The organism is Streptomyces sp. NPDC048171 (assembly GCF_043202655.1).
Lineage (GTDB): Bacteria > Actinomycetota > Actinomycetes > Streptomycetales > Streptomycetaceae > Streptomyces.
The window spans coordinates 885,108-941,548 of record NZ_JBIDAU010000002.1; the positions used below are offsets into that span (position 1 = coordinate 885,108).

The 56,441-nt window shown below is 71.3% G+C and carries 51 protein-coding genes and 5 tRNA genes (2 of these 56 cut by a window edge); 40 read left to right on the forward strand and 16 right to left on the reverse strand.

Annotated features, from left to right (window positions below; genetic code table 11):
* From ACGF3J_RS08430 to ACGF3J_RS08450, 5 genes are all read left to right on the forward strand, one after another.
* Positions 1 to 367, forward strand: partial view of a proline dehydrogenase family protein gene (locus tag ACGF3J_RS08430; protein ID WP_161331209.1) — the final stretch only. Its footprint begins 560 nt before the window's first position; 367 of the gene's 927 nt are visible here — the last part of the coding sequence; the start codon falls outside the window, past its left edge; its stop codon occupies positions 365 to 367.
* A 46-nt stretch (positions 368 to 413) separates the two neighbouring features.
* The gene (gene pruA / locus ACGF3J_RS08435) at positions 414 to 2,054 is read left to right on the forward strand and encodes an L-glutamate gamma-semialdehyde dehydrogenase (RefSeq protein ID WP_393853674.1); all 1,641 of its coding nucleotides are present in this window, start codon (positions 414 to 416) and stop codon (positions 2,052 to 2,054) included.
* A gap of 307 nt (positions 2,055 to 2,361) precedes the next feature.
* Positions 2,362 to 2,493 carry a hypothetical protein gene (locus ACGF3J_RS08440; RefSeq protein WP_393853675.1) on the forward strand — a complete coding sequence of 44 codons (132 nt, stop codon included), beginning with the start codon at positions 2,362 to 2,364 and terminating at the stop codon, positions 2,491 to 2,493.
* Positions 2,494 to 2,566: 73 nt separating this feature from the next.
* Positions 2,567 to 3,619, forward strand: coding sequence for a 3-isopropylmalate dehydrogenase (locus ACGF3J_RS08445; protein ID WP_393853676.1), 1,053 nt, complete (start codon positions 2,567 to 2,569; stop codon positions 3,617 to 3,619).
* 260 nt (positions 3,620 to 3,879) lie between these two features.
* Positions 3,880 to 4,968, forward strand: a complete 1,089-nt coding sequence (locus ACGF3J_RS08450) for a branched-chain amino acid aminotransferase (RefSeq protein WP_161331212.1) — start codon at positions 3,880 to 3,882, stop codon at positions 4,966 to 4,968.
* Positions 4,969 to 5,032: 64 nt separating this feature from the next.
* Here ACGF3J_RS08450 and ACGF3J_RS08455 read toward each other — a convergent pair whose 3' ends face one another.
* Positions 5,033 to 6,487 carry a cytosine permease gene (locus ACGF3J_RS08455; protein WP_393853677.1) on the reverse strand — a complete coding sequence of 485 codons (1,455 nt, stop codon included), beginning with the start codon at positions 6,485 to 6,487 and terminating at the stop codon, positions 5,033 to 5,035.
* Positions 6,488 to 6,632: 145 nt separating this feature from the next.
* On the opposite strand from ACGF3J_RS08455, the gene ureA reads away from it, so the two are divergent.
* From ureA to ACGF3J_RS08485, 6 genes are all read left to right on the forward strand, one after another.
* A complete protein-coding gene (gene ureA / locus ACGF3J_RS08460; protein WP_393853678.1) occupies positions 6,633 to 7,349 on the forward strand; it encodes an urease subunit gamma in 717 nt (238 codons plus the stop codon).
* The gene (locus ACGF3J_RS08465) at positions 7,346 to 9,061 is read left to right on the forward strand and encodes an urease subunit alpha (protein WP_161331215.1); all 1,716 of its coding nucleotides are present in this window, start codon (positions 7,346 to 7,348) and stop codon (positions 9,059 to 9,061) included. The genes ureA and ACGF3J_RS08465 overlap by 4 nt, the downstream gene beginning before the upstream one ends.
* Positions 9,062 to 9,072: 11 nt before the next feature.
* Positions 9,073 to 10,107: an agmatine/peptidylarginine deiminase gene (locus ACGF3J_RS08470; RefSeq protein ID WP_393853679.1), complete on the forward strand. Its 1,035-nt coding sequence runs from the start codon at positions 9,073 to 9,075 to the stop codon at positions 10,105 to 10,107.
* 9 nt (positions 10,108 to 10,116) lie between these two features.
* A complete protein-coding gene (locus ACGF3J_RS08475) occupies positions 10,117 to 10,725 on the forward strand; it encodes a TetR/AcrR family transcriptional regulator (RefSeq protein ID WP_161331217.1) in 609 nt (202 codons plus the stop codon).
* 305 nt (positions 10,726 to 11,030) lie between these two features.
* The gene (cimA, locus tag ACGF3J_RS08480) at positions 11,031 to 12,635 is read left to right on the forward strand and encodes a citramalate synthase (RefSeq protein ID WP_161331218.1); all 1,605 of its coding nucleotides are present in this window, start codon (positions 11,031 to 11,033) and stop codon (positions 12,633 to 12,635) included.
* Positions 12,636 to 12,707: 72 nt separating this feature from the next.
* Entirely contained in the window at positions 12,708 to 14,057 is a 1,350-nt protein-coding gene (locus ACGF3J_RS08485) for a hypothetical protein (protein WP_393853680.1), read from the forward strand.
* A 14-nt stretch (positions 14,058 to 14,071) separates the two neighbouring features.
* Here ACGF3J_RS08485 and ACGF3J_RS08490 read toward each other — a convergent pair whose 3' ends face one another.
* Entirely contained in the window at positions 14,072 to 15,028 is a 957-nt protein-coding gene (locus ACGF3J_RS08490) for a DMT family transporter (protein WP_346346018.1), read from the reverse strand.
* Positions 15,029 to 15,115: 87 nt separating this feature from the next.
* On the opposite strand from ACGF3J_RS08490, the gene ACGF3J_RS08495 reads away from it, so the two are divergent.
* Positions 15,116 to 15,727, forward strand: a complete 612-nt coding sequence (locus ACGF3J_RS08495; protein ID WP_393853681.1) for a TetR/AcrR family transcriptional regulator — start codon at positions 15,116 to 15,118, stop codon at positions 15,725 to 15,727.
* Positions 15,728 to 15,752: 25 nt separating this feature from the next.
* Positions 15,753 to 16,301 (forward strand): cysteine hydrolase family protein, encoded by a 549-nt coding sequence (locus ACGF3J_RS08500; protein WP_393853682.1) that lies wholly within the window; start codon positions 15,753 to 15,755, stop codon positions 16,299 to 16,301.
* Here ACGF3J_RS08500 and ACGF3J_RS08505 read toward each other — a convergent pair.
* On the reverse strand, positions 16,288 to 16,845 hold the full coding sequence (locus ACGF3J_RS08505; RefSeq protein WP_161327653.1) for a YceI family protein: 558 nt from the start codon (positions 16,843 to 16,845) through the stop codon (positions 16,288 to 16,290). The genes ACGF3J_RS08500 and ACGF3J_RS08505 overlap by 14 nt on opposite strands.
* 173 nt (positions 16,846 to 17,018) lie before the next feature.
* On the opposite strand from ACGF3J_RS08505, the gene ACGF3J_RS08510 reads away from it, so the two are divergent.
* From ACGF3J_RS08510 to ACGF3J_RS08520, 3 genes are all read left to right on the forward strand, one after another.
* The gene (locus ACGF3J_RS08510) at positions 17,019 to 19,385 is read left to right on the forward strand and encodes a polysaccharide lyase 8 family protein (protein WP_393853683.1); all 2,367 of its coding nucleotides are present in this window, start codon (positions 17,019 to 17,021) and stop codon (positions 19,383 to 19,385) included.
* A gap of 154 nt (positions 19,386 to 19,539) precedes the next feature.
* Positions 19,540 to 21,123 (forward strand): acyl-CoA carboxylase subunit beta, encoded by a 1,584-nt coding sequence (locus tag ACGF3J_RS08515; RefSeq protein WP_386932012.1) that lies wholly within the window; start codon positions 19,540 to 19,542, stop codon positions 21,121 to 21,123.
* A 17-nt stretch (positions 21,124 to 21,140) separates the two neighbouring features.
* Positions 21,141 to 21,338 (forward strand): acyl-CoA carboxylase epsilon subunit, encoded by a 198-nt coding sequence (locus ACGF3J_RS08520; protein WP_052838425.1) that lies wholly within the window; start codon positions 21,141 to 21,143, stop codon positions 21,336 to 21,338.
* A 266-nt stretch (positions 21,339 to 21,604) separates the two neighbouring features.
* Here ACGF3J_RS08520 and ACGF3J_RS08525 read toward each other — a convergent pair whose 3' ends face one another.
* The 8 genes from ACGF3J_RS08525 to ACGF3J_RS08560 all read right to left on the reverse strand — a co-directional run bounded on the left by ACGF3J_RS08525 (position 21,605) and on the right by ACGF3J_RS08560 (position 32,322).
* Positions 21,605 to 22,186 carry an ATP/GTP-binding protein gene (locus ACGF3J_RS08525; RefSeq protein ID WP_009314218.1) on the reverse strand — a complete coding sequence of 194 codons (582 nt, stop codon included), beginning with the start codon at positions 22,184 to 22,186 and terminating at the stop codon, positions 21,605 to 21,607.
* Positions 22,167 to 22,739, reverse strand: coding sequence for a DUF742 domain-containing protein (locus ACGF3J_RS08530; protein WP_161330911.1), 573 nt, complete (start codon positions 22,737 to 22,739; stop codon positions 22,167 to 22,169). Before ACGF3J_RS08530 ends, ACGF3J_RS08525 begins: the two co-directional genes overlap by 20 nt.
* A 94-nt stretch (positions 22,740 to 22,833) precedes the next feature.
* Positions 22,834 to 23,247: a roadblock/LC7 domain-containing protein gene (locus tag ACGF3J_RS08535; protein WP_004983065.1), complete on the reverse strand. Its 414-nt coding sequence runs from the start codon at positions 23,245 to 23,247 to the stop codon at positions 22,834 to 22,836.
* Between the two features lie 10 nt (positions 23,248 to 23,257).
* The gene (locus ACGF3J_RS08540; RefSeq protein WP_393853684.1) at positions 23,258 to 26,518 is read right to left on the reverse strand and encodes a nitrate- and nitrite sensing domain-containing protein; all 3,261 of its coding nucleotides are present in this window, start codon (positions 26,516 to 26,518) and stop codon (positions 23,258 to 23,260) included.
* Positions 26,519 to 26,927: 409 nt separating this feature from the next.
* Positions 26,928 to 27,503 carry an ATP/GTP-binding protein gene (locus tag ACGF3J_RS08545; RefSeq protein ID WP_003973455.1) on the reverse strand — a complete coding sequence of 192 codons (576 nt, stop codon included), beginning with the start codon at positions 27,501 to 27,503 and terminating at the stop codon, positions 26,928 to 26,930.
* The gene (locus ACGF3J_RS08550; protein WP_003973454.1) at positions 27,484 to 27,882 is read right to left on the reverse strand and encodes a DUF742 domain-containing protein; all 399 of its coding nucleotides are present in this window, start codon (positions 27,880 to 27,882) and stop codon (positions 27,484 to 27,486) included. Before ACGF3J_RS08550 ends, ACGF3J_RS08545 begins: the two co-directional genes overlap by 20 nt.
* Positions 27,883 to 27,993: 111 nt before the next feature.
* Positions 27,994 to 28,407: a roadblock/LC7 domain-containing protein gene (locus ACGF3J_RS08555; protein ID WP_005479910.1), complete on the reverse strand. Its 414-nt coding sequence runs from the start codon at positions 28,405 to 28,407 to the stop codon at positions 27,994 to 27,996.
* A 9-nt stretch (positions 28,408 to 28,416) separates the two neighbouring features.
* Positions 28,417 to 32,322 carry a nitrate- and nitrite sensing domain-containing protein gene (locus ACGF3J_RS08560; RefSeq protein WP_393853685.1) on the reverse strand — a complete coding sequence of 1,302 codons (3,906 nt, stop codon included), beginning with the start codon at positions 32,320 to 32,322 and terminating at the stop codon, positions 28,417 to 28,419.
* A 602-nt stretch (positions 32,323 to 32,924) separates the two neighbouring features.
* On the opposite strand from ACGF3J_RS08560, the gene ACGF3J_RS08565 reads away from it, so the two are divergent.
* From ACGF3J_RS08565 to ACGF3J_RS08605, 9 genes are all read left to right on the forward strand, one after another.
* On the forward strand, positions 32,925 to 33,113 hold the full coding sequence (locus ACGF3J_RS08565; protein WP_064730001.1) for a hypothetical protein: 189 nt from the start codon (positions 32,925 to 32,927) through the stop codon (positions 33,111 to 33,113).
* Between the two features lie 137 nt (positions 33,114 to 33,250).
* Positions 33,251 to 34,036 carry a fumarylacetoacetate hydrolase family protein gene (locus tag ACGF3J_RS08570; RefSeq protein ID WP_393853686.1) on the forward strand — a complete coding sequence of 262 codons (786 nt, stop codon included), beginning with the start codon at positions 33,251 to 33,253 and terminating at the stop codon, positions 34,034 to 34,036.
* Positions 34,029 to 35,513: a glutamate--tRNA ligase gene (gltX, locus tag ACGF3J_RS08575; protein ID WP_386932008.1), complete on the forward strand. Its 1,485-nt coding sequence runs from the start codon at positions 34,029 to 34,031 to the stop codon at positions 35,511 to 35,513. The genes ACGF3J_RS08570 and gltX overlap by 8 nt, the downstream gene beginning before the upstream one ends.
* A gap of 117 nt (positions 35,514 to 35,630) precedes the next feature.
* Positions 35,631 to 36,365: an HAD family hydrolase gene (locus tag ACGF3J_RS08580; RefSeq protein WP_161326287.1), complete on the forward strand. Its 735-nt coding sequence runs from the start codon at positions 35,631 to 35,633 to the stop codon at positions 36,363 to 36,365.
* A 93-nt stretch (positions 36,366 to 36,458) separates the two neighbouring features.
* Positions 36,459 to 36,530: transfer RNA gene (locus tag ACGF3J_RS08585), tRNA-Gln, on the forward strand.
* 22 nt (positions 36,531 to 36,552) lie between these two features.
* Positions 36,553 to 36,625 (forward strand) — tRNA-Glu (locus ACGF3J_RS08590).
* A gap of 29 nt (positions 36,626 to 36,654) precedes the next feature.
* A tRNA-Glu gene (locus ACGF3J_RS08595) sits at positions 36,655 to 36,727 on the forward strand.
* 20 nt (positions 36,728 to 36,747) lie between these two features.
* Positions 36,748 to 36,819, forward strand: a tRNA-Gln gene (locus tag ACGF3J_RS08600).
* A 43-nt stretch (positions 36,820 to 36,862) separates the two neighbouring features.
* Positions 36,863 to 36,935 (forward strand) — tRNA-Glu (locus ACGF3J_RS08605).
* Positions 36,936 to 37,095: 160 nt separating this feature from the next.
* Here the strand turns inward: ACGF3J_RS08605 and ndgR are convergent.
* Positions 37,096 to 37,812 carry an IclR family transcriptional regulator NdgR gene (gene ndgR / locus ACGF3J_RS08610; RefSeq protein WP_053137572.1) on the reverse strand — a complete coding sequence of 239 codons (717 nt, stop codon included), beginning with the start codon at positions 37,810 to 37,812 and terminating at the stop codon, positions 37,096 to 37,098.
* Positions 37,813 to 38,010: 198 nt separating this feature from the next.
* Between ndgR and leuC the strand changes: the two genes are divergently transcribed.
* From leuC to ACGF3J_RS08630, 4 genes are all read left to right on the forward strand, one after another.
* Entirely contained in the window at positions 38,011 to 39,441 is a 1,431-nt protein-coding gene (leuC, locus tag ACGF3J_RS08615) for a 3-isopropylmalate dehydratase large subunit (protein ID WP_161326288.1), read from the forward strand.
* Positions 39,442 to 39,446: 5 nt separating this feature from the next.
* A complete protein-coding gene (gene leuD, locus ACGF3J_RS08620) occupies positions 39,447 to 40,040 on the forward strand; it encodes a 3-isopropylmalate dehydratase small subunit (RefSeq protein ID WP_161326289.1) in 594 nt (197 codons plus the stop codon).
* A gap of 274 nt (positions 40,041 to 40,314) precedes the next feature.
* Positions 40,315 to 40,545, forward strand: coding sequence for a hypothetical protein (locus ACGF3J_RS08625; protein ID WP_393853687.1), 231 nt, complete (start codon positions 40,315 to 40,317; stop codon positions 40,543 to 40,545).
* A 137-nt stretch (positions 40,546 to 40,682) separates the two neighbouring features.
* Complete coding sequence (locus ACGF3J_RS08630) at positions 40,683 to 41,339, forward strand: HU family DNA-binding protein (RefSeq protein WP_161326290.1); 657 nt, start codon at positions 40,683 to 40,685, stop codon at positions 41,337 to 41,339.
* 96 nt (positions 41,340 to 41,435) lie between these two features.
* On the opposite strand, the gene ACGF3J_RS08635 is transcribed toward ACGF3J_RS08630, so the two are convergent.
* Both ACGF3J_RS08635 and cofC read right to left on the reverse strand, forming a co-directional pair.
* Positions 41,436 to 41,639, reverse strand: coding sequence for a hypothetical protein (locus ACGF3J_RS08635; protein ID WP_122617656.1), 204 nt, complete (start codon positions 41,637 to 41,639; stop codon positions 41,436 to 41,438).
* Positions 41,640 to 41,648: 9 nt separating this feature from the next.
* Positions 41,649 to 42,287, reverse strand: a complete 639-nt coding sequence (gene cofC / locus ACGF3J_RS08640; RefSeq protein ID WP_361365282.1) for a 2-phospho-L-lactate guanylyltransferase — start codon at positions 42,285 to 42,287, stop codon at positions 41,649 to 41,651.
* Positions 42,288 to 42,430: 143 nt separating this feature from the next.
* On the opposite strand from cofC, the gene ACGF3J_RS08645 reads away from it, so the two are divergent.
* The 3 genes from ACGF3J_RS08645 to ACGF3J_RS08655 all read left to right on the forward strand — a co-directional run bounded on the left by ACGF3J_RS08645 (position 42,431) and on the right by ACGF3J_RS08655 (position 45,491).
* Positions 42,431 to 43,234 (forward strand): lysophospholipid acyltransferase family protein, encoded by an 804-nt coding sequence (locus ACGF3J_RS08645; RefSeq protein WP_161326292.1) that lies wholly within the window; start codon positions 42,431 to 42,433, stop codon positions 43,232 to 43,234.
* On the forward strand, positions 43,231 to 44,241 hold the full coding sequence (locus ACGF3J_RS08650; protein ID WP_161326293.1) for an NAD(P)H-dependent glycerol-3-phosphate dehydrogenase: 1,011 nt from the start codon (positions 43,231 to 43,233) through the stop codon (positions 44,239 to 44,241). Before ACGF3J_RS08645 ends, ACGF3J_RS08650 begins: the two co-directional genes overlap by 4 nt.
* Before the next feature lie 92 nt (positions 44,242 to 44,333).
* On the forward strand, positions 44,334 to 45,491 hold the full coding sequence (locus ACGF3J_RS08655; RefSeq protein WP_161326294.1) for a D-alanine--D-alanine ligase family protein: 1,158 nt from the start codon (positions 44,334 to 44,336) through the stop codon (positions 45,489 to 45,491).
* A 227-nt stretch (positions 45,492 to 45,718) separates the two neighbouring features.
* Here ACGF3J_RS08655 and ACGF3J_RS08660 read toward each other — a convergent pair whose 3' ends face one another.
* Positions 45,719 to 45,952, reverse strand: a complete 234-nt coding sequence (locus ACGF3J_RS08660) for an Lrp/AsnC ligand binding domain-containing protein (protein ID WP_122617661.1) — start codon at positions 45,950 to 45,952, stop codon at positions 45,719 to 45,721.
* Positions 45,953 to 46,179: 227 nt separating this feature from the next.
* Here ACGF3J_RS08660 and ACGF3J_RS08665 point away from each other — a divergent pair, with 227 nt between their 5' ends.
* A complete protein-coding gene (locus ACGF3J_RS08665; protein ID WP_064730013.1) occupies positions 46,180 to 47,148 on the forward strand; it encodes a thiamine-phosphate kinase in 969 nt (322 codons plus the stop codon).
* A complete protein-coding gene (gene thiD / locus ACGF3J_RS08670; protein WP_393853688.1) occupies positions 47,145 to 47,942 on the forward strand; it encodes a bifunctional hydroxymethylpyrimidine kinase/phosphomethylpyrimidine kinase in 798 nt (265 codons plus the stop codon). The genes ACGF3J_RS08665 and thiD overlap by 4 nt, the downstream gene beginning before the upstream one ends.
* A gap of 112 nt (positions 47,943 to 48,054) precedes the next feature.
* Here the strand turns inward: thiD and rpmB are convergent, their stop codons facing one another.
* Entirely contained in the window at positions 48,055 to 48,240 is a 186-nt protein-coding gene (gene rpmB, locus ACGF3J_RS08675; protein ID WP_079163674.1) for a 50S ribosomal protein L28, read from the reverse strand.
* A gap of 263 nt (positions 48,241 to 48,503) precedes the next feature.
* Here rpmB and ACGF3J_RS08680 point away from each other — a divergent pair, with 263 nt between their 5' ends.
* The 6 genes from ACGF3J_RS08680 to ACGF3J_RS08705 all read left to right on the forward strand — a co-directional run.
* Entirely contained in the window at positions 48,504 to 50,306 is a 1,803-nt protein-coding gene (locus ACGF3J_RS08680; RefSeq protein ID WP_393853689.1) for a DAK2 domain-containing protein, read from the forward strand.
* 41 nt (positions 50,307 to 50,347) lie between these two features.
* Positions 50,348 to 53,584, forward strand: a complete 3,237-nt coding sequence (locus tag ACGF3J_RS08685; protein WP_393853690.1) for a helicase-related protein — start codon at positions 50,348 to 50,350, stop codon at positions 53,582 to 53,584.
* Between the two features lie 104 nt (positions 53,585 to 53,688).
* Complete coding sequence (gene rsmD / locus ACGF3J_RS08690) at positions 53,689 to 54,276, forward strand: 16S rRNA (guanine(966)-N(2))-methyltransferase RsmD (RefSeq protein ID WP_386931999.1); 588 nt, start codon at positions 53,689 to 53,691, stop codon at positions 54,274 to 54,276.
* 26 nt (positions 54,277 to 54,302) lie between these two features.
* Positions 54,303 to 54,782, forward strand: a complete 480-nt coding sequence (gene coaD, locus ACGF3J_RS08695) for a pantetheine-phosphate adenylyltransferase (protein WP_161328480.1) — start codon at positions 54,303 to 54,305, stop codon at positions 54,780 to 54,782.
* Between the two features lie 121 nt (positions 54,783 to 54,903).
* A complete protein-coding gene (locus ACGF3J_RS08700) occupies positions 54,904 to 56,025 on the forward strand; it encodes an ATP synthase F0 subunit B (RefSeq protein WP_393853691.1) in 1,122 nt (373 codons plus the stop codon).
* A gap of 149 nt (positions 56,026 to 56,174) precedes the next feature.
* A protein-coding gene (locus ACGF3J_RS08705) for a DUF177 domain-containing protein (protein ID WP_122617668.1) crosses the window boundary here: on the forward strand, positions 56,175 to 56,441 show its 5' end (the start). The gene runs 387 nt beyond the window's last position; only the first 267 of its 654 coding nucleotides appear in the window; it begins with the start codon at positions 56,175 to 56,177; the stop codon falls past the right edge of the window.

Below are 56,441 nucleotides of genomic sequence, written 5' to 3' on the forward strand. Positions count from 1 at the left end.
GGGCGCCTACAAGGAGCCCGCAGAGGTCGCGTACCAGCAGCGCCACGAGATCGACAAGGCGTACGTCCGCATCCTGCGCACCCTGATGGAGGGCGAGGGCTACCCGATGATCGGGTCGCACGACCCGCGCCTGATCTCCATCGCCCAGGAGCTGGCCCGCACCGCCGGGCGCAAGCTCGACGAGTACGAGTTCCAGATGCTGTACGGCATCCGCGGCGACGAGCACCTGCGGCTGGCCGCCGAGGGCCACCGCATGCGCGTCTACACCGCCTACGGCACCGACTGGTACGGCTACTTCATGCGCCGACTGGCGGAGAAGCCGGCGAACCTCCGGTTCTTCGCCCGCTCGATGGTCAGCAAGGGCTGAGCCCGCACCCGCTCGCAAGACCGCTCAGTAAGGAGTAACGGAAACCATGGACGCTGTGACCCAGGTCCCCACCCCCGTCAACGAGCCGGTGCACGGCTACGCCCCCGGCTCGCCCGAGCGTGCCCGTCTGGAGGTCAAGCTCAAGGAGCTGGCCGACAATCCGGTCGACCTGCCCTGCACCATCGGCGGCGTCAAGCGGATGGGCGGCGGTGAGCGCTTCGACGTCGTGCAGCCGCACAACCACAAGTCCCGCCTGGGCACCTACGCCAACGCCACCCAGCAGGACGCCCAGGACGCGATCGACGCCGCCCTGGCCGCGGCCCCCGCGTGGCGCGCGATGTCCTTCGACGACCGCGCGGCGATCATCCTGCGCGCCGCCGAGCTGCTGTCCGGCCCGTGGCGCGAGACCATCGCCGCCTCCACGATGCTCGGCCAGTCCAAGACGGCCCAGCAGGCCGAGATCGACAGCCCCTGCGAGCTGATCGACTTCTGGCGCTTCAACGTCCACTACGCCCGCAACATCCTGGCCGAGCAGCCCCCGGCCAACTCCCAGGGCGTGTGGAACCGCATGGACCACCGCCCGCTGGAGGGCTTCGTCTACGCGATCACGCCGTTCAACTTCAGCGCGATCGCGGCCAACCTGCCCACCGCCCCGGCCCTCATGGGCAACGTGGTGGTCTGGAAGCCGTCCCCGACGCAGACCCACGCCGCCGTGCTGCTGATGCAGCTCCTCGAGGAGGCCGGGCTGCCCAAGGGCGTCATCAACCTCGTCACCGGCGACGGCATCGCGGTCTCCGAGGTCGCCCTGGAGCACCGGGACCTCGCGGGCATCCACTTCACCGGCTCGACCAAGACCTTCCAGCACCTGTGGAAGACGGTCGGCAACAACATCGAGAAGTACCGCACCTACCCGCGCCTGGTCGGCGAGACCGGCGGCAAGGACTTCCTCGTCGCCCACCCGAGCGCCGACCGCGCCGTCCTCAAGACCGCCCTGACCCGCGGTGCCTTCGAGTACCAGGGCCAGAAGTGCAGCGCCACCTCCCGCGCGTACCTCCCGGCGTCCATCTGGAACTCCGGTTTCAAGGAGGAGTTCGCCGCCGAGGTCGACTACCTCACCATGGGTGACGTCACCGACCTGTCGAACTTCGTCGGCGCCGTCATCGACGCGCGGTCCTTCGCCAAGAACAAGGCCGCCATCGACCGGGCCAAGGAGGACGAGACCTGCACGATCGTCGCGGGCGGCTCCTACGACGACTCGGTCGGCTACTTCGTCCGCCCGACGGTCGTCGAGTGCACCGACCCGGAGAACGAGGTCTTCCGCACCGAGTACTTCGGCCCGTTCCTCGCCGTGCACGTCTACGACGACAGCGTGGACGGCGCGTACGACGAGATGCTCACCCAGATGGAGTCCGTCTCCGACTACGCCCTCACCGGCTCCGTCGTCTCCAACGACCGTGCGGCGGCGGCGTACACGATGGAGAAGCTGCGCTACGCCGCGGGCAACTTCTACATCAACGACAAGTCGACCGGCGCCGTGGTCGGCCAGCAGCCGTTCGGCGGCGGCCGTGCCTCCGGCACCAACGACAAGGCCGGCGCCCCGCAGAACCTGATGCGCTGGACGCTGACCCGCGCCATCAAGGAGACGCTGGTCGCGCCGACCGACTACACGTACCCGCACATGGGCTGACGCCCTGTGAGTGACGCCCGGGGGGCCAGGTCGACCGACCTGGCCCCCCGGGCGTTTTCGCAGTTCGGGGGCGTGTGACCGAAGGCACCGTCTCAGATAGTAGGAAGTCCGAGTAATTGTGGAGACAGACGCTCCGCACTCCCTTAGCTTTGTAGGAGCCGAACGTACCGCTCGATCGAGCGGATGGCGGTCGTGAGCCGGGCCCCGCGCAGGCAACCCCTGCGGCACCGCGCTCCCCGCCCCTTCCGGCGTCTCTCCGTACCGCTCGCTCTCCGCGCTCCCCTTAGTGCAGAAGGAGTCGATTCCCATGGCCGAGACGACCGTCCGCCGCCGAGTCCGCCACCTCTCCCGCAACGCCGACTCCGACCGCAAGAACGCCGCGGCCGCTCTCCAGCGCGCCCTCGACCGCCGGGACAACGGCGGGTCCAGCGGGCACTGAGCCACGGGCAGCGAGGCGTCCGTATGCCGGACGCCTCATGTCATCCCGTGGGACGAGGAGTAGGGTGCCGCACATGTCGGCAAGTTCTCGCAGCCTCAATCTCGCAGTGATCCCGGGTGACGGCATCGGCCAGGAGGTCGTGGCCGAAGGCCTGAAGGTGCTCTCCGCCGTCCTTCCGCAGGATGTGAAGCTGGAGACCAAGGAGTTCGACTTCGGCGCCCGGCGCTACCACGCCACCGGTGAGACCCTCACCGACGCCGACCTCGACGCCCTCAAGGGCCACGACGCCATCCTGCTCGGCGCCATCGGCGACCCGACGGTGCCGTCCGGCGTCCTGGAGCGCGGCTTCCTGCTCAAGCTCCGCTTCGCCTTCGACCACCACGTCAACCTGCGGCCGTCCAAGCTGCTGCCGGGTGTCGCCACCCCGCTCGCCGGCCAGCCGGAGATCGACTTCGTCGTCGTCCGCGAGGGCACCGAAGGCCCGTACACCGGCAACGGCGGCACCATTCGCAAGGGCACCGAGTACGAGGTCGCCACCGAGGTCTCCGTCAACACGGCCTACGGCGTCGAGCGCGTCGTCCGCGACGCCTTCGCCCGCGCCCAGGCCCGCCCCCGCAAGAAGCTCACGCTGGTCCACAAGAACAACGTGCTGACCTTCGCGGGCCACCTGTGGACGGACGTCTTCAACCGGGTCGCCGCCGAGTACCCCGAGGTCACCACCGACTACATCCACGTCGACGCCGCCACGATCTTCCTGGTCACCCAGCCCGAGCGCTTCGACGTCATCGTCACCGACAACCTCTTCGGCGACATCATCACCGACCTCGCCGCGGCCGTCTCCGGCGGCATCGGCGTCGCCGCCAGCGGGAACATCAACCCGTCCGGCGACTTCCCCTCGATGTTCGAGCCGGTCCACGGCTCCGCGCCCGACATCGCCGGCCAGGGCAAGGCCGACCCGACCGCCACGGTCCTGTCCGTCGCCCTGCTCCTGCGCCACCTCGGGTACGAGGGCGAGGCGGCCCGCATCGAGGAGGCCGTCTCCACCGACCTCGGCGAGCGCGGCGACCTGCCCGCACGGAGCACCTCAGAGATCGGCGACGCGCTCGCCGCCCGAGTAGCCGGCTGATCCGGCCCACTCGAAAACCAACCTTTCGACGCCGCCGGGTCCGAGATACAAGGCACCCGGCGGCTTTCTCCTGCGTCCGCCAGGTGCGACCATCAGACCCTGGGCCGCATTCACCCCGTTTTCATCCGTCACCGGCCGCGCGCGATAATCGAACGCGAAGCCGCGACATGAGGGAATGCTCGGACGTCCTAGCACCGGCCACCGGCCGTACGGGCGTGACAGCGGCCCGTCACAATCAAACCGGTGAAGGACAACAACCCATGACGACGCCCACGATCGAGCTCAAGCCCTCCGCCAACCCGCTCTCCGACGCGGAGCGGCAGGCGATTCTGGCCAACCCCGGGTTCGGCCGCCACTTCACCGACCACATGGTGACGATCAAGTGGACCGAGGGCCGCGGCTGGCACGACGGACAGCTCGTCCCGTACGCCCCGCTCTCCCTCGACCCGGCCACCATGGTCCTGCACTACGCGCAGGAGATCTTCGAGGGCCTGAAGGCCTACCGCCGGCCCGACGGGAGCGTCGCCACCTTCCGCCCGGAGAAGAACGGCCGCCGCTTCCAGGCGTCCTCGCGCCGCCTCGGCATGCCCGAGCTGCCGGTGGAGACCTTCATCGAGGCGTGCGACGCGCTGGTCCGCCAGGACCAGGACTGGGTCCCGGCGCACGGCGGCGAGGAGTCCCTCTACCTGCGCCCCTTCATGATCGCGACCGAGGTCGGCCTGGGCGTCAAGCCGGCCGGCGAGTACCTCTTCCTGGTCATCGCCTCCCCGGCCGGCGCCTACTTCCCCGGCGGCGTGAAGCCGGTCTCCATCTGGGTCTCCGAGGACCGCGTGCGCGCCGTCCCCGGCGGCATGGGCGACGCCAAGACCGGCGGCAACTACGCGGCGTCGCTGCTCGCGCAGGCCGAGGCGGCGGCCAAGGGCTGCGACCAGGTCTGCTACCTCGACGCGGTCGAGCACCAGTGGGTCGAGGAACTGGGCGGCATGAACCTGTACTTCGTCTACGGCGACAAGATCGTCACGCCGTCCCTCACCGGTTCCATCCTGGAGGGCGTCACCCGCGACTCCCTGCTCACCGTCGCCCGCGACCTCGGCTACGAGGCGGAGGAGGGCCGCGTCTCGGTCGAGCAGTGGCAGCGCGACTCGGAGAACGGCACCCTCACCGAGGTCTTCGCCTGCGGGACCGCCGCGGTGATCACGCCGGTCGGCACGGTGAAGCGGGCCGGGGCTCAGTGGCAGCAGAGCGGCGGCGAGCCGGGCGAGGTGACGCAGCGGCTGCGTACGGCGCTGCTGGACATCCAGCGGGGCAAGGCCGAGGACAAGCACGGCTGGATGCACCGGCTGGCCTGAGGCACCCCGCGTGGGGGCGGGCCCTGCCGGGGGCTCCGCCCCCGGACGCCCGGCCTCCCGGGGCCTATGCCCGCCCGCCACCCGACTCGGTCGGCGAGGAGGCGGCCGTCGCCAGCTCCGTCCCGCTCGCCGCGGGCGCGACGGCACCCGGCACCGCGATCACGTACACCACCCCTCCCACCAGGCCCGACAGCAGGAAGCTGCAGTCCACGCCGCCGGTCAGGGACAGCAGGGGGCCCTCGTACGACGGCAGGGACACGGCCAGGACGCCGACCGTCGCGCCCACCGCCCAGGCGACCGTCGCGGGGACGTTCCAGCCGGAGCGGTACCAGTAGATCCCGCCCCGCGCGCGGCGGTTGAAGACCTGGAGTGCGTCGGCGTCGTACACCCCGCCGCAGCGGACCGAGCCGATCATCGTGATGACCGCCCACGGCGTGCCGATCGCCGTGAGCAGCAGCACGAACGACGTCATCGCCGACTGCGCGTCCCACGCGTAGTGCCCGGCGAAGACGCAGGCCGTCGCGACCACGGCGACGGCACAGGTGGCGCGGGCGCGGGAGGCGCGCGGCAGGATGGCGTCCAGGTCCAGGCCCATCGAGTAGAGCATCAGACCCGCGTTGCCCACCGACCCGGCCGAGGCGGCGAGCAGCAGCGGGACCAGGTACCAGGTGGGCGCGGCGTCGACCAGCGGCCCCGCGTAGTCGAGCGCGGCGCGGGCGGCGTACGCCGTGAAGGTGCCGAAGAGCTGCGGCACGAGCAGCCCCAGCATCAGCCCGAGCCAGGTCGCGTGCAGCACCCGGCGCGAGGAGAAGCGGGCCGGTGAGATGTAGCGGGTGTAGTCGCCGAGCAGCGTGATGAAGGCGATCGGCCCGGACAGTCCCGCGGCCACGGCGGCGAGCAGCCAGGTCGGCCAGAAGCCGCCCAGCAGGTAGCCGCCGGCCTCGGGGAGCGCGGCGGTGGTGAAGTCGGGGGCGTAGGCGATCACGCCCAGGACCAGCAGGGCCGTCATGCCGTAGGCCAGCACCTTGGACATGGCGAGCAGCACCCGGTAGCCGTAGACCGCGCCCGCGACCGTCGCCGCGGCGAGCAGGCCGTAGACGACGGCGTACGCGGCCCCGCCCTGCGGGAGTCCGAAGAGCCGGCCGAGCACGCCCATCATCACGTCCCCGCCGATCCACACGGTCAGCGCGGTGTAGCCGAGGGCCAGCAGCAGCCCGACCACCGAACCCACCAGCCGCCCGCGCACGCCGAACTGGGCGCCGGACGACGTGGACAGGTTGGTGCCGGTGCGCAGCGAGACCAGCGCGAGCGGTGCCGTGAACAGCGTGCCGGCGACCGTGCCCGCCACCACCGCGCCGACCGACGCCCACCAGCCCAGGCCGAAGGACGGCGGCAGCCAGCCGAAGACGATCACGCCGAGGCAGAGGTTGGAGCCCAGCAGGATCGAGACCAGATCCCTGGGCCCGCTGGTGCGTTCCTCCTCCGGGATGGTGTCGACTCCGCGCTGTTCGATCGGCATGGCTGGTCTCCTTCGACGGCCGCCTGATGGTTTAGAGCGACGTTCAATGTGACCTCTGTGTGTGCCGCCCGTCAATGGTTCCGTTCAGGGGAAGCTCTGCTTAGAGTGGTGTTCTAAAGTCTGGATGGCAAGGAGGTGCCGCGTCGTGAGACTGACCCCCACGGAACGTGACCGGCTGCTGCTCTTCGGGGCGGCCGAGCTGGCCCGGTCCCGCCGGAACCGCGGGCTGCGGCTGAACGTGCCGGAGGCGACCGCGCTGATCGCGGACACCGTGTGCGAGGCCGCTCGCGACGGTGCCCGTCTCGCCGAGGCGATCGAGCGGGCCCGGTCCGTGCTCGGCCCGGACGACGTGCTGCCCGGCGTCGCGGACGTCGTCACCGAGGTCCATGTGGAGGCCGTCTTCGACGACGGCTCCCGGCTCGCGGTGGTCTCCGACCCGATCGGCGGCGGGGGACTGGGCCCGGCCGGCCCGGGGGCCCTGCTGCCGGGGCCCGACCACGCCGAACCCGAGGCGGCGCTCCGGCTGCCGGTCACCAACACCGCGACCGTGCCGGTCTCCGTGACCTCCCACTTCCACTTCTTCGAGGCCAACCCGCGCCTGGACTTCGACCGCGAGCGGGCCTACGGCATGCGCCTCGCCGTCCCCGCCGGCTCCTCGGTCCGCTTCGGACCGGGCGAGAGCGCCGAGGTCGGCCTGGTGCCCATCGGCGGGCGGCGGGTCGCGATCGGGTTCGCCGGGCTGGTCGACGGGCCGCTGGACGCGCCGGGCGCCAAGGAGGAGGCGCTGCGGCGGGCGGCTGCCTGCGGATACCTGGGCGTGCCCCCCGTACATGACGGATCACCGGAAGGAGGCGTGCGATGAGCCGCTCCAAGGGACGCGAGATCAGCGAGTCGATCCACATCGACCCCTACGCCTACGCCGCCACCCACGGCCCCCGTGCGGGCGACCGGCTGCGGCTCGGCGACTCGGGGCTGGTGATCCGCGTCGAGTCCGACGCCCAGCTCCAGGGCGACGAGTTCCTCGCCGGGTTCGGCAAGACCGCGCGCGACGGGCTGCACCTCAAGGCCGCCGCGGTGCGCGAGACCTGCGACGTCGTCATCAGCAACGTCGTGGTGATCGACGCCGTGCAGGGCATCCGCAAGGTGTCGATCGGCATCCGCGAGGGCCGCATCCACGCCATCGGCCGGGCCGGGAACCCGGACACCCTCGACGGCGTCGACGTGGTCGTCGGCACCGGCACGTCCATCGTCTCCGGCGAGGGCCTGATCGCCACCGCCGGAGCCGTCGACACCCATGTCCACCTGCTCTCCCCGCGGATCATGGAGGCCTCGCTCGCCTCCGGCGTGACGACGATCATCGGCCAGGAGTTCGGGCCGGTCTGGGGCGTCGGCGTCAACTCGCCCTGGGCGCTGAAGCACGCGTTCTCCGCCTTCGACGCCTGGCCGGTCAACATCGGGTTCCTGGGCCGGGGTTCGTCGTCCCACGAGGCACCGCTGGTCGAGGCACTGGCCGAGGGCGGCGCGTCCGGCTTCAAGGTGCACGAGGACATGGGCGCCCACACCCGCGCCCTCGACACCGCACTGCGCGTCGCCGAGGAGCACGACGTCCAGGTCGCCCTGCACAGCGACGGCCTCAACGAGTGCCTGTCGGTGGAGGACACCCTCCGCGTCCTGGAGGGCCGCACCATCCACGCGTTCCACATCGAGGGCTGCGGCGGCGGACACGTTCCCAACGTGCTGAAGATGGCCGGCGTCCCCAACGTCATCGGCTCCTCCACCAACCCCACCCTGCCGTTCGGCCGGGACGCGGTGGCCGAGCACTACGGCATGATCGTCTCCGTCCACGACCTCAAGACCGAGCTGCCCGGCGACGCCGCCATGGCCCGCGACCGCATCCGTGAGGGGACCATGGGCGCCGAGGACGTGCTGCACGACCTGGGCGCCATCGGCATCACCTCCTCCGACGCCCAGGGCATGGGCCGGGCCGGCGAGACGGTCCGCCGCACCTTCGCGATGGCCGGCAAGATGAAGGCCGAGTTCGGCGCCCCCGACGACGACAACGACAACGAGCGCGTGCTGCGCTACATGGCGAAGCTGACCATCAACCCCGCCATCGCCCACGGCCTCGCCCACGAGGTCGGCTCCATCGAGACCGGCAAGCTCGCCGACATCGTGCTGTGGCGCCCGGAGTACTTCGGCGCCAAGCCGCAGCTCGTCCTCAAGGCGGGCTTCCCGGCGTACGGCGTGGTCGGCGACCCGAACGCTGCCACCGACACCTGCGAACCCCTCGTCCTGGGGCCGCAGTTCGGCGCGCACGGCGCCACGCCCGCCGAGATCTCCGTCGCCTTCGTCGCGCAGGCCGCCGTGGACCAGGGGCACGACACGATGCCCACCCGCCGCCGTCGGGTCGCCGTACGCGGCACCCGCGGCATCGGCCCGGCCGACCTGCGCCTGAACTCCCGTACCGGACAGGTCGACGTCGACCGGCGCACCGGCCTGGTCACCCTGGACGGCGACCCGCTGCGCTCCGAACCCGCCGAGTCCGTATCCCTCAACCGCCTCTACTTCCTGTGAAGGTGCCCGCCATGACCCCTGCCGCCGACGGCTTCCGCATGCCCGCCGAGTGGGCCCCGCACGAACGCACCTGGATGGCCTGGCCGGGCCCCAACCCCACCTTCGAGGACCCCGGGGACCTGGCCGCCGCGCACATCGCCTGGGCCGGTGTCGCCCGCGCCGTGCGCCGCTTCGAACCGGTGACCGTGGTGTGCGGCCCGGGCCGGTCCGCCGAGGCCCGCGCGCTGCTGGGCGAGGGCATCGACACCGTCGAGCGGGAGCTGGACGACGCCTGGATGCGGGACATCGGCCCCACCTTCCTCACCGGCCCCGACGGGCTCGCGGCCGTCGACTGGACCTTCAACGGCTGGGGCGCCCAGGAGTGGGCCCGCTGGGAGCACGACGCGAAGATCGGCGCGCACGTCGCCGACCTCGCGGGCGCCCGGACCTACACCTCTCCGCTCGTCAACGAGGGCGGCGGCATCCACGTCGACGGCGAGGGCACCGTGCTGCTCACCGAGACCGTGCAGCTCGGGCCCGAACGCAACCCCGGCTGGACCAAGGAGCGGGTCGAGGCCGAGGTGCACGCGCACCTCGGCACCAGCAAGGCGATCTGGCTGCCTCGCGGCCTCAGCGGCGACTACCCGCCGAACGGCTTCGGCACCCTCGGCCACGTCGACATCGTCGCCGCCTTCGCCGCGCCGGGCGTCGTCGTCGCCCACCACCAGCCCGACCCTGCCCACCCCGACCACGAGGTGACCAAGGAGGCCATCGGCGTCCTGCGCGCCGCCACCGACGCCCGGGGCCGTCGCCTGGAGGTCGTCGAGGTGCCCGCCCCGACCGTCCTGGAGGCCGACGGCCACTGGGCCGACTACTCCTACATCAACCACTACCTGTGCAACGGCGGCGTCGTCCTGTGCGCCTTCGACGACCCGCGCGACGAGATCGCGGCCGGCATCTTCCGCCGCCTGCACCCGCGGCGGACGGTGACCCTGGTGGACGCGCGTACGATCTTCGCGGGGGGCGGGGGCATCCACTGCATCACGCAGCAGCAGCCGAGGGTCTAGGAGAAGGACATGGCCGGTGGTGGGCGCAGACAGGCGCCGCCGCGCGAGGACGTGCTCGCCGCCGCCATGGAGATGATCGCCGAGCGCGGCCTGGAGAAGCTGACCATGGCGGCGCTCGGCCGTGAGGTCGGCATGAGCAGCGGGCACCTCCTCTACTACTTCCGCTCCAAGGACGAACTGCTGCTGCGCACCCTGGAGTGGAGCGAGGGCCGCCTGGGCGTCGAGCGCGGGCGGCTGCTCACCCGGCCCGGCACCGCCCGCGAACGCCTCCAGGAGTACGTCGACCTCTACGTCCCCGACGGCCACCGCGACCCGCACTGGACGCTGTGGCTCGAGGTGTGGAACCGCTCGCAGGGCGCCGCCGACGAGTCCGACGCCCGCGACCGGCAGGCCGCGATCGAGGGCGCTTGGCACCGCGACCTGGTCGCCCTGCTCGCCGAGGGCGTCTCGCGCGGCGAGTTCCGCCCCGTCGACCCCGACCGGTTCGCCGCCCGGCTGCGCGCCCTCCTCGACGGCCTCGCCATCCACGTGGCGATCGGCCTGCGCGGGACAGACCGGGCGCAGGTCCTCGCCCACGCGCGGGAATTCCTGGCGGACTGCCTCTTCACGGACGTCTGACCAGGGCACCGCTCGCATCCTGAGACACCCGGTGAGCGGGTGGACGGAATGTGCCAGACTTCCCCCGTGCTCTCGTTCGCCATGATTATTGGCAGCAGGCGCGCCGGTCCGCAGTGACCGCCACGTACGACCAGGTACGGGCGGACACCGTCGTCCTCGACCCGCGCGCAGACCTCTCGCACCCGCGAGGGGTTTTTCGTTTTCCTGGCCCACCCCAAGCCGGGAAGAGAGCGCGAGGGATCATAGACGGACGGTGGAACCGGTCATTCCGGTAGACCGAGATCCCATACAGGAGCCTTCAGATCATGACCGCAACCAGCGAACTCGACGATTCGTTCCACGTCTTCGACACCACCCTGCGCGACGGCGCGCAGCGCGAGGGCATCAACCTCACGGTCGCGGACAAGCTGGCCATCGCACGGCACCTGGACGACTTCGGTGTGGGCTTCATCGAGGGCGGCTGGCCCGGCGCCAACCCGCGCGACACCGAGTTCTTCGCCCGCGCCCAGCAGGAGATCGACTTCAGGCACGCCCAGTTGGTCGCCTTCGGCGCCACCCGCCGTCCGGGCGCGACCGCCGCCGAGGACCACCAGGTCAGGGCGCTCCTGGAGTCCGGCGCCCAGGTGATCACCCTGGTCGCCAAGTCCCACGACCGGCACGTGGAACTGGCCCTGCGCACCACGCTGGACGAGAACCTGGCGATGGTGGCCGACACGGTCTCCCACCTGAAGGCCCAGGGCCGCCGGGTCTTCGTCGACTGCGAGCACTTCTTCGACGGCTACCGCGCCAACCCCGAGTACGCGAAGGCGGTCGTCCGCACCGCCTCCGAGGCGGGCGCCGACGTCGTCATCCTCTGCGACACCAACGGCGGCATGCTCCCGGCGCAGATCCAGGCCGTGGTCTCCACGGTGCTGGCCGACACCGGCGCCCGGCTCGGCATCCACGCCCAGGACGACACCGGCTGCGCCGTCGCCAACACCCTGGCCGCCGTCGACGCGGGCGCGACCCACGTCCAGTGCACGGCCAACGGCTACGGCGAGCGCGTCGGCAACGCCAACCTCTTCCCGGTGGTGGCCGCGCTGGAGCTGAAGTACGGCAAGCAGGTGCTGCCCGAGGGCCGGCTGCGCGAGATGACCCGGATCTCGCACGCCATCGCCGAGGTCGTGAACCTCACCCCCTCCACCCACCAGCCCTACGTAGGCGTCTCCGCCTTCGCGCACAAGGCCGGCCTGCACGCCTCCGCGATCAAGGTCGATCCCGACCTCTACCAGCACATCGACCCCGAGCTGGTCGGCAACACCATGCGGATGCTGGTCTCCGACATGGCCGGCCGCGCCTCCATCGAGCTGAAGGGCAAGGAACTCGGCGTCGACCTCGGCGGCGACCGCGAACTGGTCGGCCGGGTCGTCGAGCGGGTCAAGGAGCGCGAGCTGGCCGGCTACACCTACGAGGCCGCCGACGCCAGCTTCGAACTGCTGCTGCGCGCCGAGGCCGAGGGCAGGCCGCTCAAGTACTTCGAGGTCGAGTCCTGGCGGGCGATCACCGAGGACCGCCCCGACGGCAGCCACGCCAACGAGGCCACGGTCAAGCTCTGGGCCAAGGGCGAGCGCATCGTCGCCACCGCCGAGGGCAACGGCCCGGTCAACGCCCTGGACCGGTCCCTGCGCGTGGCGCTGGAGAAGCTCTACCCGGAGCTGGCCAAGCTGGACCTGGTCGACTACAAGGTCCGCATCCTGGAGGGCGTGCACGGCACCCAGTCCACGACCAGGGTCCTCATCTCCACCAGCGACGGCACGGGGGAGTGGGCCACGGTGGGTGTCGCGGAGAACGTCATCGCGGCCTCGTGGCAGGCACTGGAGGACGCGTACACGTACGGGCTGCTGCGGGCGGGAGTGACGCCCGCGGAGTGACCCGGCCTCCCGCGGTGAATCTCCCACCCGCACTTATGTCTGATTGAGATGTGTTCGGGTACTTTCGTAGGTATGAAGGACGCCCGCGCTCAAGTCCTCATACGCCTCCTGATCGCGCCGGTCATCGCCGCGCTGGCGGTGCTGATGGCCGGTGCGCCCGGCGCGCAGGCCGCCACCGACGTCTCCGAGATCGGGGCGGCCCTGCGCGAGAGTCCGGTGTACGTCGACCCGGCCGCCTCCGACCTGCTCTCCGACGCGGACGCGGACGCGCTCGCCGACAAGATCGAGGACGCGGGCGAACCGGTCTTCGTGGCGGTCCTCCCGGCCGGTTACCCGACGGACAACCTCTTCCAGAACCTGCGCACCGAGACCGGCATCACCGGTCTGTACGGCATCCGCCTCGGCGACGAGTTCGATGCCCGCGCCGACAGCAGCGTGCTGAGCCGCCAGGGCGTGAACAACCTGGTCACCGCGGCGCAGGGTGCGGGCGACACCAAGGCCCAGCTCAACGACTTCGTCGACGACGCGCTGCGCAGCGTGCGCGGCTCGGCCCCCTCCTCCTGGGACTCCGGCAACGCCGGCGTGCCGACCGGCGCCCTGATCACCGCGGGCGCGGTCGTCGCGGCCGGCGGCGCGGGCGCCTACGCGATCGCCAGGCGCAACCGGCTGCGCCGCGAGGAGGAGCAGCGGGCGGCTCTGGAGAAGCTGCGCGTAGTGGTGGACGAGGACATCACCGCCTACGGCGAGGAACTGGACCGCCTGGACTTCCACCCCGGGGAACCGGGCGCCGACGACGCGATGCGCGCGGACTACGAACACGGCCTCGACGCGTACGAGCAGGCCAAGACGTTCATGGGCAACGCCCGCAGACCGGAGGACGTGCGGGCGGTCACCCAGTCGCTGGAGGACGGCCGCTTCTCGCTCGCGCGGCTCGCCGCCCGCCGTGAGGGACGGCCGCTGCCCGACCGCCGGCCGCCCTGCTTCTTCGATCCCCGCCACGGCCCGTCCGTCGCCGACGCCACCTGGACCCCGCCGGGCGGTGCCACCCGCGAGGTGCCGGTCTGCGCGGCCGACCGGGCCCGGTTGTCCGACGGCCTGGACCCGATGGTCCGCGAGGTGGACACCGACCAGGGCCGCCGCCCCTACTGGGACGCGGGCCCGGCGTACGGCCCCTGGGCGGGCGGCTACTTCGGCGCCGGCATCCTGCCCGGCCTGCTGGTCGGCACCCTGCTCGGCAGCGTGATGGCCGGCCCGGCCTACGGCGCCGGTTACGGCGAGGGCTACGGCGACTTCGGCGGCCACGAGGGCGGCGACGTCTCCGGTGGCGACTTCGACTCCGGTGACTTCGGAGGCGGGTTCGGCGGCGGCGACTTCGGCGGAGGCGGCGGGTTCGGCGGCGGCGATTTCGGCGGCGGTTTCTGAGCGGCTGACCGTGGTCATCGGGAGGGCACCCGCACGGTTGCGCGGCCCGCGTCCCGACGCGTCGCGTCGGACTCCCCGACCCGTTCCACCCGCGCCGTCCGCGAGGGCTTCGCCCCGCGCCGCACGACGACCACCGCGGCGAGGCCGACCGCGAGCCCCACGGCCGTCTGCGGCCCGAAGTGCTCGCCGAACATCAGGGCGCCCCACACGGCGGTGACCGGGGCCATGAGGAACATCAGGGTGTTCACCTCGGTGACACCGGACCGGCGCATGATCAGCCAGTACAGCCCGTAGCCGCCGAACGTCGGCAGCACCACGAGCCAGGCCGTCGCCAGCCAGAAGGACGAGTCCGCGGGCGGTGCGGCGGCCCCGGTACCGAAGGCCAGGCCCGAGAAGAGGACGGCGCTGGTCACGCAGTGGATCGTCAGCGCGGCCCGGGGTGCGACCGCGGCCCTCGAACGGCCCTCCAGGAAGGTGGCCGCCACCAGCGACAGCATCCCGAGGAAGGGGACGAAGTATGCCCACCACGGCACGTCCGCACCGGCCGCGGCGGCGTCGGCCGTCGTGACCGTGGCGACGCCGGCCAGCCCCAGCCAGAGTCCGAGCCACTGCCGGCGTGAGACGTACTGCCGCAGCAGGGGACCGGCGAGCGCGCCGGCGACCAGCGGCTGCACGCCGTCGATCAGGGCGGTGGTGCCGCTGGAGACGCCGAGCTGGATGGCGTAGTAGACGCTGAGCAGGTAGCCGCTCTGCGACAGGGCGCCGATCGCGACCTGCCGGCCGGCCTCCCGGGGCGTCAGCCCGCGCCACGCCCGGCGTGAGACGGCCGCGACGGCGATCAGGACCAGGGCGAGGGGCACGAAGCGCCACATCAGGAGCGTCGTCGGGTCCGCGGTCCCGGCGCCGAGCTTGGCACCGATGAAACCGGAGCTCCAGCACAGGACGAACGCGACCGAGAGCAGGGCGTTCACGAGGAACCCACCTTCCCATCCCGCTGAGTAGACAGATCGGTTTACTCGTCTTGAGTGCCCACTATACAGATCCGTATAATTCTCGTCATGGAGCCTGTTCAGAAGCCTGTTCAGAAGCCGCACCGCGTCCGCATGACACCCGGTGCGCGACGCGTCCTGGCGGCGGCCGAGCGGTTGTTCTACGAGCGCGGCATCCACGCCGTGGGCGTCGACCTCATCGCCGCCGAGGCGGGGGTCACCAAGAAGACGCTCTACGACCGGTTCGGCTCGAAGGAGCAGATCGTCGTGGAGTACCTCGCCGGTCGTGACGAGCGCTGGCGGGAACTCCTCGCGGGCCGCCTAGAAGCGGTCGCGGGGCAGGGGGCGGACGTACGGGTCCTGGCGGTCTTCGAGGCGTCGCGCGCCTGGGCGGGGGAGTACGGCGCCAAGGGGTGCAGCATGATCAACGCGCATGCCGAGATCAGCGACCCGTCCCATCCGGCACATCCGGTCATCACCGGGCAGAAGCGGTGGATGCTCGACCTCTTCACCGGCCTCGCACGGGAGATCGACGCGGCCGGGGCGGACCGGCTGGCGCGCACACTGATGCTGCTGCACGAGGGCGCGCTGGTCGCACACGGCGTGGGGGTCTTCCCCGACCCGTTCGGCCATGCCCTCGACCGGGTGCGGGAGCTGCTGGGAAATGCGGAGGCGGCCTGAGACCGCGCGTCGCTACGGTGAGCCCATGCCGACCCGCAGCGCACTCCTCGTGATCGACATGCAGAACGCCACGGTCGCCATGGCGCACCGGGGTGCCGAGACGGTCGCCGCGATCGCGGGGCTGAGTGAACGCGCCCGCGCCGCCGGGGTGCCGGTGGTGACGGTCCGGCAGCGGGACGAGGGCATGGTCCTCGGCACCGAGGGCTGGCAGGTCGTGCCCGAGCTGGCGCCGCGGGAGGGGGAGCCGGTCGTCGACAAGACCACGCCGGACAGCTTCCTGGACACCGGCCTCGACGCACTTCTGAAGGAACTCGGCGTCACCGAGGTGATCGTGACCGGGTTCGCCACCGAGATCTGCGTGGACACCACGGCGCGACAGGCCCTGAGCCGGGGGTACGACCTGGTCGTCGTCGCCGACGGGCACACCACGTCGGTCCGGGGCCCCGAGGACGAGGATCTGATGCCGGCGGACCGTTCCGTCGCCCAGTACAACGCGATCTACCGGACGATCGGCTGGCCCGGTCGGCGTGTCCGCCTCCGGGCCGCCGCGGACGTGGACCTCAGCCCTGCTTGATCGCCGAGATGTCGAAGTTCAGCTTGATCTTGTCGGAGACCAGGACGCCACCCGTCTCCAGGGCCGCGTTCCAGGTGAGCCCCCACTCCGAGCGCTTGATCTCGGCCTTGCCCTCGAAGCCGACCCGCTCGTTGCCGAAGGGGTCCTTGGCCGCGCCGTTGAACTCCAGGTCGATGGAGAGCGGCTTGGTGGTGCCGAGGACCGTGAGGTCGCCGGTGATGCGGTAGTCGTCGCCGCCGAGGGACTCCGCGCCGGTGGAGCGGAAGGTCATCGTCGGGAACTCGTCCGTCTTGAAGAAGTCCGAGCTCTTCAGGTGGCCGTCGCGGTCCGGGGACCCCGTGTCGATGCTGTCCATCGTGACGTCCAGGGACGCCGTGGAGCGGCTCGGGTCGCCGCCGTCCAGGTGTAGCGTGCCGCTGAAGTCGAGAAACTTGCCCTTGACGTTGGTAACCATCGCGTGGCGCGCGGTGAAGCCGATCGTGGTGTGGGCGGGGTCGATCGTGTACTCGCCGGTCAGGGTGGCGAGGTCGGGGGTGCTGGTCATGATGTCCTCCGGGGGTCTGGACGCTCGATGTTGAATGTTCAACCAATCCAACGGTGACGACTGTAGACCTATTCCATTGAGCATTCAACGGATCTGCGCGGCGTGGCGTGGCAGATTCACCCGGACGGCCGTGCGGCACGTAGCGCCGCGGACACCGGGGAAGGGTCATGAGCATGACCTCCACGTGGCCGCACGTCCCCCGGACCGGCGCCGGACCGACCCGACGCTCCCTCCTCCTGACGGCCGCCGCGGCCGCCGCGCTGCCCCCCGCTCTCGGCACAACGCCCGCCGCCGCGGACCCCTACGACACCCTCCGGCGACGCTGGCTCGACATCGCCCTCGGCACCGGCTACGACCCGGCCGCCGAGCCGTACGCGTCCCGCCTCGCGGAGACCGGCGAACGCGCCCGCGACCACCGCACCACCATGGCGCCGACGCCCACCTCCCTGTGGCCCGGCCACCCCTTCGACCCGCCCGCCGGCATCACGTTCGCCTACGGCCGCCTGTGGACGATGACCGAGGCGTACGTGCAGCAGGGCACCGGCTCCACCGGCGACCCCGCGCTCCTCGCCGACATCCTGCGCGGCCTCGACCACCTGTCGGCCACCGTCTACAACCCGGGCACCACCCGCTACGGCAACTGGTGGGAGTGGCAGATCGGCAGCCCGCGCCTCCTGACGGACATCACGGCCGCGCTGTACGACCACCTGGGCGCCGACCGGGTCGCCGCCGCCTGCGCGGCCGTGGACCACTTCATCCCCGACGCGATGCTCCGCGACTACTCCGGCACCTCCACCGGCGCCAACCGCGTCGACCTCTGCCGCTCCGTCGCCCTGCGCGGCATCCTGGGCCGCGCGCCCGACAAGGTCGCCCTGGCACGCGACGCCCTCTCACCGGTCTTCCCCTACGTCACCAAGGGCGACGGTCTCTACGCCGACGGCTCGTTCGTGCAACACACCTGGGTCGCCTACTCGGGCACGTACGGCCAGGTCATGCTGGACGGCCTCGGCCGGCTCTTCACCCTGCTCGCGGGCTCGGAGTGGGAGGTGACCGACCCCGGAAAGCAGATCGTCCTCGACAGCGTCGAGCACGCCTACGCCCCCCTCATCCACGACGGACTGGTGATGGACGCCGTCAACGGCCGTGCCATCAGCCGGGGTTATCTGGCCGGCGACGACCTGCACGTGATGCGCAGCGACCATTTCCACGGCCAGCAGATCATCGCCGCCATGGCCGTCCTCGCGGGCGGCGCGGGCGGGACCGAGCGAGACCGCTGGCACGCGCGGATCAAGGGCTGGATCGAACGGGACACCGTCACGCCCGTCCTCACGGCCCCCCAGTTCCCCGTCGCCGACCTGGCCCGGCTGCACGCGATCGCCGCCGGCCCCGTCGAGGCCGCGCCCGAACCCACCGGGCACCGGCTCTTCGCCGCCATGGACCGCGCCGTCCACCGCCGCCCCGCCTTCACCGCGGGCCTCGCGATGGCGAGCGACCGCATCTCGTACTACGAGTGCGGCAACGGCGAGAACCCGCGCGGCTGGCACACCGGCGCGGGCATGCTCAGCTGGTGGGCGAACGGGCCGGAATCCGGCCGGGCCGATCGGTCTGGTCAGTACACAGACTGGTTCTGGCCCACCGTCGACTGGTACCGGCTGCCCGGCACCACCGTCTCCACCAAGCGCCTGGCCGACCGGGCGGGCGGCGAGTGGGGCGCCCCCAAGCCCGGCGTGCGCTGGGTCGGCGGCACCACCGACGGCGAGTACGCGGCCGTGGGCCAGCACCTCAAGGGCCTCGGCTCGACCCTGGAGGCCCGCAAGTCCTGGTTCTTCCTCGACGACGAGGTGGTCTGCCTCGGTGCCGGCATCACCTGTACGGACGGGGTCCCGGTCGAGACGGTCGTCGACAACCGGAACCTCGGCGAGGGCGGCACCCAGGCCCTCGTGCGGGGCCGGGACTGGGCCCATCTGGAGGGCCACGGCGGCTGGATCGTGCCCGGGGGCGGCCTGCGGACCCTGCGCGAGGACCGCACCGGCGCCTGGTCCGACATCAACACCACCAGCACCACCGAGCGCCGCACCCGGCGCTGGCAGACCCTCTGGCTGGACCACGGCACCGACCCCCTCGACGCCGGCTACGTCTACGTCCTCATGCCCGGCGCCTCCAGGGGCGCGGTCGCCCGCCGCGCCGCCGACCGCCGCAGGGTGCGGGTCCTCGGCAACGACGACCGGCAGCAGGCGGTCGCCGTCCCCTCACTCGGCCTCACCGCGGCGAACTTCTGGCGGGCCGGCACGGTGGGCCCGCTCACCGCGACGGCCGGGGCGAGTGTGCTGGTCCGCCGCCGGGGCCGTACCGCTACCCTCTGCGTGAGCGAACCGCCGCGCTCCGGGGAGCCCCTGGAGATCGTCTGGGACCACCCGGTACGGGCCGTGGTGCGGTCCGACGAGACGGTCGAGATCCTGGCCACCGGCCGCCGTCTGCGCCTCCGCGTCACTCCAGGGGTGGTATGTACCACCCATGAATGTGAGGTGGCTCTCAGCTGACGGCTTTGTGTGACCCCTACAAGGCAGAGGCCCTCTGAGCAGTCGAAACGGCTGCATGGCGCAGGGGTTCTGTTCGGTGCTACCAGGAAAACACGTCGGAGACTGTACGGAGTCGACGGCCCGCATTCGCCGGTCGGCTTCGTAGAGTCGCTACATGACCGTTTTGGATGAGGCGCCGGGTGAGCCGACGGACGCGCGTGGGCGAGTGGCCGAACTGCACGAGATCCGTGCGCAGGCGCTGGCCGGACCGAGCGAGAAGGCTACGGCGGCGCAGCACGCCAAGGGCAAGCTGACGGCCCGTGAGCGCATCGAGCTGCTCCTGGACCCCGACTCCTTCCGCGAGGTCGAGCAGCTGCGCCGGCACCGGGCGACGGGTTTCGGGCTGGAGGAGAAGAAGCCGTACACGGACGGCGTCGTCACCGGCTGGGGCACGGTGGAGGGCCGCACGGTCTTCGTCTACGCCCACGACTTCCGCATCTTCGGCGGCGCGCTGGGCGAGGCCCACGCCACGAAGATCCACAAGATCATGGACATGGCCATCGCGGCCGGTGCTCCGCTGGTCTCCCTCAACGACGGTGCCGGGGCCCGCATCCAGGAGGGCGTCTCCGCGCTCGCCGGGTACGGCGGCATCTTCCAGCGCAACACCCGGGCGTCCGGTGTCATCCCGCAGATCAGCGTGATGCTCGGCCCGTGCGCGGGCGGCGCGGCCTACAGCCCCGCCCTCACCGACTTCGTCTTCATGGTCCGCGACACCTCGCAGATGTTCATCACCGGCCCGGACGTCGTCAAGGCCGTCACCGGCGAGGAGATCACCCAGAACGGCCTGGGCGGCGCGGACGTGCACGCCGAGACCAGCGGCGTCGCCCACTTCGCCTACGACGACGAGGAGACGTGCCTGGGCGAGGTCCGCTACCTCCTCTCCCTCCTCCCGCAGAACAACCGGGAGAACCCGCCGCGCCACGATTCCTCGGACCCGGTGGACCGCCGCTCGGACGTGCTGCTCGACCTGGTCCCGGCGGACGGCAACCGTCCGTACGACATGACCAAGGTCATCGAGGAGATCGTCGACGACGGCGAGTACCTGGAGGTCCACGAGCGCTGGGCCCGCAACATCATCTGCGCGCTGGCCCGCCTCGACGGCCAGGTCGTGGGCATCGTCGCGAACCAGCCGCAGGCCCTGGCCGGCGTCCTGGACATCGAGGCCTCCGAGAAGGCGGCCCGCTTCGTCCAGATGTGCGACGCCTTCAACATCCCGATCGTCACCCTTCTGGACGTACCCGGCTTCCTGCCCGGCGTCGACCAGGAGCACGGCGGCATCATCCGCCACGGCGCCAAGCTGCTCTACGCGTACTGCAACGCGACCGTGCCACGGATCTCGCTCATCCTGCGCAAGGCGTACGGAGGTGCTTACATCGTCATGGACTCGCAGTCCATCGGCGCCGACCTCACCTACGCCTGGCCGACCAACGAGATCGCCGTCATGGGCGCGGAAGGTGCCGCGGGCGTCATCTTCCGCCGTCAGATCGCCGGTGCCGAGGACCCCGAGGCCATGCGGGCCCGCATGGTCAAGGAGTACAAGGCCGAGCTAATGCACCCCTACTACGCGGCCGAGCGCGGTCTGGTCGACGACGTCATCGACCCCGCCGAGACCCGCGAGGTGCTCGTCCGGTCCCTGGCGATGCTCCACACCAAGCACGCCGACCTGCCCTCCCGCAAGCACGGCAACCCGCCGCAGTGACCCGAGGAGCCACCCCCATGTCCACTCCCGACATCCGCGTCGAGAAGGGCCACGCCGAGCCCGAGGAGGTCGCCGCCATCACGGCGCTCCTCCTCGCCCGCGCTGCCGCCCGCCCCGCCGAGATCCCTCCGACCCACGGCGGCGGCCGCGCCCGCGCGGGCTGGCGCCGCCTGGAGCGCGAGCCGGGCTTCCGCGCCCCGCACAGCTGGCGCTGACGCCGAGACACACGTAGAGGCCCCCTCCGCCCAGGAGGGGGCCTCTACGTGTGTCTCGGGGGCCGGTTGTGACGGGGGCCGGGGAAGCGCCCCAGGGGTGCGGGGAACTGCGCGACCAGCCGACGACTACCCGCACCCGGCAACGAAACAGCCCCCGGCAGCACGGTGGCCGCAGGGGGCGTGTCGCAACTCGGCGCTATCGAGGTGCCGCCTGCGCCCACCCGTGCCGCCCCAGGCGGCACGACTGCCCGCAGGCTCGGCGTGGTTCAGCGCAGGCGAGCCATCAGCGCGTGCTCCACGAGAGTGATCAGCGCCGACTTCGCGTCGGCGCGGTGCCGCGCGTCCGTCGTGATGATCGGCGTGTCGGGACCGATCTGCAGCGCCTCCCGGACCTCGTCCGGGTTGTACGGCTGCTGCCCGTCGAACCCGTTCAGCGCGATGACGAACGGCAGCCCGCTGTTCTCGAAGTAGTCGACGGCGGGGAAGCAGTCGGCGAGCCGCCTCGTGTCGACCAGCACGATCGCGCCGATGGCGCCGCGCACCAGGTCGTCCCACATGAACCAGAACCGGTCCTGGCCAGGCGTACCGAAGAGGTACAGGATCAGGTCCTGGTCGAGCGTGATACGGCCGAAGTCCATGGCGACCGTCGTGGTCGTCTTGTCCCCCGTGTGGGTGAGGTCGTCGATACCCGCCGAAGCGGATGTCATGACGGCCTCGGTGCGCAGCGGGTTGATCTCCGAGACGGCGCCGACGAACGTGGTCTTGCCCACGCCGAAGCCGCCCGCCACCACGATCTTCGCGGAAGTGGTGGAGCGGGAAGGACCGCCGCTAGAGCTTGCGAAGTCCACTGAGCACCCTTTCGAGCAGTGTCACGTCTGGCTGGCCGCCGGCGTTCTCGTCGCCGCCGGGCTGATGGATGGCGACCAGTCCCGCCTCCGCCAAGTCGGCGACGAGGATCCTGGCCACGCCGAGAGGGATCGTCAGGAGGGCCGAGATCTCGGCCACCGACTTGATCTCCCGGCAGAGGTTGCAGATCCGCTGATGCTCGGGCAACTGGCCCTGCATCTGGTGCGGCTGCGCGGTGGTGTGCACCAGTGCCTCGATGGCGAGCTGGTAGCGCGGCCTGGTGCGGCCGCCCGTCATGGCGTACGGGCGCACCAGGGGGTTGTTCGACGCCCCCGCGGGCGCCGGCTCAGGGGTGCGGCGCTGCGGCTGCACGGGCTGGATGCGCGGAGCCTGCGGCTGGTCGTACGGCGAAGGGCCGGGGCCCTGCGGCGCGTACGGCTGCCGGTGGCTCGGCACGGAGGGGTAGCCGTATCCGTTCGCCGAGCCGTCGTTCTGGCCCTGGCCAGGGCCGTACGACCAGTTGCCCGATGACGGACCGCCTGGGGGTGTTGCCACTTTTTCCTCCTCCGACTGTGCCTGGCATCCATCGCTGTGGAGCCGCGTCCCGAAACTTTACGGCCACGGGACGCCAAAACGCACCGTCTGTCCTTTAGTTGAGAAGGCTCCCTTGGAGCTCCGCCCGCAGATCGGGCGTCAGAACCGTGCCCGCACGGTCCACCAGAAGGGCCATCTCGTACCCAATGAGGCCGATGTCCGCCTCGGGGTGTGCGAGAACGGCGAGGGACGAGCCGTCGGAGATGGACATGATGAACAGGAATCCCCGCTCCATCTCCACAACCGTCTGGTTCACGCTGCCGCCCTCGAAGATGCGCGAGGCACCGGCGGTCAGCGAGGTCAGACCGGAGGCGACGGCCGCGAGCTGGTCGGCACGGTCGCGCGGGAACCCCTCGGACATCGCCAGAAGGAGTCCGTCGGCGGAGACCACCACCGTGTGGGACACCCCCGGGGTGTTGTCCACGAAGTTGGTGATCAACCAGTTGAGGTTCTGCGCCGCCTGGCTCATCGGGCTCACACTAACGCTCCTGGTTGTAGGTGCTGTCAGGACCACGGTGTTCATTCCCTGTGTCCTGGCCGTTCGTTTCACTGCCTGCGTTGCGGCCTCGCTCGACACCGCGCCGCAGGTTGCTCAGCCTGCCCCGGACGTCCTCCGGAGCGCGGGAGACCTGGGGGCCTCCCTGTGGAGTGGTTTCGGCGGCGCCCTCGACCAGGTTGGCCTTGGGTACCCGCCGCGGCAGGCCCGATGAGGTCACCCCGCCCGCCTTCGGCTTGCGCAGCGAGGAAGCCTGCTGCCAGCGGTCGTCGTTGGCCGACCGCCAGTTGTCCCGGCCGTTCGCCCCCTCGGCGGCGGCGGCCGGCGTCTCGTGGCCCACGTGCCCCGCATCGCCCGCGCCGCTCGCGGTGGATCCGCGGCGGGGAAGACCGGCGTTGGTCATCTCGTGGGCGGCGGAGGGGGCCGGGCCCGGACGGTCGAAGCCTACGCGGTCCGGCTGGTTCACGTCAGCGGCCTGCACGGATTGCGCCTCGGGACCGCCCGTGGAGTACTGCTCGGGATAGCCACCCCGGTAGTCGTCCTGCTGCGGCCAGTCGTCCTGGGTCCGCCGCTGCTCGAAGGGCGCGTACGTGTCCGGGGCGCCGGCCTGGTGCTGCCCGCCGTGGCCCTGCTCGGCGTACGACGACGGGTCGCCGTAGCCGCCGGCCTGCGGGTAGCCCTCGGCCTGCTGCGGGCCGCCGTTCGACGCGTAGTACCGCTCGTCGTACGACGCCTGCTGCGGTTCCTGGTACGCCTGCTGCTGGTCGTAGGCGCCGTTCTGCTGGGCCGCGTAGGCCTCGCGGCCGTCGTCGTAGCCCGGCTGCTGGGGCTGCTGACCGGTGAACTGGTCCTGGAACCCGGGCGCACCGCCGTTCGCGGCGCCGTCGGGGCCCGCCGGGCCGGGCAGCTCGGGGTGCGACTGGGCCTCCAGGGCCGCCCTGCGCTCCTCGCGCATCAGCGAGCGGCCGACGGGGTCCAGCTCCCGTATGTCGTCGGGGACCTCGGAGTACCGGCTGTCGTCGAAGCCCAGTTCGGCGGCGGTGCGCATGGGCTGACCGGCTGCCTGGGAGAAGTTCTCGCCCCGGAAGTCCTGCTCCGGGATGATCTGCGAGACGGTGAACTCGGTGCGCTGCTGGTCGCCGCCGCCACCGTGGGTGATGGCGTCCGGGAGCATGACCAGCGAGGTGGTGCCCGCCTGCTCGCCGGAGGGGCGCAGCTGGACCCGGATGCCGTGCCGGTCGGACAGCCGCCCGACCACGAACAGGCCCATGCGCTGCGAGATCGCGGCGTCCACGGTCGGCGGGTTGGCCAGCTTGTGGTTGATGTCCGCGAAGTCCTCGGCGGTCAGGCCGATGCCCTTGTCGTGGATCTCCACCATCACGCGGCCGTCGGGCAGCCGGGTCGCGGTGACGCGGACCTTGGTCTGCGGGGAGGAGAACGTGGTCGCGTTCTCGAGCAGCTCGGCGAGCAGGTGCACGAGGTCGGTCACGGCGCGGCCGTGGATCTCGGCCTCCGGCACGCCGGACAGCTCGATGCGCTCGTACTGCTCCACCTCGGAGGAGGCGGCGCGCAACACGTCGACCAGCGGGACCGGCTGGTCCCAGCGGCGGCCGGGCTCCTCGCCGGCGAGGACCAGGAGGTTCTCGCCGTTGCGGCGCATGCGGGTGGCGAGGTGGTCCAGCCGGAAGAGGTTCTCCAGCTGGTCGGGGTCGGCCTCGTTGTTCTCCAGGTCGGTGATCAGGCTCAGCTGGCCCTCGATCAGCGACTGGTTGCGGCGCGACAGGTTGGTGAAGATCGCGTTGATGTTGCCCCGCAGCAGGGCCTGCTCGGAGGCGAGCCGGACCGCTTCGCGGTGCACCTGGTCGAAGGCGCGGGCGACTTCGCCGATCTCGTCGGTCGAGGTGATCGGGATCGGCTGGACCCGGGTGTCGACCCGGCCGGGGTCGGTGCGGGAGAGCTGGTCGACCAGCATCGGCAGGCGCTGCTCGGCGATGCCGAAGGCGGCGTTGCGCAGCTGGCGCATGGAGCGGCTCATCTGGCGCGCCACCATGCCGGCCAGGATGAACGCGGCCAGCAGCGCGATCACGACCGCGGCACCGGTGATGTAGGCGTCCCGCTCGGCGTCGTCGGCGATCGTGGACGCCTCGGAGACCGCCTTGTCGGCCAGGTCCGACTCGATCTTCTGGTACGCGTCGAACTTGAGGGTGTTGACCGCCCACCAGTTTTCCGGCGTGATGCCCTGCTGGGCCAGCTCCGCCCGCGCACCGGTGTCCGTGGAGTCCAGCTGGGCCAGCTCCGAGATCATCGTGGTCGGGTTGGAGGGCGGCGGCACGTAGTCCGGGTCCTTGGCCCTGGCCTCCTTGGCCATGGCCGCGCCGTCCGTCTTGAGCTTCGCCTCGGCGTCCTCGAGCTTCTGCGCGTCCGCCTCGGTACCGCCGCCGATGTACTCCTCGATCGCGATGCGCTCCAGGTAGGCGTACGAGGAGAGGGCGACCCGCTGGCTGGCGAGGTGGCTGGGGTCCGGACCGGGCTTGACCAGCATGTGCATGCCGATGGAGCGCTCCAGGGAGAGCGCCGCCTTGGTCAGGGAGATCGCGTAGACGGTACGGCCGTAGGAGGTGATGTTGCCGGTGCCCAGCCCGAGTTCGTTGGCGAACTCCATCAGGGGGTGGGCCACACCGGTGTAGCCCTCCTCGGTCTCCACGCCCTTGAGCTTGGTGGTGTACGCGGCCGCCCGCAGCGTCTGGAGCTTGGGCTCCTGCTCGCGGAAGACCTTGAGCCGGCGCTCCAGACCCGCCTTGGCGGGCATGCCGGCCGCGGCCTCGTCGAAGGTGTCGGCGGCGGCGTCGGTCGCCTGACGGGCCTTGGTGACGGTCGCGTCCTTGTCGCCCTTGCCCTGCAGCAGCGGGGCGGCCGTGATGTCGCGCTCGTTGTAGAGGGCGTTGGCATACCCGAGGGAGGCCTGCACCAGACGCGCGGTGCTCTCGGCGTCCTCGGCGTCGCCCCAGGTGTCGATGGAGCTCTTCACCTGGAAGCCGCCCATGACCAGGCCGACCAGCACGGGTATGAGCAGGATCGCGTTCAGCCGGGTGGTCACCCGCCAGTTGCGCGGCGAGAAACGGCCACCGGCGGCGGGCTCGTCCTGGGGTTCCGCAGCAGACGCGGGGGCGGGCGCCGCTGTGCGCGGCGGCGGGGTGAAGTTGCCCCGGGCCGATGGCTCGGGACTGTTCTTGCTTCGCCTCACTCGACCAACAACCTCTCGGCGGTCGGCACCTACGTCGTGCCGCTGTGTCTCAGAGCCCAGTCCGTCGACGAGTACGTGCTACTGCTGAGTACGTCTCGTGCGTGATTGACCCTTGGGCAGTTCTGGCATTCCAGCACGGCGACCAGCGCTCTTCCAAACAGTGGAACGCGGGGGTTACACGTGATGTAAGCCCCGCGTAAAACGGTCAAAAAGAGCGAGGCCCGTCAAAAGACGGGGCGTTCGTGCGCGCAGCGAGAGCAGTTGACCGCGTCGCGTGTCGGTACCACCCGATTCCTCTGCCGAAACGTTATGAACAGCCGAGCCGACCGTGTCAAAGGACACAGCCGGCTCCGTCCTGTCTACGACAAGTGCCGTAGATCGCTGCCGACTTGGCGGCGCCCGGCGGTACCTACCGCAGGCGTGCCATCAGCGCGTGTTCCACCAGCGTGATCAGGGCCGACTTGGCGTCGGCGCGGTGCCGGGCGTCCGTCGTGATGATCGGGGTGTCCGGACCGATCTGCAGCGCCTCGCGCACCTCGTCCGGGGAGTACGGCTGCTGCCCGTCGAAGCCGTTGAGCGCGACGACGAACGGCAGCCCGCTGTTCTCGAAGTAGTCGACGGCCGGGAAGCAGTCGGCCAGCCGGCGGGTGTCGCAGAGCACGACCGCGCCGATGGCGCCGCGCACCAGGTCGTCCCACATGAACCAGAACCGGTCCTGGCCGGGCGTACCGAACAGGTACAGGATCAGGTCCTGGTCGAGCGTGATGCGGCCGAAGTCCATCGCGACCGTGGTGGTCGTCTTGTCACCGGCGTGCGTGAGGTCGTCGATCCCGGCGCTGGCAGAGGTCATCACGGCCTCGGTGCGCAGCGGGTTGATCTCGGAGACGGCGCCCACGAACGTGGTCTTGCCGACGCCGAAGCCGCCGGCGACCACGATCTTCGCGGAGGTGGTCGCCCGGCCTCCGTCAGAGCTTTCGAAGTCCACTGAGCACCCTTTCGAGCAGTGTCACGTCCGGTGCACCGCCGTTGTTCTCGTCCCCGCCGGGCTGGTGGATGGCGACCAGTCCCGCCTCCGCCAGGTCGGCGACGAGGATCCTGGCCACGCCGAGCGGCATCGCCAGCAGGGCCGACACCTCGGCCACCGATTTCACCTCGCGGCACAGATGGCAGATCCGCTGGTGCTCCGGGAGGAGTCCCATGAGTGCTGCCGGGTCGGCCGTCGTGCTGATCAGCGCCTCGATGGCGAGCTGGTAGCGCGGCCTGGTCCGGCCACCGGTCATCGCGTAAGGACGTACCAGCGGCTGGTCGCCCTCGTCCTCGTACGGCTCCGCGTACGGATCATGAGAGGCGGTGGGCGGGGTCATGAATCCTCCGGGCGGGACAGCAAGTCGGTCAGTCAAGCCGTCTGATGTGGCCGGTGGGGGGATTGTGGCGGCCGGACGGTGATTTGGTAACACGGGTGGTGCCGGGGCGGATCAGTGGAGCAGACTTCCTTGTAGTTCAGCGCGCAGATCGGGTGTGAGGACCGCACCCGCGCGGTCGACCAGGAGTGCCATCTCGTAGCCGACGAGGCCGATGTCGCACTCCGGGTGGGCGAGGACGGCCAGCGACGAGCCGTCGGAGACGGACATGAGGAAGAGGAACCCACGTTCCATCTCCACGACCGTCTGGGCCACGTCGCCGCCCTCGAAGATCCGGGACGCCCCGGCCGTCAGCGAGGTCAGCCCCGAGGCGACCGCCGCGAGCTGGTCGGCGCGGTCGCGAGGGAAGCCCTCCGACATCGCCAGAAGGAGTCCGTCGGCGGACACGACGACGGTGTGGGACACCCCTGGGGTGTTGTCCACGAAATTCGTGATCAACCAGTTGAGGTTCTGTGCCGCCTGGCTCATCGGGCTCAACTAACGCTCCTGCTGGTGAGTGGGCCGCGGGTAGCTGCCGGTCTGGTTGGTACCGGCCTGACGGCCCTGTGCGATTCCCCGACGGAGATTGGTCAGCCGGCCGCGCACGTCGTCCGGCGCGCGCGAGATCTGCGGACCGTTCTGGTGCGACTGCTGCTGAGCCGTCCCCGGGACGAGGTTGGCCCGGGGGACCCGGCGCGGGAGGCCGGAGGTGGTGACCCCGCCCGCCGCCGGCTGCCGTACGCGTTCCGCCTGCCGGACGAGGTCGTCGTTGGGCGAACTGCGCCAGGCAGAGGTGGCGGGCCGCTGCGGGGCCGCCGGGGTCTGGGGCTGGGCGGCCTGCGGCTCCGGGGCGGCGGGCTGGGCCTGGTGCTGCGCCCTCGCCTCGCGGTCGCCGTGGAACCAGTTGGTCTCCAGCGTGTCGTACAGCGGCGTGCGCCCGTCACCGGGGCCGGTGGCCGGGGGCAGGGCCCAGCCGTCCTGGGGCCGCTGCTGCGCGGGGGTCCCGTTGGCGTTGCCGCCCGCGGGCTCCTGGTGGACGGGGCGCTGCGGTGCCGGCGGACGCGGTGCGCCGAAGTCGTTGCCGCCTTGCGCGCCGTTGACCTGCGGGCGCTCGAACGGGCCGGGGGCGGCCGGGTTCGCGCGGCTGGGCAGGCCGTGCTGCCCGGTGGAACCGTTGTCGTACCCCTGGGCGCCGTGGGCGCCGGCGAACCGGTCGGCCTGGGCGGGTCCGTTCGGGCCGCTCTGACGCGGCTGCCCGCCGAAGACGTCCGAGCGGACGAAGGCGCTGTTGCCCTGCTGCTGGCCGGTCTGCTCGGGCCGCGCGAACTGGTCGTTGCGCGGGGTGTCCGTGGAGCCGCCCTGACCGTACTGGTCCCGGCCGTACTGGTTCTGCGGGTACGCGCCCTGGTCGTACTGGTTCTGGTTCTGGTTCTGGTCCGGCCGGGTGAACTGGCCCGTGTTCTGCGGGGCGTCCTGGCGAGGGGCCGGGGCGTCGAAGTCAGGGCGGGCGAACTCGGCCGTGGCGGCGGGGGACTGGGGCTCGCCGAACCGCGGCACGGCCGGCATCTCCGTCGTGGCGCCCGGGCCCTGCCGGTCGTCGAAGTCCGGCGTGCGGCGGGTGCGGGAGCCGTCCGGCTCCTCGTGGCCGCGCGGGGCGTCCAGCGAGGGGCGCTCCACGGGCGGCTGCGCGTTCTCGTCGCTCCAGCTGGGCGTGCGGGGCTGCGGGTTGCCACCGGGCAGCTCGGCCCGCGGACCACCGCGCGGCGGCAGCTGCGGACGACGGCCCCGTCCGGCGTCGCCGTTGTTCCCGCGCTTGCCGCGCTGCGGGGGCGCTGCGGGACCGCGGCCGCCGCCGAAGACGTCCTGGCCCTGCGGCGCGTTCATGCCCGCGGCCTGCAGACCCTGCGGGGCACCGGGTGCCTGACCGGCACCGGCTCCCGCGCCGGCCGGTGCCGGGCGGTTCTGCTGGCCGGGACCGGCCGGGGACTGGGGACCGCGCGGACCGCCGGGCGCGCCCGGGCGACCGTCCGCGTCCCGTCCCGGGAGCGCGGCCCGCGGACCCTGGGCGGCACCGAGCCGGCCGCCCGGAGCACCGCCGCCACCGAGTGCGCCACCGCCGCCGAAGGCACCTCCGGCGAGGGCGCCGCCGCCCTGGCCGCCACGGCGGGCCGCGGCGACACCCGCGGCGGCCTGCGCGGCCGCCGGACCGCCGGTGCCGGAGGCGGACTGCCCCGGCTTCGGTTGCGGCTTGCGGCCGCCCTGGGCGACGTCCACGGGCAGCATGACCAGCGCGGTCGTGCCACCGGAGTCGGACGGCCGCAGCTGGATGCGGATGCCGTGGCGCTGCGACAGGCGGCCGACCACGAACAGACCCATGCGGCGGGAGACGGAGACGTCCACGGTGGGCGGCGAGGCGAGCCGCTCGTTGATCGCGGCGAGGTCCTCGGGGGAGAGGCCGATGCCGGTGTCGTGGATCTCGATCAGCACGCGCCCGTCGGGCAGCGCGTGACCGGTGACCTTGACCTTGGTCTGCGGGGAGGAGAACGAGGTCGCGTTCTCCAGCAGCTCGGCGAGCAGGTGCACGAGGTCGTTGACCACGCGGCCGGCGACCTCGGTGGTCGGCACGGAGGCCAGTTCGATGCGCTCGTACTGCTCCACCTCGGAGGCGGCGGCACGGAGCACGTCGACCAGCGGGACCGGCCGGGTCCAGCGGCGCCCGGGCTCCTCACCGGCGAGGACGAGGAGGTTCTCACCGTTACGGCGCATGCGCGTCGCGAGGTGGTCGAGCTTGAACAGCGAGGACAGCTGGTCCGGGTCGGCCTCGCGGGACTCCAGTTCGGAGATGAGCGAGAGCTGACGCTGGATGAGGCCCTGGGAGCGGCGCGAGAGGTTGGTGAACATCGCGTTGACGTTGCCCCGCAGCAGGGCCTGCTCGGCGGCGAGGCGGACCGCCTCGCGGTGCACGTCGTCGAAGGCCGCGGCCACTCGGCCGATCTCGTCCCGGGAGTGCACACCGACCGACTCCACCGAGGTGTCGACGTCCTGCGGGTCGGTCTCGGAGAGCTGCTTGACCAGCTCGGGGAGGCGGTCCTGGGCGACCTTGGTCGCGGTGTCCTCCAGGCGGCGCAGCGAGCGGATCATGGACCGCGCCACGACGAAGGCGCCGACCAGCGAGACGCCGAGCACGAGCAGGATGAGGACACCGGAGATGATGGCCTCGCGCTCGGACTCGTTGCGCAGCTCGCGGGCCTGCTGCTCCATGTCCTCCAGCAGCTTCAGCTCGATGTTCTTCATCTGCTGGATCTTGGTGGAGCTCTCGTCCAGCCAGTCCTGGTACGACCGGGGCTTGAGGTCGCCCAGGCCGTTGACGCCGCTGAGGGCGCGGCCGGCGTACTGGTCGGACGCCTCGATGACCGGGTTGCCCTCGGAGATCGGCTTGAGGAGTTCCTCGGCGCCGTCGCCGTAGATGCTGGTGAAGCTGCGGATCTCGGACGTCTGGCTCTGCAGCGCCGACTGGGCGTAGAGCCGGTCGTTCTCGGAGAGCTTGCCCTTGCTGGTGTTGTTCGCGGGGAGCGCCGCCGCCAGGACCGCGCGCTGGATGGACGCGTACTCCTTGGCCGAGGAGAAGGCCGACAGGGCGCGCGTGCGCTGGATCATGTCGGGGTTGCTGGTCGCCTCCGCCATGTCCTGCGAGAGGTCGAGCAGGTGGTTGATCAGGCGGTGGTAGGCCTCGACGGTCTGGGTCGAGTTCTCCTTGGCCTGGTACGCCGTGCCGCGGATCTTGTTCAGGTCGTTCAGGTCGCTCGCGAGGCCGACGAGGCTGTCGCGGACACCGACGAGGTTGCCGTCCTTGCTGGCGGCGTCGATCTCCTCGGAGTTGTCGAGGAAGTTCTTGAGGGCCCGGTCGGTCTTCTCGCGGTCGCCCTTGACGGCGATGGCGCTGGACGCCGAGCCGTGCGCCAGGGGGCCGGCCGACTGGTCGCGCTCCTCCTGGAGCGCGGCGGCCAGTTCGGTGGCCTGCTTGGTCATCTCGGTCAGCAGCTTCATGTTGTCGAGCTGCTGGATGTCGTCCATCGACTGGCTGATGCGCATCGCGCCCAGCGAGGTGGCCGCGACCACCGGGAGCGCGAGCAGCGACACCAGACGGGTGGAGATCCGCCAGTTGCGCAGGGCTATTCGCGGGCCGGGGCCGCTCGGCGCGCCCTTGCCCGGCTTGGCGGACGGCTGCTGGCCGGGGGCGGCCGAACCGGCCGTCTGACCAGCCCGGTCGCCACTGTCGCCGGACGGGGTCTGGCCCTGGTTCTGGGCGTGCTGGGGCGAGGAGCCGACGGCCTTGGGGCCGGTCCCGCCGTGCGGCTCCGGCTCCGCCGAAGCGCTGCCATCCCTCTTGAAACGTCCCTGCACTAGCGTCGCAACCTCTGGACCAGGCGCCCCTCCGCGTGAACGGCGGGACACGGTGTCGGCGTCATGGGGGCGCCCTGAATACGCCCCCGTGGTGGTCGTGAGTGACCGGCGCTGGTTCCCCCTTCTCGCCGCCGCCCGGCGCTGCTTTGCGCCCCCTGCGCGCCGGCTCGATCCTGCGGCGGTCCGTGGAATTCCAGCACAGTGCAGGATCTCCAACAAGGCCCGTGGGGTACGCCGTGAGATACGTGACAGCACGTGAGGGCCGAGTCACCAGACGTAGAAGATGATCACCCGCAAAAGGGACGTATGCCCGCGAGTTGTCGAGGCGCGGAGGGTGTCCCAGTCGCCATGATCAGGAGCGGAATGCGGGCTTCAGCGGTGGAATGTCTCATTGGTCCCGGTGTCGCTGGAGTCGCAATTGACCGGTTTGACCGTTGCTAAGTGAGCAAACTCACACCCAGATCGCGGGCCCTCCCCGAGTTGCCGGGGAATTGCATGTTTAGCCTGACGCTTTACAGAGAAGGCAAAACCGACAACCCGCGCCCTCGCAGGGGTCATCGCAGCCCCTCGGGCGCCCGGACACGACAGGGCCTCCGACAACCGTGAAGACGACGATGATGTTCCACCAGATCGCCAACCCGCGGCGCACGACGCTGGCGCACCTCGACGACGCCGACGACCTGCGCACGCAGGAGCAGCCGGAGCACGCCGTCGAGCTCCCCGCCCAGACCGCCAACCCCCGGCGCACCGTCCTCATGGAGGTACCGGTCGGGGCCGCCGTCGCAGAGTAGTACGTCACCCCGGCGCCGCCCGTTCAGGCGGCCCCGAGAGCACCAAGCGCCCGTCCGGCGGATCATGCCGGACGGGCGCGCCGCGTTAGCCTGGGGCGTCAGACTCCAGCCAGCTCAGTCAAGGGGCCAAGCAACCCGTGCGCATCGCCAGGTTCTCCATCGACGGGAACGTCGCCTTCGGCGCGGTCGAGGGCGACCAGCCGGACCAGCTCGTCCTCGACATCATCAAGGGCATCCCGTTCGGGGACTACGAGCTCTCCGGCACCAAGGTGCCCCTGAGCAAGGTGCGGCTGCTGCCGCCGGTGCTCCCGAACAAGGTCGTCGCCTTCGGCCGCAACTACGCCGAACACGCCCGCGAACTCGGCAACGAGGTGCCCGACGCCCCGTTCGCCTTCTTCAAGCCGTCCACCTCGGTGGTAGGCCCCGGTGATGCCATCCAGTACCCCTCCTTCTCCGAGGAACTGCACCACGAGGCCGAACTCGCCGTCGTCATCGGCCGCATGTGCCGCGAGGTCCCGCGCAACCGCGTGCAGGACGTGATCTTCGGCTACACCTGCGCCAACGACGTCACCGCCCGCGACGTGCAGCGCCGCGAGAAGCAGTGGGCCCGGGCGAAGGGCTTCGACTCCGCCTGCCCGCTGGGGCCCTGGGTGGAGACGGGCATCGACCTCGCCGCCGCGGCCGACCTGACCATCCAGCTCACGGTCAACGGGGCCCAGCGGCAGCTCGGCCGCACCAGCGAGATGATCCACTCCATCGAGGACCTGATCGTCAACATCTCCGAGGCCATGACGCTGCTTCCCGGCGACGTGATCCTCACGGGGACCCCGGCCGGCGTCGGCCCCCTCAACGTCGGCGACGAGGTCGCCGTCACCATCGAAGGCATCGGCACTCTCACCAACAAGGTTGTCAAGCGTGGCTAGCGCACCCGGCTCACCCGTACGCGTACGTTTCTGTCCGTCCCCCACCGGCAACCCCCACGTGGGTCTGGTGCGCACCGCCCTGTTCAACTGGGCGTTCGCCCGGCACCACCAGGGCACGCTGGTCTTCCGCATCGAGGACACCGACGCGGCCCGCGACTCCGAGGAGTCGTACACCCAGCTGCTCGACGCGATGCGCTGGCTGGGCTTCGACTGGGACGAGGGCCCCGAGGTCGGCGGCCCGCACGCGCCGTACCGCCAGTCGCAGCGCATGGACATCTACAAGGACGTCGCCGAGAAGCTGCTCGCCGCCGGCCACGCCTACCGCTGCTACTGCTCCCAGGAGGAGCTGGACAGCCGCCGCGAGGCCGCTCGGGCGGCCGGCCGGCCCTCCGGGTACGACGGCCACTGCCGCGACCTGAGCGACGCCGAGGTCGAGGCGTACAAGGCCGAGGGCCGCGCGCCCATCGTCCGCTTCCGGATGCCCGACGAGGCGATCACCTTCACGGACCTGGTCCGCGGCGAGATCACCTACCTCCCCGAGAACGTCCCGGACTACGGCATCGTCCGCGCCAACGGCGCCCCCCTCTACACGCTGGTCAACCCGGTCGACGACGCCCTGATGGAGATCACCCACGTCCTGCGCGGCGAGGACCTGCTCTCCTCCACCCCGCGCCAGATCGCCCTGTACAAGGCGCTGACCGAGCTGGGCATCGCCAAGGAGATCCCGGCCTTCGGCCACCTCCCGTACGTCATGGGCGAGGGCAACAAGAAGCTCTCCAAGCGCGACCCCCAGTCGAGCCTGAACCTCTACCGCGAGCGCGGCTTCCTCCCCGAGGGCCTGCTCAACTACCTCTCCCTGCTCGGCTGGTCGCTCTCCGCCGACCAGGACATCTTCACGATCGACGAGATGGTGGCGGCCTTCGACGTCTCCGACGTGCAGCCCAACCCGGCGCGCTTCGACCTCAAGAAGTGCGAGGCGATCAACGGCGACCACATCCGGCTGCTGCCGGTGAAGGACTTCACCGAGCGCTGCCGTCCGTGGCTGAAGGCCCCGGTCGCCCCCTGGGCGCCCGAGGACTTCGACGAGGCCAAGTGGCAGGCCGTCGCGCCGCACGCGCAGACCCGCCTCAAGGTCCTCTCCGAGATCACGGACAACGTCGACTTCCTGTTCCTGCCGGAGCCGGTCCTCGACGAGGCGAGCTGGGCGAAGGCGATGAAGGAGGGCTCGGACGCCCTGCTCGCCACGGCCCGCGAGAAGCTCGACGCGGCCGACTGGACGTCCCCCGAGTCCCTCAAGGAGGCCGTCCTGGCCGCCGGCGAGGCGCACGGCCTCAAGCTCGGCAAGGCCCAGGCGCCGGTCCGCGTCGCCGTCACCGGCCGCACCGTCGGCCTGCCCCTCTTCGAGTCCCTTGAGGTCCTGGGCAAGGAGAAGGCGCTGGCCAGGATCGACGCGGCACTGGCCCGTCTCGCGGCCTGACGCCCGTACGCGCCCCAAGGGGCGGCCCCCGGACCACCGGGAGCCGCCCCTTCGCCGTTGCCCGGAGTTCCCCGGATCGGGCGGACGCGGCCCGTCCCTCGGCGTTACGGTCGGATCATGAGCATCCGAGCCGTGGTCTGGGACGTCGACGACACCCTCTTCGACTACACCACCGCCGATCGCGAGGGCATGCGGGCCCACCTGGTGGCCGAAGGGCTCCTCGCCGGGTACGGGTCGGCCGAGGAGGCCCTCGTGCGCTGGCGGCAGATCACCGACCGGCAGTGGGCGCGCTTCTCGGCCGGTGAGGTGGACTTCGTCACACAGCGGCGCGACCGCATCCGCGAGTTCCTGGGCCGGCCGGAGCTGACCGAGGCCGAGGCCGACGAGTGGTTCCAGCGCTACGTCACCCACTACGAGGCCGCCTGGTCCCTCTTCCCGGACGTGCTGCCCGTCCTCGACGCCCTCGCCGGCAGCCACCGGCACGCGGTGCTCTCCAACTCCAGCCTCACCGTCCAGGACCGCAAGCTGCGCGTCCTCGGTGTGCACGACCGCTTCGAGGCCATCCTGTGCGCCGCCGAGCTGGGCGTCTCCAAGCCCGAGCCCGCCGCCTTCCTCGCGGCCTGCGACGCCCTGGCCCTCCCCCCGGCCGAGGTCGCCTACGTCGGCGACCACCCGGAGATCGACGGACGCGGCGCCGCCGACGCAGGGCTGCTCTCCGTGTGGATCGACCGGGGCGGCGTCTACGCGACGGTGGACCCGCCGGAGGGGCCGCGCCGTATCGCCTCCCTCTCCGAACTCCCCGCGCTGCTCGGCGCCGATACCCGTTTTGGAGCCCCGTCCACCTTCGGGTAATGTTCTTCCTGCGCCGCCGAGGAGCGGGCCGAAAGGGCCGGGAACCGGAAGCGCGACGCTAGAGCGAAACCCCATCAGGGGCTTGCGTTCCAGTGGCCTATGGTGTAATTGGCAGCACGAGTGATTCTGGTTCACTTAGTCTTGGTTCGAGTCCAGGTAGGCCAGCTCGCAGAGCTATATCTGCAATGCCCCCGTTGTGTAGCGGCCTAGCACGCCGCCCTCTCAAGGCGGTAGCGCCGGTTCGAATCCGGTCGGGGGTACGGTGATCTCTCACGAGATGATCGCTAGGGCCCCCGTTGTGTAGCGGCCTAGCACGCCGCCCTCTCAAGGCGGTAGCGCCGGTTCGAATCCGGTCGGGGGTACGAACTGGTCTAAACCACATTGGTCTATGGTGTAATTGGCAGCACGACTGATTCTGGTTCAGTTAGTCTAGGTTCGAGTCCTGGTAGACCAGCTCGGATCTGCGGCGATGCAGTTCAAGCGTCTGCAAGATCCACGCCCCCGTTGTGTAGCGGCCTAGCACGCCGCCCTCTCAAGGCGGTAGCGCCGGTTCGAATCCGGTCGGGGGTACAAGATCAGAAGGCCCTCCGCTTCGGCGGGGGGCCTTCTTGCGTTCCCAAGTCCCCGTGCGGCCGCGCCGGTTCGGCGTCCCGGGCGTGGACGGGGTCCTGGCCGGGGGAGGCCCGCCGCGGCGTTGGGGCGGGCCCTCCTCGTCACCTGGTGCGGGCCGTCAACCCGTGCGGCGCAGCGCCTCCGAGAGGCGGCCGGCGGCGTCGATGATCGCCTGGGCGTGCATCCGGCCCGGGTGGCGCGTCAGGCGCTCGATGGGGCCGGAGACGGACACGGCCGCCACCACGCGGTTGGAGGGGCCGCGCACCGGCGCCGAGACGGACGCGACGCCCGGCTCCCGCTCGCCGATGGACTGGGCCCAGCCGCGCCGCCGCACGCCGGACAGAGCCGTCGCCGTGAAGCGGGCGCCCTGGAGGCCGCGGTGCAGACGCTCGGGCTCCTCCCAGGCCATCAGGATCTGTGCCGAGGAGCCGGCCTTCATGGTGAGCGTGGAGCCGACCGGGACCGTGTCCCTCAGGCCCGACAGACGCTCGGCCGCGGCCACGCAGATGCGCATGTCGCCCTGGCGGCGATAGAGCTGAGCGCTCTCGCCCGTGACGTCGCGGAGGTGGGTGAGCACCGGGCCCGCGGTGGCGAGCAGCCGGTCCTCGCCGGCCGCCGCGGCCAGCTCGGCCAGGCGCGGGCCGAGAATGAAACGGCCCTGCATGTCGCGCGCCACCATGCGGTGGTGTTCCAGTGCCACGGCCAGGCGGTGGGCCGTGGGTCGTGCCAGTCCGGTCGCAGCGACCAATCCCGCGAGGGTGGCCGGGCCGGACTCCAGAGCGCTCAGGACGAGGGCCGCCTTGTCCAGAACGCCGACGCCGCTACTGTTGTCCATGAAACGATACTCCCGTCTCACTCTGTGAAACGCAAGTTCAATTTTCCATGGAACGCGCCACCCTGGATGGCACGAAGTCACAACGGCCCGTGACGTAAGGGCCTGGTGGCGGTTGCCCGGAAACACAGGGGTGCGGGCGCCGCTTCCCCAAAGATCTCTAGTTGGGCCGACGCTTCGTCGCCGGCCGGAGGGAAAGCGATGGGTAGGACACTCGCGGAGAAGGTCTGGGACGACCACGTCGTCCGGCGCGCCGAGGGCGAGCCCGACCTCCTCTTCATCGATCTGCACCTGCTGCACGAGGTGACCAGCCCGCAGGCCTTCGACGGCCTCCGCAAGAGCGGCCGCCCGGTGCGGCGGCTCGACCTGACCATCGCCACCGAGGACCACAACACCCCGACACTCGACATCGACAAGCCCATCGCGGACCCGGTCTCCCGGGCCCAGCTGGAGACGCTGCGCAAGAACTGCGCGGAGTTCGGCGTCCGGCTGCACCCGCTGGGCGACGTCGAGCAGGGCGTCGTACACGTGGTCGGCCCGCAGCTCGGCCTGACCCAGCCCGGCACCACCGTGGTCTGCGGCGACTCGCACACCTCGACGCACGGCGCCTTCGGCGCGCTGGCCTTCGGCATCGGCACCTCCCAGGTCGAGCACGTGCTGGCCACCCAGACGCTGCCCCTGGCCCGTCCGAAGACCATGGCCATCACGGTCAACGGCGAACTGCCCGACGGCGTCACCGCCAAGGACCTGATCCTCGCGATCATCGCGAAGATCGGCACCGGCGGCGGCCAGGGCTACGTCCTGGAGTACCGGGGCGAGGCCATCGAGAAGCTCTCGATGGAAGCCCGCATGACCATCTGCAACATGTCGATCGAGGCCGGTGCCCGCGCGGGCATGATCGCGCCCGACGCCACCACCTTCGACTACCTCCGGGGCCGCCCGCACGCCCCCGAGGGCGCGGACTGGGACGCGGCGGTCGAGTACTGGAAGACGCTGCGCACGGACGACGACGCCGAGTTCGACGCCGAGGTCGTCATCGAGGCCGCCGAGCTGTCCCCGTTCGTCACCTGGGGCACCAACCCGGGGCAGGGCGCGCCGCTTTCCGCCGCCGTCCCCGACCCGGCTTCGTACGAAGACGCCTCGGAGCGCTTCGCCGCCGAAAAGGCCCTGGAGTACATGGGGTTGGAGGCCGGTCAGCCGCTGCGCTCCATCAACGTGGACACCGTCTTCGTAGGTTCCTGCACCAACGGCCGCATCGAGGACCTGCGCGCCGCCGCCGAGATCGTCAAGGACCGCAAAGTCGCCGACGGCGTACGGATGCTGGTCGTCCCCGGCTCGGCGCGGGTGGGTCTGCAGGCCGTCTCCGAGGGTCTGGACGTGGTCTTCAAGGAGGCCGGTGCCGAATGGCGGCACGCGGGCTGCTCGATGTGCCTGGGCATGAACCCGGACCAGCTGGCCCCCGGCGAGCGCTCCGCCTCCACCTCCAACCGCAACTTCGAGGGACGCCAGGGCAAGGGCGGCCGTACCCACCTGGTGTCGCCGCAGGTCGCGGCCGCGACGGCGGTCCTGGGCCACCTGGCCTCCCCGGCCGACCTGTCCGCCGCCGACGTCCCCACGCCCGCTGGAGTCTGAGAGTCATGGAAGCATTCACCACGCACACCGGCCGGGCCGTCCCGCTGCGCCGCAGCAACGTCGACACCGACCAGATCATCCCCGCCCACTGGCTCAAGAAGGTGACCCGGGACGGGTTCGAGGACGGGCTGTTCGAGGCCTGGCGCAAGGACGGGTCCTTCGTCCTCAACCAGCCCGAGCGCCAGGGTGCCACGGTCCTGGTGGCCGGCCCCGACTTCGGCACCGGCTCCTCCCGTGAGCACGCCGTCTGGGCGCTGCAGAACTACGGCTTCAAGGCCGTGATCTCCTCCCGCTTCGCCGACATCTTCCGGGGCAACTCGCTGAAGAACGGCCTGCTCACCGTGGTCCTCGACCAGAAGACCGTGGACGCGCTGTGGGCGCTCACGGAGCAGGACCCGCAGGCGGAGATCACCGTCGACCTGGAGGCCCGCGAGGTCCGGGCGGAGGGCGTCACGGCCCCCTTCGAGCTGGACGAGAACTCCCGCTGGCGGCTGCTGAACGGGCTGGACGACATCTCGATCACCCTTCAGAACGAGGCGGACATCGCCACGTACGAGGCGAAGCGCCCCTCGCACAAGCCGCAGACCGTCCAGGTCTGACCTCCGGACCCGCAGAGGCGCCGACAAGGTCGAGTTTCGGCCACCCAACACCCCCGCCGTACCCCCGATCAGCCCGATCGGGGGTACGGCCGTTTTCGGGTCGGGCGGCGGGCGCCTGTCAGCGGTACGGCGCACAACTTCCCACGTTAGAGGCATTGTTGCCGGGGTAGAGAGGTCCTGGAGGCGCGGGTTCCGGCAGTGCCGGGACGGCCGTTCGGGGCGGCAGTTGCCCCCTGCGCAGGCGACAACTCGCCCCAGATGGCACAATCTGTGCATGGACTACGACGGCCAACTCGAGCTCTATGCGGCGGTCGCGGTCCGGCTCAAGGAAGCGCACACAAGAGTGCGCGCACTGCAAGTCCCGGAGGGCGTACGGATGGCGCTGACCCGGAAGCTGCTGGTCATTACGGCCGCGGCCAAACACGATCTCGCCGGTGCGGCAAGGCGCCTGGATCGGTTCACCGCCGACCTCGACGAGGGTCGATTCCCCGAAGAGGACGGCTGAACAGGCCTGGGCGGCCCGAGTCCGTTGCGGCACAAGGGTGATTAGCCCGTTTCGTGTTTGATTTGCGGTATATATCTGCCTAACGTGCGAAAAAGCTTGAACACATTCGTTCTGGCGATGTCTCCGAAGGGGAAGACGTGAACAAGGCGCAGCTCGTAGAAGCGATTGCCGACAAGGTGGGCGGCAGGCAGCAGGCCGCCGACGCCGTCGACGCGGTCCTGGACGCCCTCGTCCGTGCCGTGGTCTCGGGCGACCGGGTCTCGGTCACCGGCTTCGGTTCCTTCGAGAAGGTCGACCGTCCCGCCCGTTACGCCCGCAACCCCCAGACGGGCGAGCGGGTTCGGGTCAAGAAGACCTCGGTGCCGCGCTTCCGCGCGGGTCAGGGCTTCAAGGACCTGGTGAGCGGCTCGAAGAAGCTCCCGAAGAACGACATCGCGGTCAAGAAGGCCCCCAAGGGCAGCCTGTCCGGCCCGTCGGCCACGATCTCCAAGGCCGCGGGCAAGAAGGCCGCCGCCAAGAAGACCGCGGCGAAGAAGGCCACGGGCGCGGCCAAGAAGACCACCGCGGCGGCGAAGAAGGCCACGGGCGCGGCCAAGAAGACCACCGGAGCGGCGAAGAAGACGACGGCGAAGAAGACCACCGCCAAGAAGTCCGCCGCCAAGACCACCGCGGCGGCGAAGAAGACCGCGGCGAAGAAGGCCCCGGCCAAGAAGGCGACCGCCAAGAAGGCCCCGGCCAAGAAGTCGACCGCTCGCAAGACCACCGCCAAGAAGGCCACCGCCCGCAAGAAGTAGCAGCCGGCCGTAGCGGCGGCAGCAGGCGAACGGGGCTCTCACGCGCCGGGCCGGACTCCCTCTCGGAGTCCGGCCCGCGGCGTTTTCCCAGGTCGTTCAGAGGGTCTGGAGCGTCACCAGCGTGATCCGGCGGTCCTCGCCCGCCCCCTCCGTCTCGATCCGCACCCGCTGCCCCGGCCGCAGCAGCCGCAGGCCCCCCGCGTCGAACGCCGCCGCGTCGAAGGGCACGGGCGTGCCGTCGTCGAGCAGTACCTGCCCGCTGCGGCTTTCGGGGTCGTACGTGTACGCGGTCGCCTGCATGGCGGCAGCCTACTGCCCGGCGATCAGCAACCGCGCCGCCACCGCCGCCGTCCGGGGCCCCACCCCCAGTGCCAGGGCGGAGCGCAGATCACCGCCGGTGTCGACGTCCTGCCGTACGGAATCCACCGCGCCGAGAGACAGTTCCACCGCGCCGGACGCACGGTGGCGGACCCGGGAATCCGGACCGAATGCCGGGGACAATTCGACGCCCGGTGCCGCCGTCAGCAAGGTCGTGCCGATTCCGGCCGCGTCCGGGAGAAAAGCGCGCGGGAATTGCCCGGCCGCCGCCAGGACCCGCGCCAATTCCGCCGGCCGCAGTGCGGGGAGATCGGCGTTGAGTGCGGCCACCGGAGTTCCGGGACGTGCCGCGCGGACCGCCGCGGCGCCGTGCGCCAGCGCCGCGTTCAGACCGCCGCGGGGCTCGTCCGTGACGAGGGCCGCACCGAGCGCCGCCAGCTCCCGCCCGGCCCGTGCGTCGTCCGTGACGACTGCCACATCCGCGACCGCCGGGCAGGCCAGCGCGGCTGCCACGGCGTCCTGGGCGAACGCCAGCGCGAGATCCGGCCGGACCCCGTCGTCCGCGGTGTCCGACAGCCTGCTCTTGGCCCGGGCGAGGGGCTTCACGGGTACGACCAAGGTCCACTGCACGAGCGTTCCGTCCTTCTCTCGTCGCCGTCATTGTCACCTGGGAGACCTGGCGGTTCACTCGTCGGGGCGTACGGTGTTCTCGACAGACGGGAGGCCCGGGGCGACACTTGTCCGGCCCCAGGCCCTGGAGGAAAGGTGTCAGCGTGCCCCGCCGCAGAATCGGCTTCTGGTACCGCCTGGCCGCGGTGATCTGCAAACCGCCGCTCATGGTTCTGATCAAGCGGGACTGGCGGGGAATGGAGAACATTCCGGCCGACGGCGGATTTATCACCGCCGTGAACCACAATTCGCACGTGGACCCCTTCGCGTACGCGCACTACCAGTACAACACCGGGCGCGTCCCCCGATTCCTGGCGAAGAGCGGCCTTTTCAAGAAGGGCTTCGTCGGCGCCGCGATGCGGGGCACCGGACAGATCCCCGTCTACCGCGAGAGCACGGACGCCCTCAGCGCCTTCCGGGCCGCGATCGAGGCCGTGGAGCGCGGCGAGTGCGTCGCCTTCTACCCCGAGGGCACCCTCACCCGCGACCCGGACGGCTGGCCGATGACCGCCAAGACCGGTGCCGCGCGCGTCGCCCTGCAGACCAAGTGCCCGGTGATCCCGGTCGCCCAGTGGGGCTGCAACGAACTGCTGCCGCCCTACGCCAAGAAGCCGAACCTCCTCCCGCGCAAGACCCACCGCGTGCTGGCGGGGCCGCCGGTCGATCTCTCGCCGTTCTACGACCGGGAGATGACCGCGGAGCTGCTGAAGGAGGCCACCGAGGTCATCATGGCCGCCGTCACCGGCCACCTGGAGGAGATCCGGGGCGAGAAGGCCCCCCGAACCCCCTACGACCCGCGCCGCGAGCGGATCGAACAGCGGCGCCGTACGCAGTCGCAGACACCGTCGCAGTCGCAGACGGCGCCGGCACGGACGCGGGGAACGCAGGCAGAAGGGCAGAGCACGTGAGCAAGCCGGTCAAGGCGGCCGTCTTCGGCACCGGATCCTGGGGCACCGCCTTCGGTACGGTCCTCGCCGACGCGGGGTGCGACGTCACCCTGTGGGGGCGCCGCGCCGACCTCGCCGACGCCGTCAACTCCACCCGGACCAACCCGGACTACCTGCCCGGCGTGGAACTCCCCGCCGGGCTGCGGGCCACCACCGACGCCGCCGAGGCCGCGCGCGACGCCGACTTCACGGTCCTCGCCGTCCCCTCCCAGACGCTGCGCGCCAACCTCGCCGACTGGACGCCGCTGCTGGCTCCCGGCACGGTCCTGGTGTCGCTGATGAAGGGTGTCGAACTCGGCTCCGCGATGCGGATGAGCGAGGTCATCGAGGACGTCGCCAAGGTCGGCGCCGAGCGCATCGCCGTGGTCACCGGGCCGAACCTGGCCCGCGAGATCGCGGCCCGGATGCCGGCCGCCGCCGTGGTCGCCTGCCCCGACGAATCCGTCGCCCAGCGCCTCCAGACCGCCTGCCACACGCCGTACTTCCGCCCGTACACCAACACCGACGTCGTCGGATGCGAACTGGGCGGCGCCGTGAAGAACGTGATCGGGCTGGCCGTGGGCATCGCGGACGGCATGGGCCTGGGCGACAACGCCAAGGGCTCCCTGATCACCCGCGGCCTCGCCGAGACCACCCGCCTTGGGGTGGCCCTCGGCGCCGACCCGCTGACCTTCTCCGGACTGGCCGGGCTCGGCGACCTGGTGGCGACCTGCTCGTCCCCGCTGTCCCGCAACCACACCTTCGGCACCAACCTGGGCAAGGGGATGACCCTCCAGGAGACCATCGCGGTCACCAAGCAGACCGCCGAGGGCGTCAAGTCCTGCGAGTCGGTGCTGGATCTGGCGCGCAGGCACGGCGTCGACATGCCCATCACCGAGACCGTGGTCGCCATCGTGCACGAGGGCAAGCCCCCGGTCGTCGCGGTCAAGGAGCTGATGTCGCGCAGCGCGAAGCCCGAACGACGCTGAGCGACACCGGACGGCACCCCGGGCGCCACCCGCGCCACGCGGCCCCGCCGACGCTGTCTCGTGGCCCTACGGGCGGGTACTCTCAACGCGATATGAGCACCGAGAACCTCCCCCAGAGCCCCGAGCAGCCGCCTCGCAAGCCGCGTGTGGCCGTCGTGTTCGGCGGGCGCAGCTCCGAACACGGGATCTCCGTGGTCACCGCCGGCGCCGTCCTCGCGGCCATCGACCGGACCAAGTACGACGTCCTGCCGATCGGCATCACCAGGGACGGCCGCTGGGCCCTCACCGCCGACGAACCGGAACGCATGGCGATCACCGAGCGCCGTACGCCCGACGTCGAGGAACTGGCCGAGTCGGCCGAGGGCGCCGTGGTGCTGCCCGTCGACCCCGCCAACCGCGAAGTCGTCTACAGCGAACCCGGCGCGGTGCCCAAGGCGCTGGGCGAGGTCGACGTCGTCTTCCCCGTGCTGCACGGCCCGTACGGCGAGGACGGCACCCTCCAGGGACTCCTGGAGCTGTCCGGTGTGCCCTACGTCGGCGCGGGCGTGCTCGCCTCGGCCGTCGGCCAGGACAAGGAGTACATGAAGGCGGTCTTCGCCTCCTACGGGCTGAAGGTCGGCCCGTACGTGGTGATCCGGCCCCGCGAGTGGGAGCAGGACCGTTCCGGCGCCCGCCAGAAGATCGTCGACTTCGCCGGCGAGCACGGCTGGCCGCTGTTCGTGAAGCCCGCGCGCGCGGGTTCCTCGATCGGCATCACCAAGGTCGACGACCCCGCCGGACTCGACGAGGCGATTGAGGAGGCCCGGCGCCACGACCCGAAGATCCTGGTCGAGGCGACCCTGCGCGGCCGGGAGATCGAGTGCGGGGTGCTGGAGTTCGAGGACGGCCCCCGGGCCTCCCTGCCCGCCGAGATCCCGCCGCCCTCGGAGCACGCGTACTACGACTTCGAGGCCAAGTACATCGACTCCACGCCCGGCATCGTGCCCGCCCCGCTGACGCCCGCGGAGACCGCCGAGGTCCAGCGCCTCGCCGTCGCGGCGTTCGACGCGGCCTCCTGCGAGGGGCTGGTGCGCGCGGACTTCTTCCTCACCGAGGACGGCGAGTTCGTGATCAACGAGATCAACACCATGCCCGGCTTCACGCCGATCTCCATGTACCCGCAGATGTGGCAGGCGAGCGGGGTCGCCTACCCGGAGCTGGTGGACCGGCTGGTCCAGGCGGCGCTGCGGCGCCCGACGGGGCTGCGCTGACGTCTCCCGCCCCGCGCACGGCCAGAAGGCGACCCCCTCGGGGGTCGCCTTCTCGCAGTATGATCAGCGGGTTTCCCCGGCCCGCCGGCGGCAGTGTGTTGTCCGGGTTCCGCCACAGCTTCGTGACCGGGGCCCGGGCCGGGAACCGCCGCCGACCCGCTGTCGTCTGCTGAGGAGCAGCCGGCGGCGGCGATCAACAGTACGAGAGCGAGCGGGCGGAAGGGGGGTCAGAGATGAACCACGGGGCAGGTCAGTGTGCGTGTGATGCCGTCCACCTGCTGGACCTTGGCGACCACCATGCGACCGAGTTCGTCGACGGTGTCGGACTGGGCGCGCACGATGACGTCGTAGGGTCCTGTCACGTCCTCGGCCGTGATCACCCCGGGGATCTTGCTGATCGTCTCGGCGACGGTCGACGCCTTGCCGACCTCCGTCTGGATCAGGATGTACGCCTGTACCACGGAACCTCCAGAGCGGCCACGAGGATCATGTGGGGAAAAGGAACGCCACGGTATCGCGTAGCCGCTCTCCACGGGGAGACCCGTGGGCCGCGGGCCCCGCGCGCCGGGGTGCCGGAACGACACGAGTTGACGATCACGCCGACCGTGGTGACGGTCATTTCGACCGTAACGAGGACAGAGATGACGCGCGACCGGGCACGGACAGGGACAGAAGGGGAGCCAAGGCGATGAAGGGCACTGTTGGTGAGCTGGGGGAGTTCGGGCTCATCAGGGAGCTCACCTCCCGTCTCACCACCACCCCGGCGGTCCGTGTGGGCCCCGGCGACGACGCCGCGGTGGTGGCCGCGCCCGACCGCCGGGTGGTGGCCAGCACCGACATTCTCGTGGAGGGGCGGCACTTCCGCCGGGACTGGTCCACCGCGTACGACGTGGGCCGCAAGGCGGCGGCGCAGAACCTGGCGGACATCGCCGCCATGGGCGCCGTGCCGACCGCGCTGCTGCTCGGCCTGGTCGTCCCCGCCGAACTGCCGGTGACCTGGCCGACCGAGCTGATGGACGGACTGCGCGACGAGTGCCAGGTGGCCGGCGCCTCCGTGGTCGGCGGCGACGTCGTGCGCGGCGACACCATCACCGTCTCCATCACGGCGCTGGGCGACCTGCGCAACCAGGAGCCCGTCACCCGGGGCGGCGCCCAGCCCGGCGACCTCGTCGCGGTGACCGGCTGGCTGGGCTGGTCCGCCGCCGGGTTCGCCGTGCTGTCCCGCGGCTTCCGCTCGCCGCGCGCCTTCGTCGAGGCCCACCGGCGCCCCGAGCCCCCGTACCACGCGGGTCCGGCGGCGGCCGGGCTCGGCGCCACCGCCATGTGCGACGTGAGTGACGGGCTCATCGCCGACCTGGGCCACATCGCCGAGGCCAGCAAGGTCAGGATCGACGTCCGCTCCGGCCAGATCGACATCCCGTCCCAGATGAACGACATCGGACAGGCCGTCGGTGTCGACCCCATGCAGTGGGTGCTCACCGGGGGAGAGGACCATGCGATCGTGGCCACCTTCCCGCCGGACGTGAAGCTGCCCGCCCGCTGGAAGGTCATCGGAGAGGTCCTCAACCCCTCCGCGCTGCCGCAGGTGACCGTCGACGGGGCCCCCTGGACCAGCAAGGGCGGCTGGGACCACTTCGGCGGGGAGGTCGAGGCGTGAGGCGGCCCCTGGTGCTCACCGTGGCCGGCTCCGACTCCGGCGGCGGCGCCGGCATCCAGGCCGACCTGAAGACCATGCTCGCCCTCGGCACGCACGGCATGAGCGTGCTCACCGCGGTCACCGCGCAGAACTCCCTCGGCGTGCAGGGCGCCTGGGAGCTGCCCGACGCTGCGGTACGGGCCCAGTACCGCAGCGTCGTCGACGACATCGGCGTCCAGGCGGTCAAGACCGGGATGCTCTCCTCGGCGGAACTGGTCGAGACGGTCGCCGAACTGCTCGGCGGCACGGACGCCCCCGCCGTCGTCGACCCGGTCGGCGTCTCCAAGCACGGGGACTCCCTGCTCGCCGCCTCGGCGCTGGACTCCGTCCGCACCAAGCTGCTCCCGGTGGCCACCGTCGCCACCCCGAACCTCGACGAGGTCGCGCAACTGACCGGCGTACGCGTCGAGTCGGAGAGCGACCTGCGCCGGGCGGCCGCCGCCCTGCTGGAGTACGGGCCGCGCTGGGCACTGATCAAGGGCGGCCATCTGCGCGGCGAGGCCGTGGACCTGCTCACCGACGGCTCCGAGGAGCACTGGCTGCGCGCCCCGCGCCTCGACAACCGGCACACGCACGGCACGGGCTGCACCCTCGCGTCGGCCGTCGCGTGCGGCCTGGCGAAGGGACGGTCGGTGCCCCAGGCGGTGACCGAGGCGAAGGAGTACGTCACCGGGGCGATCGGGGCCGGGTTCGCGCTCGGCGACGGGATCGGGCCGGTGGATCACGGGTGGGCGCTCGGGCGGGGAACCGTCTGAGCGGTCCGGTAGTGTCCCGTGCGATTTGTCGGCACGGCAAAAAGCCGGTCCACCCGAGGTGGACCGGCTCCCTACAGCGGACCAGGCAGTGGCCGCGCGCTCAGCTGACGCGTCAGCGCGAGACCTTGCCGGCCTTGATGCACGAGGTGCAAGCGTTCACGCGCTTCGGCGTCCCGCCCTCCACGGTACGCACGCGCTGGATGTTGGGGTTCCAGCGACGGGGCGTACGGCGGTGGGAGTGCGAGATGTTGTTGCCGAAGCCCGGCCCCTTGCCGCAGACGTCGCAGTTGGCAGCCACGGGTCACTCCAAAGACTTCAGATGCACTTACGGTTGATCCCGGCATGCCGGGATCAAGTTCTCGGACTCGACGGTCCGGGATCTGAGTGGCGGTGCCAGGGGGATGGCCCGATCGGGATCGGGCAACCGGAGCAGCATACAACGGCTGCTCCCGTACAACGAAACTACCACGGCAGCTCAGGGGGCCGCCCCGGCCCTCTTCCGCCGGGCACCCGCCCAAGGTCTACGCTGCCAGCCACGTCCGGCAGCTCAGGGAGGCACAGGTGGCGCAGGTGCCGCAGAGGTTCTTCGACGCTCTGGCGGTGCGTACCTGGTGCGGTCTGTCGCTGCGCGCGCTGGGGCGGGCGCGCGAGGAGATCGACGCGATCAACGTCTATCCCGTCGCGGACGGGGACACCGGCACGAACCTCTACCTGACCGTCGAATCGGCCGTCGCCGCCGTGGAGGCCGTGTTCGCGGCGCACGAGCTGGACGACGGGGCGCCGGGGACCGTAGAGGGCCCCTCGCTGGCGGAGGCCGTCGGCGCGATGGCGCACGGGGCGCTGATCGGCGCGCGGGGCAACTCCGGGACGATCCTCGCGCAGCTGCTGCGGGGCATGGCCCAGGTGCTCACCGCGCGGAGTGAGTTCGCGCACACCGAGGGCCCCGGTCTGCGGCTGGCCCTGCGGAACGCGGCCGAGTCCGCCCGCCAGGCCGTGGCCCACCCGGTCGAGGGCACCGTCCTGACCGTCGCCTCCGCCGCCGCCGACGCGGCCGCCGACGCGGAGGGCGACTGCGCGGAGGTGGCCCGCACGGCCTACGAGGGCGCCCGCGCGGCGCTCGCCGCAACCCCGGCCCAGCTGCCGGTACTGGAGCGCGCCGGAGTGGTCGACGCCGGCGGGCACGGGCTCGTGACGGTCCTCGGGGCCTTGGTGGAGACGTTCACCGGGCAGGCGCCCGGCCCGGGAGCGGCCACCGTCGTCCACGCGCGCGTGGAGCCGCACGAGGGCGTCGCGTCGGCTCCGTCCCCGGCGCCGGGCGACGAGGTCCTCGCGGGCGGGTGCGCGGCTACGGAGGGCGACCGCGGCGTGGCTAGGGTGGCCGACCGCGGCGTGGCTACGGTGGCCGACCGTGGCGCGGCTGCGGAGGCCGACCGCGGCGCCGACCCCGCCTTCGAGGTGATCTATCTCCTGGAGGCCGGGGACGCGGCCGTCACGCGGCTGCGGCAGCGGCTCGACGCGCTCGGGGACTCGCTCGTCGTGGTCGGCGGCGACGGACTGTGGAACGTCCACGTGCACGTCGACGACGCCGGCGCCGCCGTCGAGGCGGGCGTCGAGGCCGGGCGGCCCCACCGGATCCGCATCACCCACTTCGGACACGGCGACGCGCACACCGCCGGGACCGGCCGCCCGCCTCGGGAGCGGAGCCGCCGCGCCGTGGTGGCCGTCGTACCGGGGGAGGGGCTGGCCGGGCTGTACGCCGAGGCCGGCGCGACCACCCTGCTCGCCCGCCCCGGGGAGCCACCCGCCAGCGGGGAGCTGGTCCAGGCCGTACGGCGGGCGCACGCGCACGAGGTCGTCCTGCTGCCCAACGACGCCGAGCTGCGCCACACCGCCGCCGCGGCGGCCGAGCAGGCCCGTGCCGAAGGCGTCAGGGTCGCCCTCATCCCCACCCGCTCCGCGGTCCAGGGCATCGCCGCGCTCGCCGTGCACGAGCCCGAGCGGCGCTTCGACGAGGACGTGGTGGCGATGACCTCCGCGGCCGGCGCCACCCGCTACGCCGAGGTCACCGTCGCCGAACACCGGTCCTGGACCACGGCGGGCATCTGCCAGGCCGGTGACGTGCTCGGCCTCATCGACGGCGACGTGGCGGTCATCGGCGCGGACGTCACGGAGGTCGCGGCGACCGTCCTGGACCGGATGCTCTCGGCCGGCGGCGAGCTGGTCACCCTCGTCCTCGGCGACGAGGCGCCCGGGACCGTCACCGAGCACCTGGAGGCCCGGGTCCGCGAGGCGTACCTCGCGGTCGACACCGTGGTCCACCGGGGCGGCCGGCAGGGGGCGCTGCTGCTGGTCGGCGTGGAGTAGTACGGCGCTCCCCGCGACCGTTGTCAGTGGCGTGGTGTGCAATGGATCTCGTGCCCGCACTGCGAGAACCCCTGAAGAAGGTCCTCGGCCCCGCCACCGCGAAGGTGATGGCCGAGCACCTCGGCCTGCACACCGTCGGCGACCTCCTCCACCACTACCCCCGCAGATACGAGGAGCGCGGCCAGCTCACCCACCTCGCCGACCTGCCCATGGACGAGCACGTCACGGTGGTGGCCCAGGTCGCCGACGCCCGGCTGCACTCCTTCGCCTCGTCCAAGGCCCCGCGCGGCAAGGGACAGCGCCTCGAGGTGACCATCACGGACGGCAGCGGCCGCCTCCAACTGGTCTTCTTCGGCAACGGCGTCCACAAGCCCCACAAGGAACTCCTGCCGGGCACCCGCGCGATGTTCGCGGGCAAGGTCTCCGTCTTCAACCGCCGCCTGCAACTGGCACATCCGGCCTACGAGTTGCTGCGCGCCTCCGACGAGGACGAGGCGAGCGAGAGCGTCGAGTCCTGGGCCGGCGCCCTCATCCCCCTCTACCCGGCCACCGCCAAACTGGAGTCCTGGAAGATCGGCAAGGCGATCCAGACGGTGCTGCCGAGCGCCCAGGAGGCCGTCGATCCGCTCCCCGCCTCCCTGCGCGAGGGCCGGGGCCTGGTCTCCCTGCCCGAGGCCCTGCTCAAGATCCACCGCCCGCACACCAAGGCCGACATCGAGGACGCCCGCGCCCGTCTGAAGTGGGACGAGGCCTTCGTCCTCCAGGTCGCCCTGGCCCGCCGCCGGCACGCCGAGACCCAACTCCCCGCCGTCCCCCGCAAACCCGCCCTGGACGGCCTGCTCACCGCCTTCGACGACCGCCTCCCCTTCACCCTCACCGACGGCCAGCAGAAGGTCTCCCGCGAAATCTTCGACGACCTCGCCACCGACCACCCGATGCACCGGCTGCTCCAGGGGGAGGTGGGGTCGGGGAAGGCTCAGCCTCTGGACTCCCTGGTCCTGACACCGTCGGGATTTCGCCGGATGGGGGACCTGCGGACCGGTGACGAGGTGGTGGTACCGGACGGGGAGATCGCTTCGATCGACGGCGTCTTCCCCCAGGGAGAGCGCGATGTCTGGCGCCTCGTGCTGTCGGACGGAAGCTCCGTTGAGTGTGACGACGAGCACCTGTGGATCGTCGGCACGAGTTGCGGCTGGCACCGCGGTCAGGCACCCAAGGTCATGACGACCCGGGAGATTCGTCTGGACACCTACAAGGCCGACGGATCCTCGAAGTGGTACCTCCCTGCCGCGACCCCGGTGGACCTCGGCGGCGACCATTCGCTGCCCCTGGACCCGTACCTCTTCGGCCTCCTCCTGGGAGACGGCTCCTTCCGGCACAACCTGCGCCTGTCCACCATCGACGACGAAATCCGAGACGCCGTTGCGCTTTCCGTGGCGCCCGGATGCCTGCTGACGCCGGTGAAGGGATCCCGCTGCGACTACACGATCCAGCTCGCCCAGCGTGCGGGAGGCGTCCGGAATCCTGTGATCCAGGCCCTGCGGGACTTGGGTCTGTGGGGCGAGACGTCGCACGGGAAGTTCGTTCCCGACATGTTCAAGAACACGTCGGTCAAGAACCGCCTCGCTCTGCTGCAAGGGCTCCTGGACACGGACGGCACCATCCACGCGGACGGCATGAGCATGTCGCTCTGCTCCGCTTCCCGGCGACTGGCGGACGATGTCGCCTGGCTCGTGCGTTCTCTGGGCGGTCGCGCGCGAGTACTGCCGAAGAAGGACGCCTTCAACGTGTCGGTGGCGTTGCCCGAGGAGTACGTCCCGTTCAGGCTGACCCGCAAGGCGGAACGCGTGCGTACCCGGCCGAAGTACAACACCTTCCGGCGGGGGATCCGCGCAGTCGAGTACGTGGGGCGCAAGCCCGTCCAGTGCATCAGCGTGGCCCACCCGAGTCACGCGTACGTGACCGACCATTTCACGGTCACCCACAACACCATGGTCGCCCTGCGCGCCATGCTCGCCGTCGTCGACGCGGGCGGGCAGGCCGTGATGCTCGCGCCCACCGAGGTGCTCGCCCAGCAGCACCACCGGTCGGTCGTCGAGATGATGGGTGAGCTGGCCGAGGGAGGCATGCTGGGCGGTGCCGAGCATGCCACCAAGGTGGTGCTGCTCACCGGGTCCATGGGCGCCGCCGCCCGGCGGCACGCCCTGCTCGACCTGGCCACCGGCGAGGCCGGCATCGTCATCGGCACGCACGCGCTGATCGAGGACAAGGTGCGGTTCCACGACCTCGGCCTGGTCGTCGTCGACGAACAGCACCGCTTCGGCGTCGAGCAGCGCGACGCCCTGCGCGGCAAGGGAAAGCAGCCCCCGCACCTGCTCGTCATGACCGCCACCCCGATCCCGCGCACGGTCGCCATGACCGTCTTCGGCGACCTGGAGACCTCGGTCCTGGACCAGCTCCCGGCCGGCCGGTCCCCGATCGCCAGCCACGTCGTGCCGGCCGCCGACAAGCCCCACTTCCTCTCCCGGGCCTGGGAAAGGGTCCGGGAGGAGGTGTCCAACGGCCACCAGGCGTACGTCGTCTGCCCGCGCATCGGCGACGAGGAGGACGACCCCGGCAAGAAGGGCGCCCCGCGGAAGTCGCCGGAGGACGACGCCGAGAAGCGGCCCCCGCTCGCCGTCCTCGACATCGCCGAGCAACTGGCGAAGGGCGCCCTGCAGGGCCTCAAGGTCGAGATCCTGCACGGCCGTATGCAGCCCGACGACAAGGACGCGGTCATGCGACGCTTCGCCGCCGGGGAGACCGACGTCCTGGTCGCCACGACCGTCATCGAGGTCGGCGTCAACGTCCCCAACGCCACCGCGATGGTGATCATGGACGCGGACCGCTTCGGCGTCTCCCAGCTGCACCAGCTGCGCGGCCGGGTCGGTCGCGGCTCCGCCGCCGGTCTGTGCCTGCTGGTCACCGAGATGCCCGAGGCGAGCGCGGCCCGCCAGCGGCTGAACGCGGTCGCAGGCACCCTCGACGGCTTCGAGCTCTCCCGCATCGACCTCGAACAGCGCCGCGAGGGAGACGTCCTCGGCCAGGCCCAGTCCGGTGCCCGTACCTCCCTGCGGGTCCTCGCCGTCATCGAGGACGAGGAGATCATCGCTCAGGCGCGGCAGGAGGCCGCGGCCCTGGTGGCCACCGACCCGGAGCTGACCGGCCTGCCCGGACTGCAGACGGCGCTGGAGGCACTCTTGGACGAGCAGCGGGAGCAGTACCTGGAAAAGGGCTGAGCACCACCCACCCAGGGTCGCGGGGCTGCGCAGAGGTGCGGCTCCGCCGCGTGGGCGCGACCAGCCACACTGGACACAAAGTCGCTCACAACCAAGGACCCCAGATGACCCGAGTGATTGCCGGCAAGGCCGGCGGACGCCGCCTGGCCGTCCCGCAGGGGACCGGCACCCGCCCCACCTCCGACCGCGCGCGCGAGGGACTCTTCTCCACGTGGCAGTCCCTGCTCGGCGGCCCGCTGGACGGCGAGCGCGTCCTCGACCTGTACGCCGGTTCCGGCGCCGTCGGCCTGGAGGCGCTGTCCCGGGGCGCGGGACACGTCCTGCTCGTCGAGGCCGACGCCCGCGCCGCCCGCACCGTCCGGGAGAACGTCAAGGCACTCGGCCTGCCCGGCGCCGAGGTCCGGGCGGGCAAGGCGGAGCAGACCATCCGCACCCCCGCCCCCGGGGAGCCGTACGACATCGTCTTCCTGGACCCGCCGTACGCCGTCTCCGACGACGATCTTCGGGAGATCCTGCTCACACTCCGTTCGGAGGGCTGGCTCGCCGGGGAAGCGCTCGTCACCGTGGAGCGCAGCACCAGAGGCGGGGAATTCGGCTGGCCGGACGGCTTCGAGGCGATCCGTGCCCGCCGCTACGGCGAGGGAACGTTTTGGTACGGTCGCGCCGCCTCTACGTGCGAAGACGCACGATGACCGGACCGGAGAGCGAGGGAATTCAAGTGCGCCGTGCCGTCTGTCCCGGGTCGTTCGACCCGATCACCAACGGACACCTCGACATCATCGGCCGGGCCTCCAGGCTCTACGACGAGGTCTACGTCGCCGTGATGATCAACCAGGCGAAGAAGGGCCTGTTCGAGATCGAGGAGCGGATCGACCTCATCCGCCAGGTCACCGCCGAGTACGGCAACGTGCGCGTGGAGTCCTTCCACGGCCTCCTCGTCGACTTCTGCAAGCAGCGCGAGATCCCGGCCATCGTCAAGGGCCTGCGCGCGGTCAGCGACTTCGACTACGAACTGCAGATGGCCCAGATGAACAACGGCCTCTCGGGCGTGGAGACCCTCTTCATCCCCACCAACCCCACCTACAGCTTCCTGTCGTCCTCCCTGGTCAAGGAGGTCGCGACCTGGGGCGGCGACGTGTCCCACCTGGTGCCGCCGCTGGTCCTCGACGTCCTCTCCGAGCGCCTGAAGAAGCACTGAACCTCCCGCCGTACCGCCGCCGGAGACTGACAATCCGTCACCCGGTGTCCCCGGGACACCCCAGGGTCGTACAGTCGTCCCGTCCGTCTCCAACACAGCTGTAGAGAGTGGCGAGCACACGGTGGACGTCCAGAAGAAGCTCGACGAGATCACCGCGATGGTCTCCGGGGCCCGCGCCATGCCCATGTCGGCCTCGTGCGTGGTCAACCGCGCGGAACTGCTCGCCACGCTGGAGGAGCTGCGCGCCGAGCTGCCCGGCTCGCTCGCCCAGGCCCAGGAGCTGCTCGGCGGCCGGGAGCAGATGGTCGCGCAGGCCCGCCAGGAGGCCGACCGGATCATCGAGACCGCGCACGCCGAGCGGGGCTCTCTGATCGCCGACACCGAGGTCGCCCGCCGCTCCCAGGCCGAGGCCGACCGGATCCTGACCGAGGCCCGCCAGGAGGCCGAGGAGGTCCGCGCCGAGGCCGACGACTACGTCGACTCCAAGCTCGCCAACTTCGAGGTCGTCCTCACCAAGACCCTCGGCTCGGTGGGCCGCGGCCGCGAGAAGCTGCTCGGCACCGGCCCCGGCCTCGACGAGAACGGCTACGAGGACGAGGACGCCCCCGAGCGCAGCCACGACCCGGAGACCCTGCGCCGCGACGCCGACGCCTACGTCGACACCAAGCTCGGCGCCTTCGAGGCGGTGCTGGCCAAGACCCTGGACGCGGTCGGCCGGGGCCGCCAGAAGCTGCACGGCCGGATCGCCAGCGACGACCTCGGCGCCCTCGCCGACGACTCCACCACCGTCCAGCACTCCAGCGACGCCGACTACCTGGCCGGCCTCGCGGCCCTCTCGGACGCCCCCGCCGAGCAGCCCCGGCAGCCCGAGTACGGCGAGCCGCAGCCGGCCGCCGCCCAGGTCCCGGCCCAGGCCGTGCCGGACATGCCCGCGCAGGAGCCGGCCTACGGCTACGCGCAGCAGCAGCCCGATCCGTACGCCGCCTACCAGCAGGCATACGGCGCCGGTCAGGACTCGTACGGCTACCAGCAGCAGCCCGGCGACCCGTACGCCTATCAGGGCTACGACGCCCAGCAGCAGGCCTACGACCCCCAGCACGGCTACGCCCAGCCCCAGCAACCGCAGCAGCCCCAGCAGCCCCCGCAGGTCCAGCCGCAGGCGCTCGACGAGACCAGCCTCTTCGACACCAGCATGATCAGCGCCGAACAGTTGCGGGCCTACGAGCAGGGCCGCGGAGTCTAGGGCCGTCACACGGGCCCCGCAGGTCCGGATTGGGCCGTGAGCGAATGGTCCAGTATCCTGGCTCTTCGGTCGCGCGTACGTCCGCGATCGCCGCTGCCCTGGAAACACCGGAGGGCGGCATCCCCGAGCTACGAAGACCGAAAGCAGGAATGGTTCTGAACGCGCGCCTCGACCACCGCGACCCTCTCGTGTTCGACACACACGAGCTGGGACGGCGGCCCGGTGCGCTCCAGCGCCTGACCCGCACGGTCGACGCTCCCAAGGACTTCGGTGTCCAGGGAGTCATCGGAGTGCCGGAAGGCGCGCCGGTGGAACTCGATCTCCGACTCGAGTCGGTCATGGAAGGGGTGCTCGTCACAGGCACCGCCCGTGCCACGGCCGAGGGGGAGTGCGTAAGGTGTCTGGAGCCGCTTGAG

Excerpts from the sequence above, each read along its gene's own strand:
- pruA (WP_393853674.1), top strand. The coding sequence starts at position 414 with ATGGACGCTGTGACCCAGGTCCCCACCCCCGTCAACGAGCCGGTGCAC.
- ACGF3J_RS08440 (WP_393853675.1), top strand. The coding sequence starts at position 2,362 with ATGGCCGAGACGACCGTCCGCCGCCGAGTCCGCCACCTCTCCCGCAAC.
- ACGF3J_RS08445 (WP_393853676.1), top strand. The coding sequence starts at position 2,567 with ATGTCGGCAAGTTCTCGCAGCCTCAATCTCGCAGTGATCCCGGGTGAC.
- ACGF3J_RS08450 (WP_161331212.1), top strand. The coding sequence starts at position 3,880 with ATGACGACGCCCACGATCGAGCTCAAGCCCTCCGCCAACCCGCTCTCC.
- ACGF3J_RS08455 (WP_393853677.1), bottom strand. The coding sequence starts at position 6,487 with ATGCCGATCGAACAGCGCGGAGTCGACACCATCCCGGAGGAGGAACGC.
- ACGF3J_RS08465 (WP_161331215.1), top strand. The coding sequence starts at position 7,346 with ATGAGCCGCTCCAAGGGACGCGAGATCAGCGAGTCGATCCACATCGAC.
- ACGF3J_RS08470 (WP_393853679.1), top strand. The coding sequence starts at position 9,073 with ATGACCCCTGCCGCCGACGGCTTCCGCATGCCCGCCGAGTGGGCCCCG.
- ACGF3J_RS08475 (WP_161331217.1), top strand. The coding sequence starts at position 10,117 with ATGGCCGGTGGTGGGCGCAGACAGGCGCCGCCGCGCGAGGACGTGCTC.
- cimA (WP_161331218.1), top strand. The coding sequence starts at position 11,031 with ATGACCGCAACCAGCGAACTCGACGATTCGTTCCACGTCTTCGACACC.
- ACGF3J_RS08485 (WP_393853680.1), top strand. The coding sequence starts at position 12,708 with ATGAAGGACGCCCGCGCTCAAGTCCTCATACGCCTCCTGATCGCGCCG.
- ACGF3J_RS08495 (WP_393853681.1), top strand. The coding sequence starts at position 15,116 with ATGGAGCCTGTTCAGAAGCCTGTTCAGAAGCCGCACCGCGTCCGCATG.
- ACGF3J_RS08500 (WP_393853682.1), top strand. The coding sequence starts at position 15,753 with ATGCCGACCCGCAGCGCACTCCTCGTGATCGACATGCAGAACGCCACG.
- ACGF3J_RS08505 (WP_161327653.1), bottom strand. The coding sequence starts at position 16,845 with ATGACCAGCACCCCCGACCTCGCCACCCTGACCGGCGAGTACACGATC.
- ACGF3J_RS08510 (WP_393853683.1), top strand. The coding sequence starts at position 17,019 with ATGACCTCCACGTGGCCGCACGTCCCCCGGACCGGCGCCGGACCGACC.
- ACGF3J_RS08515 (WP_386932012.1), top strand. The coding sequence starts at position 19,540 with ATGACCGTTTTGGATGAGGCGCCGGGTGAGCCGACGGACGCGCGTGGG.
- ACGF3J_RS08520 (WP_052838425.1), top strand. The coding sequence starts at position 21,141 with ATGTCCACTCCCGACATCCGCGTCGAGAAGGGCCACGCCGAGCCCGAG.
- ACGF3J_RS08535 (WP_004983065.1), bottom strand. The coding sequence starts at position 23,247 with ATGAGCCAGGCGGCGCAGAACCTCAACTGGTTGATCACCAACTTCGTG.
- ACGF3J_RS08550 (WP_003973454.1), bottom strand. The coding sequence starts at position 27,882 with ATGACCCCGCCCACCGCCTCTCATGATCCGTACGCGGAGCCGTACGAG.
- ACGF3J_RS08555 (WP_005479910.1), bottom strand. The coding sequence starts at position 28,407 with ATGAGCCAGGCGGCACAGAACCTCAACTGGTTGATCACGAATTTCGTG.
- ACGF3J_RS08580 (WP_161326287.1), top strand. The coding sequence starts at position 35,631 with ATGAGCATCCGAGCCGTGGTCTGGGACGTCGACGACACCCTCTTCGAC.
- ndgR (WP_053137572.1), bottom strand. The coding sequence starts at position 37,812 with ATGGACAACAGTAGCGGCGTCGGCGTTCTGGACAAGGCGGCCCTCGTC.
- leuC (WP_161326288.1), top strand. The coding sequence starts at position 38,011 with ATGGGTAGGACACTCGCGGAGAAGGTCTGGGACGACCACGTCGTCCGG.
- leuD (WP_161326289.1), top strand. The coding sequence starts at position 39,447 with ATGGAAGCATTCACCACGCACACCGGCCGGGCCGTCCCGCTGCGCCGC.
- ACGF3J_RS08625 (WP_393853687.1), top strand. The coding sequence starts at position 40,315 with ATGGACTACGACGGCCAACTCGAGCTCTATGCGGCGGTCGCGGTCCGG.
- ACGF3J_RS08635 (WP_122617656.1), bottom strand. The coding sequence starts at position 41,639 with ATGCAGGCGACCGCGTACACGTACGACCCCGAAAGCCGCAGCGGGCAG.
- ACGF3J_RS08655 (WP_161326294.1), top strand. The coding sequence starts at position 44,334 with ATGAGCACCGAGAACCTCCCCCAGAGCCCCGAGCAGCCGCCTCGCAAG.
- ACGF3J_RS08665 (WP_064730013.1), top strand. The coding sequence starts at position 46,180 with ATGAAGGGCACTGTTGGTGAGCTGGGGGAGTTCGGGCTCATCAGGGAG.
- ACGF3J_RS08685 (WP_393853690.1), top strand. The coding sequence starts at position 50,348 with ATGGATCTCGTGCCCGCACTGCGAGAACCCCTGAAGAAGGTCCTCGGC.
- rsmD (WP_386931999.1), top strand. The coding sequence starts at position 53,689 with ATGACCCGAGTGATTGCCGGCAAGGCCGGCGGACGCCGCCTGGCCGTC.